Source organism: Enterococcus sp. 7E2_DIV0204 (assembly GCF_002140855.1).
GTDB lineage: Bacteria > Bacillota > Bacilli > Lactobacillales > Enterococcaceae > Enterococcus_L > Enterococcus_L lemimoniae.
Genome location: NZ_NGKY01000001.1, coordinates 1,949,054 through 2,006,420 on the forward strand (window position 1 = coordinate 1,949,054; position 57,367 = coordinate 2,006,420).

The 57,367-nt window shown below is 36.6% G+C and carries 63 protein-coding genes and 1 pseudogene (1 of these 64 only partly in view); 50 read left to right on the forward strand and 14 right to left on the reverse strand.

Annotated features, from left to right (window positions below; translation table 11 throughout):
- Positions 1-250 (reverse strand): helix-turn-helix domain-containing protein (locus A5819_RS09035; protein ID WP_217809029.1); only part of this gene is annotated, 250 nt, incomplete at its 3' end.
- 963 nt (positions 251-1,213) lie between these two features.
- On the opposite strand from A5819_RS09035, the gene A5819_RS19495 reads away from it, so the two are divergent.
- The 6 genes and pseudogenes from A5819_RS19495 (at position 1,214) to A5819_RS09055 (ending at position 4,682) form a co-directional block, all read left to right on the forward strand.
- Positions 1,214-1,390 (forward strand): hypothetical protein, encoded by a 177-nt coding sequence (locus A5819_RS19495; protein ID WP_217809030.1) that lies wholly within the window; start codon positions 1,214-1,216, stop codon positions 1,388-1,390.
- Positions 1,353-1,859 (forward strand): bacterial Ig-like domain-containing protein, encoded by a 507-nt coding sequence (locus A5819_RS09040; RefSeq protein ID WP_086278483.1) that lies wholly within the window; start codon positions 1,353-1,355, stop codon positions 1,857-1,859. The genes A5819_RS19495 and A5819_RS09040 overlap by 38 nt, the downstream gene beginning before the upstream one ends.
- Positions 1,860-1,873: 14 nt before the next feature.
- Positions 1,874-1,963, forward strand: a complete 90-nt coding sequence (locus A5819_RS20105; protein WP_369596914.1) for a hypothetical protein — start codon at positions 1,874-1,876, stop codon at positions 1,961-1,963.
- A 773-nt stretch (positions 1,964-2,736) separates the two neighbouring features.
- Positions 2,737-3,753, forward strand: a complete 1,017-nt coding sequence (locus A5819_RS09050) for an alpha/beta hydrolase (RefSeq protein ID WP_086278485.1) — start codon at positions 2,737-2,739, stop codon at positions 3,751-3,753.
- A gap of 183 nt (positions 3,754-3,936) precedes the next feature.
- A complete protein-coding gene (locus A5819_RS19250) occupies positions 3,937-4,104 on the forward strand; it encodes a hypothetical protein (protein ID WP_176271397.1) in 168 nt (55 codons plus the stop codon).
- 153 nt (positions 4,105-4,257) lie between these two features.
- Positions 4,258-4,682 (forward strand): annotated as a pseudogene (locus tag A5819_RS09055) (acetolactate decarboxylase).
- A gap of 109 nt (positions 4,683-4,791) precedes the next feature.
- Here the strand turns inward: A5819_RS09055 and A5819_RS09065 are convergent.
- Together A5819_RS09065 and A5819_RS09070 are read right to left on the reverse strand one after the other, a co-directional pair.
- Positions 4,792-5,604 carry a YgcG family protein gene (locus tag A5819_RS09065; protein WP_086353042.1) on the reverse strand — a complete coding sequence of 271 codons (813 nt, stop codon included), beginning with the start codon at positions 5,602-5,604 and terminating at the stop codon, positions 4,792-4,794.
- 6 nt (positions 5,605-5,610) lie between these two features.
- Positions 5,611-6,210: a LemA family protein gene (locus A5819_RS09070; RefSeq protein ID WP_086278488.1), complete on the reverse strand. Its 600-nt coding sequence runs from the start codon at positions 6,208-6,210 to the stop codon at positions 5,611-5,613.
- Between the two features lie 304 nt (positions 6,211-6,514).
- Here A5819_RS09070 and A5819_RS09075 point away from each other — a divergent pair, with 304 nt between their 5' ends.
- The 11 genes from A5819_RS09075 (at position 6,515) to A5819_RS09125 (ending at position 19,968) form a co-directional block, all read left to right on the forward strand.
- Positions 6,515-7,402 carry an SDR family oxidoreductase gene (locus A5819_RS09075; protein ID WP_086278489.1) on the forward strand — a complete coding sequence of 296 codons (888 nt, stop codon included), beginning with the start codon at positions 6,515-6,517 and terminating at the stop codon, positions 7,400-7,402.
- A 31-nt stretch (positions 7,403-7,433) separates the two neighbouring features.
- On the forward strand, positions 7,434-7,868 hold the full coding sequence (locus tag A5819_RS09080) for a DUF2188 domain-containing protein (RefSeq protein ID WP_086278490.1): 435 nt from the start codon (positions 7,434-7,436) through the stop codon (positions 7,866-7,868).
- A 259-nt stretch (positions 7,869-8,127) separates the two neighbouring features.
- A complete protein-coding gene (locus A5819_RS09085; RefSeq protein ID WP_086278491.1) occupies positions 8,128-8,985 on the forward strand; it encodes an AraC family transcriptional regulator in 858 nt (285 codons plus the stop codon).
- A 208-nt stretch (positions 8,986-9,193) separates the two neighbouring features.
- The gene (locus A5819_RS09090; protein ID WP_086278492.1) at positions 9,194-10,633 is read left to right on the forward strand and encodes a family 1 glycosylhydrolase; all 1,440 of its coding nucleotides are present in this window, start codon (positions 9,194-9,196) and stop codon (positions 10,631-10,633) included.
- Positions 10,634-10,683: 50 nt separating this feature from the next.
- On the forward strand, positions 10,684-12,105 hold the full coding sequence (locus tag A5819_RS09095) for a PTS transporter subunit EIIC (protein ID WP_086278493.1): 1,422 nt from the start codon (positions 10,684-10,686) through the stop codon (positions 12,103-12,105).
- A gap of 26 nt (positions 12,106-12,131) precedes the next feature.
- Positions 12,132-14,336, forward strand: a complete 2,205-nt coding sequence (locus tag A5819_RS09100; protein ID WP_086278494.1) for a glycoside hydrolase family 65 protein — start codon at positions 12,132-12,134, stop codon at positions 14,334-14,336.
- A 156-nt stretch (positions 14,337-14,492) separates the two neighbouring features.
- Positions 14,493-16,544, forward strand: a complete 2,052-nt coding sequence (locus A5819_RS09105) for a BglG family transcription antiterminator (protein ID WP_086278495.1) — start codon at positions 14,493-14,495, stop codon at positions 16,542-16,544.
- Positions 16,541-16,822 (forward strand): PTS sugar transporter subunit IIB, encoded by a 282-nt coding sequence (locus tag A5819_RS09110; protein ID WP_086278496.1) that lies wholly within the window; start codon positions 16,541-16,543, stop codon positions 16,820-16,822. Before A5819_RS09105 ends, A5819_RS09110 begins: the two co-directional genes overlap by 4 nt.
- A gap of 25 nt (positions 16,823-16,847) precedes the next feature.
- Positions 16,848-18,215 (forward strand): PTS ascorbate transporter subunit IIC, encoded by a 1,368-nt coding sequence (locus A5819_RS09115; protein ID WP_086278497.1) that lies wholly within the window; start codon positions 16,848-16,850, stop codon positions 18,213-18,215.
- A complete protein-coding gene (locus A5819_RS09120; protein WP_086278498.1) occupies positions 18,215-19,045 on the forward strand; it encodes a transketolase in 831 nt (276 codons plus the stop codon). The genes A5819_RS09115 and A5819_RS09120 overlap by 1 nt, the downstream gene beginning before the upstream one ends.
- Entirely contained in the window at positions 19,045-19,968 is a 924-nt protein-coding gene (locus tag A5819_RS09125) for a transketolase family protein (RefSeq protein ID WP_086278499.1), read from the forward strand. Before A5819_RS09120 ends, A5819_RS09125 begins: the two co-directional genes overlap by 1 nt.
- Positions 19,969-20,027: 59 nt before the next feature.
- Here A5819_RS09125 and A5819_RS09130 read toward each other — a convergent pair whose 3' ends face one another.
- Together A5819_RS09130 and A5819_RS09135 are read right to left on the reverse strand one after the other, a co-directional pair.
- Entirely contained in the window at positions 20,028-20,231 is a 204-nt protein-coding gene (locus tag A5819_RS09130) for a helix-turn-helix transcriptional regulator (RefSeq protein WP_086278500.1), read from the reverse strand.
- Between the two features lie 3 nt (positions 20,232-20,234).
- A complete protein-coding gene (locus A5819_RS09135) occupies positions 20,235-20,636 on the reverse strand; it encodes a hypothetical protein (protein ID WP_086278501.1) in 402 nt (133 codons plus the stop codon).
- A 115-nt stretch (positions 20,637-20,751) separates the two neighbouring features.
- Between A5819_RS09135 and A5819_RS09140 the strand changes: the two genes are divergently transcribed.
- A complete protein-coding gene (locus tag A5819_RS09140; RefSeq protein ID WP_086278502.1) occupies positions 20,752-21,285 on the forward strand; it encodes a DNA-3-methyladenine glycosylase I in 534 nt (177 codons plus the stop codon).
- Between the two features lie 190 nt (positions 21,286-21,475).
- Here A5819_RS09140 and A5819_RS09145 read toward each other — a convergent pair whose 3' ends face one another.
- Positions 21,476-21,727 (reverse strand): hypothetical protein, encoded by a 252-nt coding sequence (locus A5819_RS09145; RefSeq protein ID WP_086278503.1) that lies wholly within the window; start codon positions 21,725-21,727, stop codon positions 21,476-21,478.
- A 758-nt stretch (positions 21,728-22,485) separates the two neighbouring features.
- Here A5819_RS09145 and A5819_RS19255 point away from each other — a divergent pair.
- Together A5819_RS19255 and A5819_RS09160 are read left to right on the forward strand one after the other, a co-directional pair.
- Positions 22,486-22,851 carry a hypothetical protein gene (locus A5819_RS19255; RefSeq protein ID WP_176271399.1) on the forward strand — a complete coding sequence of 122 codons (366 nt, stop codon included), beginning with the start codon at positions 22,486-22,488 and terminating at the stop codon, positions 22,849-22,851.
- Positions 22,829-23,332: a hypothetical protein gene (locus tag A5819_RS09160; protein ID WP_086278505.1), complete on the forward strand. Its 504-nt coding sequence runs from the start codon at positions 22,829-22,831 to the stop codon at positions 23,330-23,332. Before A5819_RS19255 ends, A5819_RS09160 begins: the two co-directional genes overlap by 23 nt.
- 117 nt (positions 23,333-23,449) lie before the next feature.
- Here A5819_RS09160 and A5819_RS09165 read toward each other — a convergent pair whose 3' ends face one another.
- The 5 genes from A5819_RS09165 to A5819_RS09185 all read right to left on the reverse strand — a co-directional run bounded on the left by A5819_RS09165 (position 23,450) and on the right by A5819_RS09185 (position 29,746).
- Positions 23,450-24,880 (reverse strand): 6-phospho-beta-glucosidase, encoded by a 1,431-nt coding sequence (locus A5819_RS09165; RefSeq protein WP_086278506.1) that lies wholly within the window; start codon positions 24,878-24,880, stop codon positions 23,450-23,452.
- Positions 24,881-25,008: 128 nt separating this feature from the next.
- Positions 25,009-26,340, reverse strand: coding sequence for a PTS sugar transporter subunit IIC (locus A5819_RS09170; protein ID WP_086278507.1), 1,332 nt, complete (start codon positions 26,338-26,340; stop codon positions 25,009-25,011).
- A 492-nt stretch (positions 26,341-26,832) separates the two neighbouring features.
- A complete protein-coding gene (locus A5819_RS09175) occupies positions 26,833-27,252 on the reverse strand; it encodes an effector binding domain-containing protein (RefSeq protein WP_086278508.1) in 420 nt (139 codons plus the stop codon).
- A gap of 97 nt (positions 27,253-27,349) precedes the next feature.
- Complete coding sequence (locus A5819_RS09180; protein ID WP_086278509.1) at positions 27,350-28,123, reverse strand: MurR/RpiR family transcriptional regulator; 774 nt, start codon at positions 28,121-28,123, stop codon at positions 27,350-27,352.
- Between the two features lie 117 nt (positions 28,124-28,240).
- Positions 28,241-29,746, reverse strand: a complete 1,506-nt coding sequence (locus A5819_RS09185; RefSeq protein WP_086278510.1) for an amino acid permease — start codon at positions 29,744-29,746, stop codon at positions 28,241-28,243.
- A 101-nt stretch (positions 29,747-29,847) separates the two neighbouring features.
- Between A5819_RS09185 and A5819_RS09190 the strand changes: the two genes are divergently transcribed.
- The 5 genes from A5819_RS09190 to A5819_RS09210 all read left to right on the forward strand — a co-directional run bounded on the left by A5819_RS09190 (position 29,848) and on the right by A5819_RS09210 (position 33,357).
- Positions 29,848-30,276: a GAF domain-containing protein gene (locus A5819_RS09190; RefSeq protein WP_086278511.1), complete on the forward strand. Its 429-nt coding sequence runs from the start codon at positions 29,848-29,850 to the stop codon at positions 30,274-30,276.
- A 15-nt stretch (positions 30,277-30,291) separates the two neighbouring features.
- On the forward strand, positions 30,292-31,326 hold the full coding sequence (locus tag A5819_RS09195) for a sensor histidine kinase (protein ID WP_254907248.1): 1,035 nt from the start codon (positions 30,292-30,294) through the stop codon (positions 31,324-31,326).
- Positions 31,327-31,542: 216 nt separating this feature from the next.
- On the forward strand, positions 31,543-32,190 hold the full coding sequence (locus A5819_RS09200; protein ID WP_086278513.1) for a response regulator transcription factor: 648 nt from the start codon (positions 31,543-31,545) through the stop codon (positions 32,188-32,190).
- A gap of 10 nt (positions 32,191-32,200) precedes the next feature.
- Positions 32,201-32,938 (forward strand): sirohydrochlorin chelatase, encoded by a 738-nt coding sequence (locus A5819_RS09205; RefSeq protein ID WP_086278514.1) that lies wholly within the window; start codon positions 32,201-32,203, stop codon positions 32,936-32,938.
- On the forward strand, positions 32,926-33,357 hold the full coding sequence (locus tag A5819_RS09210) for a bifunctional precorrin-2 dehydrogenase/sirohydrochlorin ferrochelatase (protein WP_086278515.1): 432 nt from the start codon (positions 32,926-32,928) through the stop codon (positions 33,355-33,357). The genes A5819_RS09205 and A5819_RS09210 overlap by 13 nt, the downstream gene beginning before the upstream one ends.
- A gap of 244 nt (positions 33,358-33,601) precedes the next feature.
- Here the strand turns inward: A5819_RS09210 and A5819_RS09215 are convergent, their stop codons facing one another.
- Positions 33,602-33,988 (reverse strand): hypothetical protein, encoded by a 387-nt coding sequence (locus A5819_RS09215; RefSeq protein WP_086278516.1) that lies wholly within the window; start codon positions 33,986-33,988, stop codon positions 33,602-33,604.
- 49 nt (positions 33,989-34,037) lie between these two features.
- Positions 34,038-34,988 (reverse strand): amidase domain-containing protein, encoded by a 951-nt coding sequence (locus A5819_RS09220; RefSeq protein WP_086278517.1) that lies wholly within the window; start codon positions 34,986-34,988, stop codon positions 34,038-34,040.
- 399 nt (positions 34,989-35,387) lie between these two features.
- Between A5819_RS09220 and A5819_RS09225 the strand changes: the two genes are divergently transcribed.
- The 9 genes from A5819_RS09225 to A5819_RS09270 all read left to right on the forward strand — a co-directional run bounded on the left by A5819_RS09225 (position 35,388) and on the right by A5819_RS09270 (position 43,791).
- Positions 35,388-35,828 (forward strand): MerR family transcriptional regulator, encoded by a 441-nt coding sequence (locus tag A5819_RS09225; protein WP_086278518.1) that lies wholly within the window; start codon positions 35,388-35,390, stop codon positions 35,826-35,828.
- Positions 35,825-36,382, forward strand: coding sequence for an NAD(P)H-dependent oxidoreductase (locus A5819_RS09230; RefSeq protein ID WP_086278519.1), 558 nt, complete (start codon positions 35,825-35,827; stop codon positions 36,380-36,382). The genes A5819_RS09225 and A5819_RS09230 overlap by 4 nt, the downstream gene beginning before the upstream one ends.
- Positions 36,383-36,608: 226 nt before the next feature.
- The gene (gene nirB, locus A5819_RS09235; RefSeq protein WP_086278520.1) at positions 36,609-39,011 is read left to right on the forward strand and encodes a nitrite reductase large subunit NirB; all 2,403 of its coding nucleotides are present in this window, start codon (positions 36,609-36,611) and stop codon (positions 39,009-39,011) included.
- 2 nt (positions 39,012-39,013) lie between these two features.
- Complete coding sequence (nirD, locus tag A5819_RS09240; protein ID WP_086278521.1) at positions 39,014-39,319, forward strand: nitrite reductase small subunit NirD; 306 nt, start codon at positions 39,014-39,016, stop codon at positions 39,317-39,319.
- Positions 39,320-39,321: 2 nt separating this feature from the next.
- Positions 39,322-40,302, forward strand: a complete 981-nt coding sequence (gene cobA / locus A5819_RS09245) for a uroporphyrinogen-III C-methyltransferase (RefSeq protein ID WP_086278522.1) — start codon at positions 39,322-39,324, stop codon at positions 40,300-40,302.
- A gap of 267 nt (positions 40,303-40,569) precedes the next feature.
- A complete protein-coding gene (locus A5819_RS09250) occupies positions 40,570-41,355 on the forward strand; it encodes a formate/nitrite transporter family protein (protein WP_086278523.1) in 786 nt (261 codons plus the stop codon).
- 47 nt (positions 41,356-41,402) lie between these two features.
- Positions 41,403-42,311, forward strand: coding sequence for a hydroxymethylbilane synthase (hemC, locus tag A5819_RS09255; protein WP_086278524.1), 909 nt, complete (start codon positions 41,403-41,405; stop codon positions 42,309-42,311).
- Positions 42,308-42,988 (forward strand): uroporphyrinogen-III synthase, encoded by a 681-nt coding sequence (locus A5819_RS09260; RefSeq protein WP_086278525.1) that lies wholly within the window; start codon positions 42,308-42,310, stop codon positions 42,986-42,988. The genes hemC and A5819_RS09260 overlap by 4 nt, the downstream gene beginning before the upstream one ends.
- A gap of 257 nt (positions 42,989-43,245) precedes the next feature.
- Positions 43,246-43,791 (forward strand): dihydrofolate reductase family protein, encoded by a 546-nt coding sequence (locus A5819_RS09270; protein WP_086278527.1) that lies wholly within the window; start codon positions 43,246-43,248, stop codon positions 43,789-43,791.
- A gap of 64 nt (positions 43,792-43,855) precedes the next feature.
- Here the strand turns inward: A5819_RS09270 and A5819_RS09275 are convergent, their stop codons facing one another.
- Positions 43,856-44,620: a DeoR/GlpR family DNA-binding transcription regulator gene (locus A5819_RS09275; RefSeq protein ID WP_086278528.1), complete on the reverse strand. Its 765-nt coding sequence runs from the start codon at positions 44,618-44,620 to the stop codon at positions 43,856-43,858.
- Positions 44,621-44,930: 310 nt separating this feature from the next.
- Between A5819_RS09275 and rpiB the strand changes: the two genes are divergently transcribed.
- From rpiB to A5819_RS09355, 16 genes are all read left to right on the forward strand, one after another.
- Positions 44,931-45,380 carry a ribose 5-phosphate isomerase B gene (rpiB, locus tag A5819_RS09280; protein WP_086278529.1) on the forward strand — a complete coding sequence of 150 codons (450 nt, stop codon included), beginning with the start codon at positions 44,931-44,933 and terminating at the stop codon, positions 45,378-45,380.
- 26 nt (positions 45,381-45,406) lie between these two features.
- Positions 45,407-46,051 (forward strand): fructose-6-phosphate aldolase, encoded by a 645-nt coding sequence (gene fsa / locus A5819_RS09285; RefSeq protein ID WP_086278530.1) that lies wholly within the window; start codon positions 45,407-45,409, stop codon positions 46,049-46,051.
- A gap of 69 nt (positions 46,052-46,120) precedes the next feature.
- Positions 46,121-46,900, forward strand: coding sequence for a triose-phosphate isomerase family protein (locus A5819_RS09290; protein ID WP_086278531.1), 780 nt, complete (start codon positions 46,121-46,123; stop codon positions 46,898-46,900).
- Positions 46,901-46,902: 2 nt separating this feature from the next.
- A complete protein-coding gene (gene dhaM, locus A5819_RS09295) occupies positions 46,903-47,286 on the forward strand; it encodes a dihydroxyacetone kinase phosphoryl donor subunit DhaM (RefSeq protein ID WP_086278532.1) in 384 nt (127 codons plus the stop codon).
- A gap of 18 nt (positions 47,287-47,304) precedes the next feature.
- Positions 47,305-47,727 (forward strand): hypothetical protein, encoded by a 423-nt coding sequence (locus A5819_RS09300; protein WP_086278533.1) that lies wholly within the window; start codon positions 47,305-47,307, stop codon positions 47,725-47,727.
- Between the two features lie 15 nt (positions 47,728-47,742).
- Positions 47,743-48,084: a hypothetical protein gene (locus A5819_RS09305; protein ID WP_086278534.1), complete on the forward strand. Its 342-nt coding sequence runs from the start codon at positions 47,743-47,745 to the stop codon at positions 48,082-48,084.
- An 18-nt stretch (positions 48,085-48,102) separates the two neighbouring features.
- Entirely contained in the window at positions 48,103-49,092 is a 990-nt protein-coding gene (locus A5819_RS09310) for a dihydroxyacetone kinase subunit DhaK (RefSeq protein ID WP_086278535.1), read from the forward strand.
- Positions 49,093-49,109: 17 nt separating this feature from the next.
- On the forward strand, positions 49,110-49,874 hold the full coding sequence (locus A5819_RS09315; protein WP_086278536.1) for an SDR family oxidoreductase: 765 nt from the start codon (positions 49,110-49,112) through the stop codon (positions 49,872-49,874).
- 85 nt (positions 49,875-49,959) lie between these two features.
- Positions 49,960-50,613: a dihydroxyacetone kinase subunit DhaL gene (gene dhaL, locus A5819_RS09320; protein WP_086278537.1), complete on the forward strand. Its 654-nt coding sequence runs from the start codon at positions 49,960-49,962 to the stop codon at positions 50,611-50,613.
- 15 nt (positions 50,614-50,628) lie between these two features.
- Positions 50,629-51,441 (forward strand): transketolase, encoded by an 813-nt coding sequence (locus A5819_RS09325; RefSeq protein WP_086278538.1) that lies wholly within the window; start codon positions 50,629-50,631, stop codon positions 51,439-51,441.
- Between the two features lies 1 nt (position 51,442).
- On the forward strand, positions 51,443-52,366 hold the full coding sequence (locus A5819_RS09330) for a transketolase family protein (RefSeq protein WP_086278539.1): 924 nt from the start codon (positions 51,443-51,445) through the stop codon (positions 52,364-52,366).
- Positions 52,367-52,811: 445 nt separating this feature from the next.
- Complete coding sequence (locus A5819_RS09335; protein WP_086278540.1) at positions 52,812-53,276, forward strand: CopY/TcrY family copper transport repressor; 465 nt, start codon at positions 52,812-52,814, stop codon at positions 53,274-53,276.
- Between the two features lie 15 nt (positions 53,277-53,291).
- On the forward strand, positions 53,292-53,492 hold the full coding sequence (locus tag A5819_RS09340) for a heavy-metal-associated domain-containing protein (RefSeq protein WP_086278541.1): 201 nt from the start codon (positions 53,292-53,294) through the stop codon (positions 53,490-53,492).
- A 285-nt stretch (positions 53,493-53,777) separates the two neighbouring features.
- A complete protein-coding gene (locus tag A5819_RS09345; RefSeq protein WP_086278542.1) occupies positions 53,778-55,874 on the forward strand; it encodes a BglG family transcription antiterminator in 2,097 nt (698 codons plus the stop codon).
- Positions 55,875-55,898: 24 nt separating this feature from the next.
- Positions 55,899-56,204, forward strand: coding sequence for a PTS sugar transporter subunit IIB (locus tag A5819_RS09350; protein WP_086278543.1), 306 nt, complete (start codon positions 55,899-55,901; stop codon positions 56,202-56,204).
- A gap of 30 nt (positions 56,205-56,234) precedes the next feature.
- Positions 56,235-57,367: the 5' portion of a PTS sugar transporter subunit IIC gene (locus A5819_RS09355; protein WP_086278544.1), read on the forward strand. The gene runs 157 nt beyond the window's last position; the window shows 1,133 of its 1,290 coding nt (coding positions 1-1,133); the start codon lies at positions 56,235-56,237; the stop codon falls past the right edge of the window.

Below are 57,367 nucleotides of genomic sequence, written 5' to 3' on the forward strand. Positions count from 1 at the left end.
GATACAACTCAGATATATTAAACCAAAAAAAATCTTCAGTGAGCTCTATATAATTATTATGTATAAACATAAACTCATCAAAAGTTATATTTAGCCTAGATAAAATTTTTAGAAATATCGTGATAGAAGGATCGCTAATATCCCTTTCTATACGACTATAATAACTCATTGTCACTATATCGAAACAAACTTTTTTTTGCGTCAAGCCTTTTTTTTCTCTTATTTTTCTAATTGTTAATCCAAAACCCAAAATATCAACTCCTAAAAATAGTGTTTTTCAATGTGTATAGCTATCTTTGATATTTATAAAAGATAATAAAGTATTACATATTACTTTTATAAATAATAGTATAAATGAAAAATTTGTTTTTTTTCAAATTAAATTTAAAAAACGAAAAATATAAAGTGTAAAAAAGACTTATTGTACATGAAATGATAAAAATGGAAATTTATATGGTATAAAAATATTGTGAGCTTAAAAAATATTAGATTTATTTGAAATGAATCGTAAAACTACGATAAAGATAAACAAAATACTGTTAGGATATTAATGGTAATAAAAAACAGACAAAGTCAATAAATCTTTTTTTGTAGTGTATTGATAAATATTCCTAAAAAGGTATTTGTTTGATTTCGAAGTAACGTATTAATAATTACGGACTACAAATATGGTCATTAAAGAAATTACGAATATCGCTCTTAACTAAAAGTGTGTAAAAGAAACTTTAGTAGATTATTGTATTGCTTTACCAGAGAAATAGAGGGAGGAATTATTTATAGCAAACCCGTTTCAATAAACAGCTTTCATCAAATGTTTATAAAAATAAAGAAGAACTATACAACGCATTTAAGCAAGTAAAAAGTGCAAATTCCTTTTGAATGTTGATTGGCTTAAAAAATCAACATTGTGGTTATATGTGTAGTATGAAAATGAAATTTTTAATAATTGATTAGAAATTTCAGAATACCTACTTTTTAGAAAAAGGAGATATAAAGATGCATGAAATAGGTATCATAAATCTTAGCGAAAAAAAGTATTGAAATAGCAAAAGCAATAAAACAATACAACTATATAATTATGGAGATAATGAATGGAAATCAAATTAAGAATTTAGAGGAATTAATCATTTTTTATGATGAAACATCAAACTTTCAAGAGGTGTGTCAATAAGTAGTAGACATACAAGAAAAGACAAATTTAGTTACGTGGATTATGTATTCGAAACGTAATCATAATGAGAAACGAATACTATTACAATTAGGCGCTAATTATATTATGGACGATGATATGCAAACGTTGATATTAGTTATTCGTAATTACTTTAATCTAAAAAGTTATAGAAGTAAAATGATTGATATTGAAAAAAGTCGAGGCGGTTGGTTATGGTAAGACAACGGGAGTTGAACTGTCCAAACAACTAAATGATCAGTCAGTAAACATAGGCGATATTATCGAAGTTTATCATAAAGAGGCTTCAAAACGAGTAATAAGATATAACGATGACAATAAAATTTCTACGGATAAAGAAACATATTACTATCGAATTGAAAAAGATCAATGGGTTGAAGTGAGTGATCCAACGAATCAAACAAGCATTCATGTAAAAGATAGCATTGTTTATTCAAGGGATAAGTGGGAATCAGAGGATAACTTTGTCAGTGCAACTGACAAAGACGGAAACGTAGTCCCATTTAGTACAGTAACTGTCACGGGAACAGTAGATACCACAAAACCAGGTGTATATGAAGTAACTTATGCAAATGGTGAGCGAACAAAAGTAGCCGTGATCACAGTAAAAGAAAATCAAGAAAGCTTGAATATGAAAGATTCTATGCATCTTTACCGAATACAGATATGAAACAAGACAGAAGTATGACAATTGTAGGCGTGAGCCTGTTAATGGTGGTTGCTGGGATAGGAAAAAAGATAAAAAGAAATAGGCATAAGAATCATCAAGGATGAACGCTTAAAATGGCAATTGATGTGATTACTCCTATTGAGTATTGAAGATATACTAGATAAATTTTATCAAAGATAATTGCTCGAATAATTTAGAAGTTATTTTGTCCTTTTAATAAAGATATGATTATAATTTTTGGATAATAGCTTTCTAACGAATATCTATTTTATTAACAAAATTTTTCACGAGACGCATTTCTCTTGCGCTTGACAACTTTCTCGTTAGAGATATCCAATAGGGGATGTTTTTCAGAAATCTTTGAACCTAGCTATTCTATTATATTAAAAGGGAGGCATTCTGTTGAGCATTCATCTACTACTTTTATGGACTATAATTAAAAGATAGGTGAAGAGTTTCTTCGGATAATATAACTAAAGAAGAGGAAAATGAAATTTGAGAAATAGTTTGTACACTTTTTTGTGCGGGTGAATTATTAAAGTATCTACCCCGAGATCTGGAGAACTATTTAGCTATAAACGATTGATTAAAGAAAGTGTTGATATCCACAACGGACAAGGCAACCCCCATTTCATTTTCAGAACAACCGACTTTAGAGTGGCTGTTCTTTAACAGTGAATATTGCGATAGGAAAGGGATCAATGTTAGCTTTTACTATGAAGGCTATATTAAATATAATATTGAAAATGTATGACTAAATTTATGTATTACTCATGAAATAGCCATCTGAAAAGATTCTTTTGTAATTAATTCAATTATAAATTAAGCTACGAGTATTAGGTTATTCAAATGATTATTTAGAAAAAGAGGTAATTTGATGAGAAAATTTAAACAGTTTTTTTTATGGTCAATTAGCTTTTTAGTGATTTTTGGATGTATCATAGTGCTTGCTTTCCAACTTTCCCCGCGTCCAGGTGCCTTTTTGATTGGCCAGTTGTTCAATGGGAATATAAAAATAACGGATAAAGTATCGTATAAAAAAAGTGTTACTAATGTCACAGTGAAAAAAGATCTTGTTTACCAATCAAAATATAAAAAAAATACATTTGATTTATATTATCCAAAAGAAATGGAAAATTCAGTTCCAATTGTTTTTTGGGTTCACGGTGGTGGTTACGTTGGTGGTGACAAGGAAGGCGTAAAAGAGTATGCGACATACTTAGCGGATAAAGCCCAAGTAGCAGTAATTTCATTGAACTATGAGTGGGCCCCAAGCTTAAATTACCCAGGTCAAGTGAAACAAATAGAGCAAGCCTATCATTCGATTAAAATGAAAACGACGGAATACCCAATGTTAGATTTTAACAAAGTCATATTTGGAGGTGATTCAGCGGGAGCTCAAATTGCTGGTCAATTTTTATCCATTCAGACCAATTTAGATTATGCAAATAGCATGAGGATGAAACAAGTGATTCCCCAAAATAATATAAAAGGATTTATTTCTTATTGTGGTCCTGTAGATTTAAAAGAGATTAAGCAGCAATCATCTGATAAATGGTTTATGAAGTTTTTTGTCAATACTGTTGCATGGTCCTTACTAGGACAAAAGGATTGGAAAGATAGTTCGGAGTTGAATGAAGCTTCATTAGTAGATAAACTTACCAATAATTTTCCACCAACTTATATTTCTGATGGAAATGCGTATTCTTTTCAGGATCAAGGTATTGCTTTTGCGAGTAGACTAAAAGCCCTCTCAATTCCTGTAGAATCACTTTTTTATAAAGACGATGAAAAAAAAGTAACACATGAATATCAATTTGATTACTCAACCTTAGATGCAAAAAATTGCTTAGAAGAGACAATTAAATTTGTTAAAGAAGTTATCAATAGTTGAAGACAAGATCAACGTTAACCGAGACAAGAGTCTTTTAATAGCTTTGTACAATGATAATGAGCAGTTTTACCAATAAAAGAAACCCAAGTATGATAACTCTTTACTAGATTAGAAGTGTAAAAGAAACGAAAGGAGAAAGTAAAATCCTAGATACACATACATGTATACTGAGGAATGTAATGAATGAGCCAAAATGAGTCAGCAGAAAAGAGTGGGGTTTTAAAAGTTACTATTGTGAATAGGAAACTGAACGGACAAATTCCTTCTTTAGCATCGATGTATGATATATCAAGACTTCTAAGGACAAAAATTGAAGAACCATCTACCTTTGAGCTACTAGAAGAAGAATAAAGTAGTTTATCCTGTAACGGATTATGAGGAGAAATAACGGTAAAAAGTAATCCTTTCAATTAAGGAACAATGCAAATGCTAACTGAAGCTTTGTTAGATGGAACGATTACATTAAAGGAAGTTATGGATTAGAGTGACATTGTTATTGCTACTGTGAAAGGAGTTGATGGGGAGTTAATTATTTTGAAAGGTAAAGGATTTAAAATAAATCATAAAGGAGAGGGCATACAATCACAAAATTCTTTTGAAATCATATTTGCTGATGTCCACTTTGAAAAATATGAAAAGCTTGATCAAGTTTTCAATATCGATTTAAATCAATGTTTAGAGGAGATGGAAAAAAGAATATTAGGGGGAAATATTTTCTTCTCTAAAATGAAGGGGGTATTTGAAATGATGCATACTCGTTCTTTAAAAAATCTGAAAAACCTTACCCTATCACTGATCAAATTGCTAGTAATCAAATTGAGATTTTTGCTGAGAACGCTAAAGGAATGATTCTTAGTTATTACTCTCCATTTTTATATCAGGGGGTAACAGTTGCAGGATTCCACAATCATTGCTTTATAAATGCCTAGACTTGCATTTAAAAAGGTTGGTTCTTATTATGAAGGTACAAAAAGAAGCAAAACCTATACAGATTTTGCTTCTTTAATAATTCTAACTCTTTCGTGAGAACTTCTGATTTTAAATGCTAGCGCCTCCGCCACCAGAGGAACCTCCCCCGCCAGAGAAGCCCCCGCCACCACCGAAACTGCCGCCTCCGCTTGAAGAGCCTCCGCCAAAACCGCCTCCGCCCCAATACCATGGACCTCCGCCACGGCCACCGCGACCGCCACGACCTCCAAATAGTATAAAAGGAAGGACAATGAGAAGAACAAAGAAAAGACTGAAAATGCTCTCTCCATCAGAGCTATCATCTGCGGAAACTTGGTCTATTTCATCATCCGATAACGCATTTTGATCAGCAGGATAGTCATAATGTTTATCGATCAAGGTAGTGACGGCGTTAAACGTGTATTGCAACCCCTTATTGATCGAAGTGTTATCATTAGATTTCAAGTCATCTTTGGCTTGTTGCAAAATATTTCCAGCAACGCTGTCTGTGATTACATCCTCCAAGCCATAACCGACTTCGATTCGGACATTGCGATCGCCATCATTAACTGCATAAAGAATTAAAACACCGTTATCTTTTTTTTGATTGCCAATTTGCCATTTTTTAAATAAATCTGGTGCATAACTATCTATACTATCACCATCAGTTGAATCGATCACAGCTAAAATAACTTGTGGTGCTTCTGTTTTTTCTTTATAAAGCTTGCCCTTTTGATCAACTAAATTTTTAGTTGTTTCATCCAGAATTCCTGGTTGGTCCAGATAAAAATGATCAGGTGACGCAGGTAAGTTTTCAGCAAAAGTCGGTAGTTGAAAACCAAAGAAAAAGGTGACAAGGAGAAATGATACACCAAAGAATATACCTCGTCTAAAATGTTTCATCGATCATCACTTCCCACTAGAAGTGCTAGTAGAATTATCAAAATTCACGGAAGGTACAGTGTTAGCTGTTGGATCTGCTTTAAAGTAATCCTTCTTACCTAGACCCATCATATTTGCAAAGATATTTTTAGGGAAAGAAACTACTTGTTCATTGTATTCTTTCACGACTTCATTATAACGTTTGCGTTCAACCGAAATACGATTTTCAGTGCCTTCTAATTGGGTCATTAATGTTTGGACATTATCATTTGATTTCAGTTCAGGATAATTTTCATTGATGACATTGATCAACGTTCCGACAGATTGATCTAACTCTTGGCTAGCTTTGATTTTATCTGAGTCATTGTTAGCAGAACCATAAGCCTCACGAGCTTTAGCAATATCACCAAAAACTTTTTGTTCTTGCTGCATGCTACCCTTTACGCTGTTGACTAAGTTTGGCACGAGATCTGCTCTCCGCTGCATCACATTTTCTACTTGACTCCATTGAGATTCTACTGATTGTTCTTTTTTCGCTAATCCGTTGTATTGACTGACTCCGAAAACGCCTAGTAAAACAATCACGATTACAGCGATCAAGCCAAATCTTGTTTTGTTGTTTTTCATGTCTTTTCCTCCCAAAATTTAAAAACTAAGTGAGCTCGTGAAACGAGCCTTTTAAACTTGATGTAATGATATTGTAATGTTTGTGCAATGTTTTGACATCCAACTTAAGACCTATTTTTTTATAAACAGATGGTTTTATACTGTTAATTATAAGGATTTTTAAGCGATAAGCCAAAGAAATCGATTTTTATGAGGAGTTACTCAGCCTGTAAACAAATGATTTGTAAGCTGTTATCGTTTGTATTAAGGTAAAAGAGTAACTTAGTCATTTTTTATTGGCAGCAAATTCATAGGAGGAATCAAGATGACAGAAAAAATCGAAAATCCGTTAACAAGATTCTACGATGGGAAATTTGATAAACAATCACAAGAAGCACCTGCATTACAACAAAAAATGACACCTGTACCTGATTGTGGAGAAACATCCTATAAAGGAACAGGAAAATTAGCAGGGCGCAAAGCCTTGATTACAGGTGGAGATTCTGGAATCGGACGTGCTGCAGCTATTGCGTACGCAAGAGAAGGTGCCGACGTCGCAATCAATTACTTACCTTTTGAAGAAGCAGATGCAAAGGAAGTTAAAGCGTTGATTGAAGCAGCAGGACGCAAAGCTATTTTATTACCAGGTGATTTAAAAGATGAAACATTTACGCGAAAACTTGTTCACGATGCTGCTAAAGAGTTAGATGGTTTGGATATTTTAGTTCTAAATGCAGGTATGCAGCAAGCTGTAGAGAATATTAAAGATTTATCCACGCAACAAATCATGGATACGTATACGACAAATATTATTTCAATGTATTGGGCAGTACAAGAAGCGTTAGATTATCTGCCAAAAGGCGGTAGTATCATTACCACGACGTCCATCCAAAGTGCTGAGCCAAGCGCAAATTTATTAGATTATGCTGCAACAAAAGGTGCGATTACGTCTTTCAGTAAAGGATTGTCAGCACAATTAGCTTCCTCTGGCATTCGTGTCAATACCGTTGCGCCAGGCCCTATTTGGACTGCCTTGCAAATTTGTGGTGGACAACCATCAGAAAAAATTCCTGAATTTGGACAACAAGAATCGATTGGTCGAGCTGGACAACCAGTTGAATTGGCTTCTGTTTATGTGTTCTTAGCTTCTAATGATGCAAGCTATGTTACTGGACAAGTCTACTCCATCACAGGTGGTAGTTTCTTTGCTTAATTGATTTTAGTATTTAAGGAGATGGGTCACAATGCCTTGGGATTTAAAGGATTATCCAAGTTCATTTAAAAACTTTGAACCTTTGTTAAAAAAGAAGGCCATTGAAATTGCCAACGCGTTAGTCAGTGAAGGGTATCCAGATGACAGGGCGATCCCAATTGCGATTTCTCAATCTAAGAAGTGGCTAGATGAAGCAACCGACACTGAAAAAGCCGCTTTTAAGAAAGCGACTGACCCTAAAAAGACAGACAAACACAGTACTAGAAAAATCAATACAGATTTGCTGTATAATGATGTCTTAGTTTACTATCAAGAAAATCGTTGGTATGTTCAGACAAAACATGCTAAAAAAGCAGTTGATTCATTTGAGACGAAAGAACAAGCAATGGAAAGAGCCAAAGAAATCGCTAAGAACAAAGACTCAAATGTTATCGCCTATAAAAAGGACGATGTACCTGATAGCTAACGATGAACCGAAGTTGGGTCAGAAGTGTTTAACTCCGAGAAAAAAGAAGCCTTCAAATCTTAGTGCTTTAGCACTTAGAGTTTGATGTGATCGAAGCGAAGCGTAGTAGTTACTTCTGATTCCGCCATTTATTCGGTTTCCAGGTGTCTGGGATATGACTCAATGAGTTATGTCCCAGACACTTTTTTCTATTTCGCTAAAAAGAAAAACTATGTTAGAATAATCTGCAAAACTATGCTAAAAGAAAAGGGGAAAATCAATGGCTATTTTTTTAGAGATGCCCACACTGAACCCTGAGTTTCCTTTTCGAATTATTTTAAATGATGGGAATATTTTAACCACGCCTCATTGGCATCGAGAAATAGAGCTGATTTATGTGGCAAAAGGCAGCATCCATTTAGGTATCAATGATCAACCGTATAGCTTATCAGAAGGAGAAATCGTGTTGATCAATGGTGGTGATATTCATTACGTTTTAGCCTCTCCAGGAAGCGAACGAATCGTTTTTCAATTTGATCTAACTTTTTTTACTGGTTTAAATACAGATGGGCTTAATTTGACTCAATTTTTTGAAGCAGTTGAGCCGTTAAGTCCAAAGTGGTACCGTGAAAAAGAAGCTGTAGTCAGAGAAATTTTGCTAGAAATGTACCATGAAGAGCAGCAAAAGGAGGCAGGATTTCACTATCAACTAAAAGCCGATTTACTGAAGCTGTTTGTTTATCTTTTTCGAAATATTCCAAAGAAAAAAGGAATTCATACAAGTCATGAAAAAGTGCAGAGTAAAGATATTTTAGAAAAATTAGATCAAGTGTTTAGATATGTTGAACAAAATTACACCACGAAAATCACGTTAGAAGAAGTGGCCAATTCCATCGGTTACAGTCAATTTTATTTCACTAAATTTTTTAAACGAAATACGGGAAAAACCTTTATTACTTTTTTGAACGATTATCGAATTGATAAAGCGAAGTGGCTCTTGATCAATTCCACAGATACTGTTTCCGAAATTATCAGTCAAATTGGGATCGAAAGTGATAAAACCTTTTATCGCTTATTTAAACAATCGATGGGGATGTCTCCATTAAAGTATCGGGAAAAAATGGTTGTTAAGACGTAATGGAATACATTGCAAACGAAAGTAGACCTTCTGTAGAGGTCTTTTTTATTTTTTTATAAATGAGCAAAATATGAGAATGATAAGACAAATTTTTGGGATTGAAACCGCTTATAAATATTCTATAATCGAAATGTATTTAAAGATAAGCGCTTATAAAAATATATTATTTGATACAGAAACGCTATTTTTGAGAATAGAGAGGGATAACATGCAAGCACAAACAGGTTTTTTATGGGGCGGAGCCATTTCGGCTGCTCAAACAGAAGGGAATTATTTAGCTGATGGCAGAAAAATGTCGAATTTTGATTATCTTCCATTGAACGATAAGCGATTAAAACCCGTCTATTTAGATCAAAAGCATTCGATTTTAAATCCAGAGAAACAGGAAATCTATCCAAGTCGAACAGCGATTGATTTTTATCACACCTTTAAAGAAGATATCAAATTGTTGAGTGAATTAGGTATCAATAGTTTCCGTTTCTCCATTTCATGGTCGCGCATTTTCCCAACAGGAGAAGAAACTGAACCCAATCAGAAAGGCTTGGATTTTTATGACCAAATTCTATGCGAGCTTGAAAAATATCAAATTGAACCAATCGTAACCATTAGTCATTTTGATTTACCGTTTCATTTGGTGGAAAAATACAATGGCTGGCAAAGTCGCAAAGTGGTTGATTTATATGTCTATTATGCAAAAACGATCATGACGTATTTTAAAGAGCGAATCAAGTATTGGATTCCATTTAATGAGATGAATATGGTGTTACATATTCCCTTTATTGGTGGCGGTATTACGTTCAATTCAAAGGAAAATCCATTACAAATCCAATATCAAGCGGGGCACCATCAATTATTAGCGAATGCACTGACGATCAAAGCTGGAAAAGAAATCAATCCAAACGCTCAATTTGGTGCAATGCTAGCAGCCGGTAAAACATATGCGTATACGTGTGATCCAGAAGATGTGTTTGCTGCATTGAAAAGTGAGCGGGAGAATTTGCTATTTTCAGATGTTCAAGTTTTTGGGGAATATCCTAAATTTACCACGAACTTCTTTGAAGAAAATCATATTCAGCTAAACGTGATTGAACAAGATAAGTACGTTTTAAAAGAAAATACGGTTGATTTTGTTTCATTTAGTTATTATTCCAGTGCCTGTACGTCAGCGAATCAAGAGGGCTTAGAAAAAGTAGCAACGAATGGCTTTTTGACTGTCAAAAATCCTTATTTGCCGGAAAGCAATAGTGTGTGGCAAAATGATCCATTAGGGCTTAGAATCACGTTAAATCAATTATATGATCGTTATCGAAAACCTTTGTTTATTGTTGAAAATGGTTTAGGAACACAGGATGTATTAAATGGTCAAAAAATTGACGATGAGTATCGAATCGATTATCTAAAAGGGCATATTCAAAATTTATTGCTGGCTTTAAATGAAGATGGAGTGGATTTAATTGGTTATATGATGTGGGGAATTATTGATTTAACAAGTGTAAGTGAAGGACGTATCAGTAAACGCTATGGTGTAATTTACGTTGATTTGGATGATGAGGGCAAGGGAACCGGGAATCGCTTGAAAAAGGCTAGTTACGATTGGTATCAAGAAGTTGTGAAAACCAATGGTGCTGCAGCATTTAATGATCAGTAGAGTTTGTTGAAAAGATCAGCTACATGTGTAAACTGAGAGGGGAAAGAAACATGACATCAAAAGATAATTATAACGAATTAGCACAACAAATCATCGAAAATATCGGTGGAAAAGAAAACGTCATATCGGCCGTTCATTGTGCAACGCGACTGCGTTTTCATTTAAAAGATGACACTAAAGTAAAGGAGCAAATGTTAAAAGAGCTCAGTGGTGTAGTGGATATTAATCCAACACCAACCCAATTCCAAGTGATCATAGGCAGTCATGTGGATAAAGTGTTTAAAGAAGTCATTGCGCAAGGAATCGTTAATGGGGATGCTGAAAATAGTGAGACACCACGTGAAAAACAAGAGACAGGAATCTTCAATAAAATTGTTGATACGATCACAGCTTGTATGACACCGATGATCCCTGCGCTTACTGCTGCTGGGATGATCAAGGTTATTTTGTCATTAAGTACGACGTTCCATTGGTTATCAAATGAATCAAGCACCTATCGTGTGTTAGATTTTATTGGTGATAGTGCGTTTTACTTTATGCCGATCTTATTAGCCGTATTTGCTTCACGTAAATTTAAAGTAAATACGTCACTTGCAGTAATTGTGGTAGGGATTTTATTGCATCCTAATTTTACTACATGGGTTGCAAGCGGCGATCCGATTTCATTTTTAGGTATGCCGATTCAAGGGGTAGGCTATGCGGCTTCTGTTATTCCTGCCTTATTAACAATTTGGATCATGTCATATATTGAACGCGGTGTAGATAAAATTACACCTAATTCTCTGAAAATTATTTTAAATCCAACGTTGGTCTTACTTATCACAGCGCCTTTAGCATTGATTGTCATCGGTCCTTTAGGAAATTATGCGGGTATGGGACTTGCTTGGGTAATCAATTTATTAGAAGGAAAATTAGGCTTTATCATGGTAGCGCTACTTGCTGCAGCTATGCCATTTATCGTAATGACCGGTATGCACCATGCCTTGACACCGATTTTTGTGACTTCATTTGCGGCAACAGGAACAGAATCATTGATTTTAGTTGCTCAAGTTTGTGCCAATTTAGCTCAAGGTGGGGCCTCATTAGCGGTAGCGTTGAAATCAAAAGATAAAAGTGTTAAATCAATTGCAACGGCTGCGGGCATTTCAGCAATCATGGGAATTACAGAACCAGCCTTATACGGCGTGACAATGAAGTATAAAAAGCCATTGATCGCAGCGGTGATCGGCGCAGGTATTTCCGGTTGTTTTGCTGGGATCATGCATGTTACTCTTTACGTACCACAAAATAGTGTGATGGCAATTCTTGGTTTCTCTGGCGATAAAGGGGTAGCCAATGTGATTGCAGGTGTATTGATGATGGTGATGTCACTGGTTATTCCATTTATTCTGACATTGTTTTTACAAAAAGAGCCAAAGAACACTGTTTCTAGCAAAGAAGTTGAAACGAAAGGAACAGCTTCTGCTATTTAAAAAAAGCTGATCAAAGGAGAAAAAAGATGAATTCTGAGTATTTGCTGACGCTAAATGATCTTAATAACCAAAATCTTGATTATATTGAAACCTTGTTTGCATTAAGCAACGGCCATGTAGGCGTACGTGCATCCAGTATTTTAAAAGGAAAAACGAGGCAAGGAAATCCTGGAACGTTTATCAATGGTTTTTACGATACACATCCGATTGTTTACGGAGAATGGGCTTATGGTTATGCGAAAAATCATCAAACAATCGTAAAACTGCCTGATATAAGAAGTCTTATCATCGAGATCGATGGAGAAAAATCAACTGAAGCAGACTGGCGTACAACACAAACTGATTTTCAGCTGAATATGAAAACTGGGATGTTGGAAGAACGTTATGAGATCGAAACGTTGCACGGAAAGATATTTTCATTATCTCTTTGTTCATTTTTATCCTATTCTCAGGCGGAAGTCAGTGTTTTTCACTATACGATCGAAGCGTTGAATTTTTCTGGTGAGCTGCTGATTACTAAGCAGATCGCATTTCAAGAGGAAAACACTAATGAAGATGGAACAATTGATCCGCGTGTTGCTTCATCTAAAAGTAAACTTGGAATTGTGCCGTTAAATGACGAGTGGATCGAAGTGAAAACCGAATTTAGTGAACAATCTGTTTTGCTATCTCAAGTGATGCAAACTGCTGATGGTGTGGATGAGGTCGGCGGGTTAGCCGTATCAAAACGGGTCTTAGTTCAAGAAAATCAAGCAGTTACTTTAACAAATTACGTCGTGCTGTCAAAACCGCTCACAACAGAGAGTCGTAAGATTGAAAGGAAAAAAGACAAGTTGACCACAGTTAAACGTCACTTGGAATTTAATCAGTTAGCCAAAGAACACATACAGCATTTTTCTGAATTCTGGCAAGCAAGTGATATCGAAATTACTGGTGACCCGATTCTTCAAAAAGGGATTCGTTTTAACCTATTTCATCTATATCAAAATGCAGGGCGAGATGGTTTGACGAATTTTGCTGCGAAAGGATTGACTGGTGAAGGCTATGAAGGGCATTATTTTTGGGATACTGAAATGTATATCTTGCCGTTTTTTATCTATACACAACCCAAAATTGCCAAACAATTACTAACGTATCGGGTATCGATTTTACCAAAGGCACAGGAACGAGCAAGGGAAATGGCACAAAACAGTGGCGCTTTATTTGCTTGGCGGACAATCAATGGAGAAGAGGCTAGTGCGTATTATCCTGCTGGAACAGCTCAAGTCCATATCAACGCCGATATTGCCTATGCTTTTCAACTATATGAGCGAGTAACAGGAGATCATCAATTTATCGCAGAATCTGGTGCTGAAGTGATTTTTGAAACCGCACGTTTTTGGTTGAACTACGGCAGTTGGATCGGAAATGAGTTTTGTATCAATGGTGTGACAGGGCCCGATGAGTATACAGCTTTAGTTAACAATAACTATTATACAAATAAAATGGCTCAAAATAATTTAAGCTATGCTGTCACTTTAGCACAACGTCTGAATTTAGTTAAAGAAGCAGAATGGTCTACTTGGCAACAAGCCGCTGAAGGAATGAAACTGCCATACGATCATGAAAAGCAACTGATCAAACAAGATGACATGTTCTTTGAAAAAGCCAGATGGCCATTTGAAGAAACACCAAAAGAAAACTATCCGCTGTTACTACATTATCACCCGATGATTATTTATAAACATCAGGTGTGTAAACAGGCAGATGCTTTGTTAGCTGAAATGCTATTTCCGCAAGATTACTCAGTTGAGCAAATTCAAAGAGATTATCAGTTTTATGAAGAGGTTACAACCCATGATTCTTCGTTGTCACGTTCAATATTTAGCATTTTAGCTAGTCGTACGCAACAATCAGAGAAAGCCTATAGTTACTTTATGGATACAGCATTGATGGATCTAACAGATTTACAAGGGAATGCCAAAGATGGGATTCATGCAGCAAATATGGGTGGTAGTTGGTTGAGCATCATATACGGTTTTGCAGGCTTATCAAGTACAGGGCAAACAATCCAGCTTGAGAATCATTTACCAAAAGAAATTGAAAGTTTGGCCTTTAAGCTAAACATTCATGGAACACTCGTTAAGGTGAAAATGGATAAAAAAGAATTAAAGGTAACCCCTCTAGAATCAAACGAACAATTATCTATAAAACAATTGTCTGAAAATAAGGCAATGATTGCAATCAACTAACAAAATAGCTATGGAGTAGTAATCAATTGACTTCCATGGCTTTTTTGTTATTTTTTTAATTGAGTCCAATCATTTTGAAAAATCAAAATTAGATTAGACCCAACGTTTCTTTAATTTGTAGCGTTTACATTATATAGTGAATACAGGAGGAACAAGATGATTGATTATCGAATGAGTTATCTTATCGACATATCGCATAAAGTAGGGCACTCTATTCAAGAGCTGAGCGAGATTACAGGATTGCCTACAGAAACCGTGATTGATCAGTTAGGGAAAATTGATGAGCAGCTGCAGAAATTTTCTTATGAACCGATTTATTGGGAAGAAGGCAAACTCTATTTTCCAAAGCAAGTAGCCGATAAATGGTTGGAACTTCATTTTGGTAAGTTGGAAACAGAGATTTTCTATTCAGAATATGAACGACAAGCGCTACTTTATCTGTTGACGTTTACTGCAGATGAGGATTTATCTGTGTTTCATTATCAAGAATTTTTTCAAGTCAGTAAGAATACGATCTTAGCGGATATCAAAAAGTTGCGGGAACGCTTAACGAAGTATCAGATCAAATTAGACTATTCACGAAAAAAAGGATTTTATTTATCGGGACGTGAAGAAGATATTCGAATTCAAGCACATCAAATGACTGCAAAAGTCGTCACGTCAGTTTCAGGGAAATTGGGCTTAAAAAAAGGCTTGATCAAGTATTCAAGAACGTTTGAAGCAGATGTTCGTTCATATCTTTTTGAAACGATCAGAGCAAATGAGTTAGTGATTGTACCAAGCCGAATTGAAGAGACTATTTATTTTATGGCATATGTTTTAAGGCGTGCAAAATCGCATTCAATTAAGTTGGATCGACAAGCAAAAGAGATGATAAAAGAGCTGAATGCTTTTCATGGAAGTCAGCTGTTTTTAGCTAAATTCTCTGCTATCTTAGAGCCTGAAAGTGAACAATTTTATTTCACACTCATTTTTATGACGATTACACAAGGAGAAATCCGCGATACTGCGCTGGAATTTTTACTAGAATGTGCGAGCCAAATCATTCATGAGATAGAACGTTTAGCAGCAATCGAATTTAAAGCGTATCGAAAATTACTACTCGATCTTTTTTATCATTTGGTGCCAGCTTTTTTTAGAATCAAGTATCATTTTTCTTTAACGAATGTGCTGATAGAAGAAATCAAAGAACAATATGGCGAATTATTCGCTTTGACAAAAATAGCGTTGCACCCTTTAGAGATGCTGACAGGTCAAGCGATCCCAGATGAAGAAGTTGGGTATTTTACAATTTTGTTTGGCGGTGAAATTGGAAATCAGCGGGAATTAAATCGGGTGATCCGTTATAAAGCATTGGTTTTATGTCCAAGTGGAATTAGTTCTAGTCTAATCATGCAATCAGAGTTGAAGGAACTTTTTCCAACGATCGACTTTAGTTTAACAACAACCGTTGATCAATTAGAAAGTATTGCCGAATCTGAATACGATGTGATTTTTTCGAGTGTTCCGTTAAATACACCAAAGAAAACGTATTTGATCAATCCAATCATGACGCAGTTAGAAAAAAATAACTTGATCCGTCATGTGCAAGAAGAGTTATTGATACCAGGAATCGTTGTCCCTTCTATCGACGAAATTATTGAAATACTATTACCATATATCGAGTTAAAAAAAGATGTTACTAAAGAAAAAATTTATCGTATTTTAAATCGTAAAATGATCAAAAAACTAAAAGTGAAAGAAGATGGGAAGCCAATGCTATCGGAGTTGCTAACGACAGAAATGATTCAGTTGACAGATACAACATTAACGTGGGAAGAAGCGATTGCTTTTGCGGCGCAACCTCTAAAAGAACAGGGGAAGATTACAGAGAATTATATTGACGCAATGATTCAAAAGGTGAAAGATTACGGCGCCTTTATTCATATTGGGAAAGGAATCGCCTTGCCTCATGCAAGACCAGAAGATGGGGTGAAACAATTAGGGATGTCGCTTTTAAAAGTGGAAAAACCTGTGCTGCTTTTAGATGATTCTAAACACGAAATCACGATTTTTATCTGTTTAGCAGCTGTAGATAATGAAATGCATTTAAAAGCATTGGCGAGTTTGACGAAAATTTTATCCAATAAAGAGAATTTAGAAAAACTATTAGCTGCAAAGGATCAAGCAACAATTATTCAGTTATTAAAGGAAGGAGAATCATTATGAAAATGGCAGCAGTTTGTGGATCTGGATTAGGATCTAGTTTTATGGTGGAAATGAATATCAATAGCGTGTTGAATGAATTAGGAGTAACAGGAGTTGAGGTGGCGCATTATGATATGGGAAGTGCCACACCAGATTTGGCAGATGTCTTTTTTGTCGGCGGGGATTTAGCGGATAGTGCGCAGCATTTAGGGAACGTAGTTATTTTAAACAGTATTATCGATATGGACGAGTTGAGAGAAAAAGTAAAAGCAGTGTGTGTAAAAGAAGGGTTACTTTAAAGTCTAAAGAAGGTGGGAGAAAAAGATGAATAGCGTTTTAAATATATTGATTGATATTGCAAGTACCCCGGCAATTTTGGTGGCATTGATTGCTGTGCTTGGGTTAGGTTTACAAAAAAAATCGATTTCAGATGTTGTCCGTGGCGGAATCAAGACATTTGTAGGGTTTCTAGTCGTGACTGCTGGTGCTGGAGTGATCGAAGGGGCACTAGCGCCATTTGGCGAAATGTTCCAGCATGCGTTTAATATGCAAGGTGTAGTGCCAAACAATGAAGCAATCGTTGCCTTGGCTTTGACAAAATATGGCACTTATACAGCACTTATTATGTTAGCAGGAATGGCGTTTAATATTTTAATTGCCCGTATTACAAAATTTAAATATATCTATCTAACGGGTCACGCGACACTTTATATGGCGTGTATGATTGCCGTGATCATGAGTGTGACAAAAATGAGTGCAGTGCCGTTAGTTTTAGTTGGTGGTTTGGCGTTAGGCTTGGCTAATACGATTTTTCCAGCGATCGCTCAGCCATTTACCAAACAAATCACGAAAAATGATTCAGTGGCTTTAGGTCATACAGGAAACTTTGGGTATGCTCTGAGTGGGTTTATCGGGAAATATGTAGGGAATAAAGAAAAATCAACCGAAGATATCAATTTTCCAAAGGGCTTGTCGTTCCTACGTGATTCGACCGTTAGTATCACATTGACGATGGGCATTGTGTATACGATCGTGGCATTATTTGCTGGAAATGCGTTTATTGCTGAAAACCTTAGTAATGGGACCAATTACATTATTTATGCTTTACAACAAGCAGGGATGTTTGCAGCAGGTGTCTTTGTGATTTTAGCTGGTGTTCGTTTGATCTTAGCAGAAATTGTACCAGCTTTTAAAGGAATCTCAGAAAAATTAGTGCCGAATTCGATTCCGGCTTTAGATTGTCCAATTGTTTTTCCTTATGCGCCAAATGCTGTGTTGATCGGTTTCTTAACTAGTTTTGTTGGCGGAATCGTAAGCTTGTTTATTATGATCGCAACAGGTACGACCGTAATTATTCCAGGTGTGGTGCCGCATTTCTTCTGTGGCGCAACGGCCGGTGTTTTCGGAAATGCCACAGGCGGTGTACGTGGTGCTGTTGTGGGCTCGTTCATTCATGGGGTGATTATTAGTTTTATGCCGATTTTATTGATGCCCGTTATGGGGGATTTAGGCTTCCAAGGATCAACATTCTCCGATACAGATTATGGTGTGACAGGGATTTTTCTTGGGAAACTAGCAGATATGGGCGGTCAAATCGCGGTCGTTGCAGGTGTTGTGGCAGTGCTGGCTTTATTATTGGCATTAACTATATTTGGAAAGAAAAAAGCAACTGAAACGAAGGAGGTCGCATAATGGATACACAGAAGTTTGCGGATCAGATTCGTTATTATACGATGAAGGAATTAGACAATCTAGGCTTTGGTCATTTTGGCGGGAGCTTATCTATTGTAGAAACATTAGCGGTTTTATATGGAAAAGTCATGAATGTGTCGCCAGAAAAGAAAGATGATCCAGATCGTGATTATTTTGTTCTATCAAAAGGACATGCTGGACCTGCACTATATGCTACCTTATTTTTAAAAGGTTATTTTGATGAAGCGTTTCTTTTTAGCCTAAACCAAAATGGAACCAACCTTCCTTCACATCCTGATCGAATCAAAACACCTGGTGTAGACATGACTACAGGTTCACTCGGGCAAGGAATTTCCGCTGCAACAGGCATTGCGAAAGGTAATCAACTGCTAGGGAAAGAAAATTTTACCTTTACGATTGTTGGAGATGGAGAATTAAATGAGGGGCAATGCTGGGAAGCCTTTCAATTTGCAGCGCATCAAAAATTGGATCATTTGATCGTATTTATCGATGATAATAAAAAACAATTAGACGGCTATACAACGGATATTTGTGATCCATTTGATTTTGTCGAAAAAATGCAGGCGTTTGGTTTTAATAGTTGGCGGGTGGATGGTGGCAATGTTGATGCCATTGAAGCAGCAATCGATCAAGCGAAGGAGATAAAGGGAAAACCAGCAGCGATCGTTTTAGATACTGTAAAAGGACAAGGTGTTCCTTATTTGGAGGAGCTAGCAGATAATCACCATATACGTCCAGATGAAGCAGCCAAAACAGCAATCAAAAAAGCCATTGTAACATTGGCTGAAAAAATCGAGGTGAATCCATAATGAAGAACATAGAAATGCGGCAAGTCTATACAAAAACCATCTTAGCTTTAGCGGAAAAAGATCAGAAAGTTGTCGTTTTAGAAGCAGACCTTGCGAGTTCGATGGGAACGAGTAAATTAAAAGAGCAGTTGGGGAAAAGCTATATCAATGTGGGAATTATGGAAGCAGAAGAAATGGGGGTAGCTGCTGGTTTGGCGGTCACTGGCTTCACACCATTTATCCATACCTTTGCGCCATTTGCGACTAGACGCTCTTTCGATCAAGTGTTTCTTTCGTTAGGGTATGCCAAAAATCATGCTGTCATCGTTGGGACAGACCCAGGCGTTACAGCTGAAATGAATGGCGGAACGCATATGCCGTTTGAAGATGTTGCGTTGATGCGGGTGATTCCAGGAAATCATATTTATGAGGTGTCAGATCCGTATCAGTTTAAAGCGATTTTAGAGTATGCGCATACGGCAAAAGGGCTGTTCTACATTCGGACGATACGCAAACAAGCAACATCACTTTATAAAGGAGAAGAAGATTTTTCTAAAGGATACGTTAAACTGAAAGAAGGAACAGCTGGGACGATTTTTGCGAGTGGGATCATGGTAGAAGAAGCACTTCAGGCAGCGACTGATTTAGAGAGGCTGGGGATTTCAGTTCAAGTGATCGATTTGTTTAGAATCAAGCCGATGAATGAAGAAATCGTGATTGAAGCAGCTAAAATGGGTCCTATCGTAACCGCAGAAAATCATAATGTGATCGGTGGTTTAGGAAGTGCTGTAGCGGAAATCGTTACGGAAAATCATCCAGTAAAAATGAAACGAATCGGTGTAAAAGAGCAATTTGGTCAAGTGGGTAAATTAGAGTATTTGAAAGAAGTTTATGGTTTGAAAGCTGCTGATATTTCGAAGGCAATGGTCGGTTTATTAGAGTGAGTTTTTTGAATATGGATGATGAAATTAAGAAGTAACACTAATATAGTAGAGTTAAGATATTAGTATTTTAATTTGAAAAGCGTTTCAACGGTTACGCCAAATACACGTGCTATTTCCAGAGCTAACTCTAAGGATGGATTGTATCTATTGTTTTCTAAATGAAGGATAGTTTCCCGTCGAACACCAACTTTTTCTGCAAGTTCTTTTTGAGTCAGACCTTTTTCTTCTCTGTATTGTTTTAAAGTCGTTTCTATTTTGCCCATGAGTTATTTACCTGATAGTTCTAAGGATCTAAAAGTCGAACCATGAAGGATTAGAATTACAGCGAGTATAAATGAAATTATAGCGGGTGAGAGATTGAGACCCATTGGGATAAAATAAACCACTATTCCTCCTACGAGTAAAAATATCAAAATAAAGAAAAATGTTGTATTACTAGATTTATAAAAAATATTTAAGGCATGTTCATCAAGTTTTTCTTTATTAGTAAGGATGGTTACGACCATTATTATTAACAAGACTAGAATCATTAAACCTATTGCTAGGTTTTTTATAATTCCTGGGGTTGTTGGTGGCGTAATGAATAGAATTCCTAAGCTATAGAAAATCATTCCGCTCAAGAGTTCTATGGTATAGATTTTTCCAGTTAGATTCATTTTAGTTTTCATAAGTAGTACATCCTTTCTGGTGATAGGCAATAGAATCTTTTTGGATTATCATTAAACGATCTCATTTTATTTTTTTATGTTATGATAGAAAAAAAGTTAAATGTGGGAGAAAGAGATGAAAAAGAACCAACCATCGAAATTTGATTGGTATCATAACCAATGGGGGAAACCCACACATGATGATCGTTTACTTTTTATCTTGTTAACAGTCGGCACTTTTCAAGCTGGATTAAGTTGGAAAGCAGCAGCAGGGAAGATGGATGTATTTTTAAGGAACTTCCACAATATGGACATTCAAAAGGTGGCTGGTATGATGCCAGACGATGTGGAGAAAATCATGCAAGATCCCGAAATGATCCGCAATCCGAGAAAAATCAATGCGACGATTCAAAATGCGCAAGCGATTTTAGCTGTGCAAGAAGAATATGGCAGTTTTGCTGAGTATATGTGGGATTTTGTTGGTGGTGTGCCTCGTTTGAATGTATATGAAGAAGCATATGAGGTTTCAAATGTCACACCGTTATCTAAAAATGTAGCCAAAGATATGAAGAAACATGGTTTTACCTTTGTCGGACCCGTTGTGACGTATATGTTTATGAAAGCCAGTGGCATGATTCAAGATGAAGTGTTGAATCGGGAATTAAAATAATTATCCCATTTAAGAAATATTGATCCCCAAGCGAGAATCAATCAGCAGTGTCACAGATAAATGAAGAGTCGTTGAATCGATTAAGAAAAGTAGTACAACAGTTTTTCTAAGAACTTGAAATTTGTAGTCTTAAAAATAAAAACAACCTGTGTAGGCTATACCGCATACACAGGTTGTTTTTTTAGATACTTTACTTATTTTGCTTAACTATTTTACGCAAAGATACTTCACTCTCAGTTAATAATGCACCAAATTTTTGATAAACCACTTCAAACATTTCAGCGCAAGCCTGCATCTCTTCAGAAGTCCTTATTTTCTTCCCATCAAGAAAATGACGCATAAAATGCAATGCTTCATGCCATGATTTTAGCTCGCGCAAAGAAGCTTTTATAGCCAAAATCTCCTGATAAGCGATTGTGTTAGATTCCTGTGATTTTCCCATGTCTACATTCTCCTAGTCTAAAGTTGATTAAAAACCCAACTAGATAGACGAATAAAAAACAATCAGACCCGCGCCTCATCGTTTTCAATAGACAAAAACCACCGCAAACCTCTTGACTCAATCTAAAAGAATTTCTCACATAAGGTAGAAATTCAGGCAAAAATTGGGTACAATAAAACATGCTGGTACTTCGGTATTGGCTATCGGCAACTTGTATTGGTAGGTATTGCTGTCTTTACAGGGCCTCATGATTTTGGTTCCCGCCAGATACTTGAGGTGCCAATGGTTATTTATATGTGATGGCGCTTTGCGAACGTATCCTAGTTCGTAAAGCTTTTTTCGTTGCTATCCTATACCAATGAGTATGAAGAACTTAACATGAATGGTCAATACGAACAAGGGAGAAAACCAATTGATTTTTGATACGTATGTTAAATCGTGATGTTGCGAATATCCATAGTCCTAGCGTTGTGTCTGAAAGAGCTGATTATATGATGAAAAAGCTAGAAATAAACGAGTTGGATACGAAGACAATTTTCGTTGAAATAGTTAGATGGTGCCTAATTATCTGTGTCACAATTACATTTGAAGCAAAAAAGGATGAAACTATTCTAAATGAAATTAATCTTTACATATTATGAAATATATCATATGATGAGTTTTATGAAATGGAAAAATTCTGAAAATTCAAATTTGTTAAAGCTCAATTTGTAAAGAAGTGTATCTTAAAAAATAGATAGGTGGTGAATTATCTGGAAATGAAGTTAAACAATGTGTTCTATGCTCTTATAAGTATTTTCATCATTGGTTTTCTTTATCAGTATAGCAAGAAAAGTGAATTACCATCATTGAATAAGTTTGACTATCAAGCATTCTCAAAAAAGTATTCAAACTCAGAGCGGTTGAAAAATACAGCTGTAAATTACATGAAGCTACGTGGAGATTTATGGTCAACAACATCTACAGGAGCCTACAAGGTAGCTCATTTAGTTGGTGGACTAAGTGGTGGCAAGTTCCAACCGCCAATAGCAGATAGGGCGCATGGAGCTGGTAATTTCGCACATTATCATACTTGGAATAGGTCTGGAGGGCATTCATTTTATGGTATGGCTTCAAACAAATAGGAACAAATATTATTATTCAGAGGATATACACAGTCAGCAATATCAAGATATTACTAACTTAGCTTTAAAACAAGGGTGTACATTTTTTGAATTTTGTATTCGTCATGATATTGATTTTAAAGGAGATAACACCTATTCATATGATAAAAAAGCATATGAATTAATTAGTGATTTAGATTCATTTTTAGTTACTAAAATTGAAACAAATAGTTGGGCAACTTCAATGGTAATTGATCATGAAAAAGTAGTGGAAGTATATCGCTTTGTATTTAGTTCAGATTCACTATCCATTCTTTTAAACTATTCAAAATCAATTGGAGATTGGCAAGGTCCGAATTTGCCAGAAGATATTGCCTTTTTTCAGGGGGAAAAAATATGGCTAGGTACAGTTGGGCATGAAAAAATGTCGTGGTGGTTTTTGACAGATGAAGAATGCCAAGAAGTCAGAAATATGGGGATTGATTTATTTGGAGGAGAATAGGGAACGTTTCACTATTCTTTCTGATACTCAATAGTTTGCTTGCATAGTAAAAAAGAAAGGGGAAACTAAATTGTGTTTATGAAATTAAGCTTTCCCTTTCTTTTATATCCAAACCTCTTACAACTCTTCACCATTACTCTTAATCACTTGCTGATACCAATCAAACGACTTCTTCTTAGAACGCTGCAACGTCCCTTGTCCTTCATTATCCTTATCCACATAGATAAAACCATACCGTTTCTTCATCTCACCAGTCCCCGCGGAAACCAAATCAATAAAGCCCCAAGGCGTATAGCCAATCAACGGAATCCCATCAAACTCAACCGCTTCTTTCATCATCTCAATATGAGCTTTCAAATAATCGATGCGATATTGGTCATTGATTGTACCATCTGCTTCAACTTCATCAATGGCACCAAAGCCATTTTCCACAATAAACAACGGCAATTCATAACGCTCATTAAACCAGTTCATGGCATAACGCAAGCCTAACGGATCGATTTGCCAACCCCAGTCAGAGGCTTTTACATAAGGATTCTTGACTAAATCTTTCGACTCATCATAATCAAAAGCAGGACCTTTTTCATGATCTTTGATCGCAAAAGACATATAGTAGCTAAAGCCGATATAATCCACACAACCATGGGTTAAATCAGTCAAATCTTGTTCCGTAATATCCAATTCAAAGCCTTTACGCGCTAAATAATTTTCCATAAAACTAGGATAATGACCTCTCACATGAACATCCGTAAACCAGTATCGTTTTTGCATCGCACTGACCGACATCATCATATCTTTTGGATCACAAGAATAGGGATAAATTGGACACATGGCAATCATACAACCAATTTGAAAATCAGGATTGATTTCATGTCCGATCTTCACCGCTTGCGCACTAGCAACTAACTCATAGTGAGCCGCTTGATACATGATTTTTTCACGATCTTCCCCTTCTTGGTACTTAATACCAGAGTTGGTAAAGGGAGCAAAGTCTTCAGCATAATTCGCTTGGTTATTGATTTCATTGAAGGTCATCCAATACGTTACTTTATCTTTATAGCGTTCAAAACAAACACGGGCAAACTTCGCAAAGAAATCGATCATTTTACGATTACGCCAACCACCATATTCGGTGACTAAATGATAAGGCATTTCAAAATGAGATAAAGTAATGACAGGTTCGATTCCATATTTTAAACATTCATCGAACAAATCATCATAAAACTGCAATCCTGCTTCATTTGGTTCTGCTTCGTCACCATTGGGGAAAATCCGCGTCCAAGCAATCGATGTTCGGAAACAATTTAGCCCAAGGTCTGCGAATAATTTTACATCTTCTTTATAATGATGGTAAAAATCGATGGCTTCATGGTTGGGGTAATTTTCCCCTTGCAACACACCGTCTGTGATTCTTCTAGGAACACCGTGAGCGCCTACCGTCATCACATCAGCAACACTAACACCTTTACCACCTTGGTCCCAACCACCTTCTAATTGATGAGCAGCAACTGCGCCGCCCCAAAGGAAATTTTCTCTTAAAATTGACATGTGATCTACTCCTTACAACCTTACTATTTTTTTGACGAAATACTTAATTATCCCTGTACAGCTAGGAGGAATCATTTGAACGGAATCAGCTGTACAGGGATGTTTAAGTCAGTTTAGAACGGATTTTTTTAAGCTTCTGCTTCAATTTCTTCTAATACTTCTTCTGTAATGGGTTGATTTGTTTCTTGTGCATAATTGATTGCATCCATTTTTCTAGCAAATGGTAAGTAGATGAAGAAACCTAACGTTAAGACAAATGCTTGTAATAGCGCTGCTTGCCAACCGCCGACTAATAATCCGGAAATAATCGGAGGTGTTGTCCAAGGGACTTGAACCGCTGTAAATAATGGCACTAAACCAGTATAGAGCGCAAAGTACGTGATAACAGATGAAACAACGGGTGTTAAGATAAACGGAATCGCCATAATTGGGTTCATAACGATCGGTGTCGCAAACGTAATGGGTTCATTGATATTGAATACTGCAGGACCAATCGATAAACGACCTAATTGTTTGAACTGCGCAGATTTAGCAAAGAACACCATATAAACAACTAAGCCAAGTGTCATACCAGCACCAGTCACCGTTAAAAATTGATCTAAAAATTGTTGTGTTACGATATGACCACCATTGGCAACAGTTAATTCTTTACCAGCTTTTAAAATATCTGTATTTTCTAAAGAGTTCGCTTGTAATATCGGTCCCATGATTCCGCCAACAATCGTTGAACCGTGAACACCAAAGAACCAGAATAGGGGAACTAAGAAACCAAGGACTAAGGCGCCGCCTAATGAGTCTGTTACACCTTGAAGTGGAGATTGTAAAACATCGTAAATGAAATCGAAGAACGTTGTCTTAAAGACTTTATCAAAGAAAATATAAACAAACATTGCGCCAGTAATCAAAGCTGCAGCTGGAATTAAAGCTGTAAATGAGTTTGCAACATTTTCAGGAACTGCTTCAGGTAATTTGATACGAATATCGTGACGTAAGAACCAGCTGTAAACCCAACCGACGATCAATCCAACGATGATTGCTGTGATCATCCCTTTGCCAGCAGTCCAGTCTTTATTGATAACATTGCCGATTGTTACACCACTGTCTGAATCAGTAACACCTGGTGCCATAAATAAAATAAAGACAACGAGTGAAATCATTCCGGCAGGTAATCCTTCAAAGCCTTCTGTTTTGACATAAGAATAAGCGATCCCGATTACAGCAAAGATAGACATGATTGCAAAAGAGGCACCGTATGCTTGATTAAAGTAAACAACTAGACCACTATCCGTGATCCATTTTGCTACAGATTCGATCGGTAGGTTTGCTAATAATAGAAAAATCGAACCGACGATCGTAAAGGGCATCGTGTATAACATCCCATTTCTTAATGCTGTAATCGCTTTAGTATTAACGAATTTTAACACGGGTGGTAGAACTTTTTCATTGATCCATTCATTCATTCTAAACTTCTCCTTTGGTTAACTAAAGTAACGGAAAATAAGTGCTGTAGTAGTATTTCAATGAGGTTGGGACAGAAGCGTTTAACTCCGAGAGATAAGAAGGAATTCATGAAAATTGCCAAGAATCACAGTGAGTTTGCGAACTGATGATGATTGGTACCTACCTGGTGCTCTTCAAATTTTTATGACCAGGTAGGTACTGTGCAACATCAACTCGTTCCTTGTTGTGTTTTACAGCAATTTCAGCTTATTTCCGAAGGAGTTGCTTCTGAGCCCACCGTTTATCCGGATTCCAAGTGACTAGGATATGACTCACAGATTTATGTCCTAATCACTTTTTTAACCTAATGAATACGTTTACATATTTACTATAAGATAATTTATACGAATTTAAAATAGCTGGAAGCTGTTGAGAAACATGTACCACGTAAAAAAACATCCAGAAAAAAATGTAGAAGTAAATCAATGTTGATTTACTTCTACATCTTAGTTTTAATGTTGACTCGCAGGTAGTTTCAAAATGATTTCCCTTTGTTCAAAATCGATCAGCTGGAGATTGTTGGTGCCATTGATCTTGTATTCAGCTGATTGAGCTAGTTCACCATAACAGGCTCCAATAAAATGATCAAGATCAGCTAGGGTTTTCCAATGCCCTGTGAAGACGGCATAAGCACCACCTGATAATTCAACTGTTCGGTTCCCTTCGCTATGTTCAATAAAATATTTATAGGTACCATTACTTTCATCTGGATCATTGATAATGAGTGCTCGGATATTGTTGGGTTCGTCAGCGAAGATTTCTTGTTTTTGAGTATTTACTTCAACGAAATCCTCGGCAGTTTTGGGGATGGCAAATTTATATTGTTTTCCAGTAATAATTTCATTATTTAACTGTTCAATGGTAAATGTCATTGATCATCACTCCTTTTTAACTAAGTCGCCGTGCCTAAAAAATAGGATAGACCATTTGAAGAAACCATAGCAATTTTCCCAAAGTTTCAGCGCGTATTTATTCAACGTCTTGTTGTTGGTTGTTATTGGCTGCAAATTCTTTACTTGCTTGATGGGCTAATAGTTCGATCATTGCGATAACTGGGATTTGTGTGGTGATATTGATATAAGAATCAGCGTAAACAGACCGTTCATCTGGCATATAATAAGAAATGTTATAGTCCGCTAACCGAGCAATCGTAGAATGTTCATCATTAGTGATACTTATAATTTTGGCACCAGATCGCTTAAAATCAGTTACTTGTTTGATTACTTCTGTGGTTTCTCCTGAAACAGACAGAATGATTGCTAACGTATTTTCAAACCCTCTTTGAGGAATTGGTGTGAATGGATCACCGATACTATAAGCATTGATCCCCATGTTTGCGAAATAGCGGCTACCGTAAGTTCCTAAAATCCCACTAGTGCCAATACCTGAGAAAACAATATGGCGTGCAGATGCAATCATTGTGATCGCAGGTTTTAGTGTTTCATAATAAGTTTGTTGATTAAGACGCTTTAAAAAAGAATCGACATGGATCGTAGCATCGTAATATTGCTCGAAAGATTGCTGCTGTTGCTCATCTTCCTTTTTCAAGGCATATTTTAATTCGGAAAAACCATCAAACCCCATTTTGGAACAAAAACGTAAAATCGTTGAAGTTGAAACATGGCAATCGGCGGAAAGTTGACGAATCGTTAATTTAGGAACACTGTTCATATGTTCTAAGATATATTGGTAAACGATCATTTCTAGCTCATTCAATGATTGAACCTTTTCTAAATCAAACAAAAAAATCCCTCCTGTACAAAAGATAACTGTTTCTCCTTTTCGAGAAGAATCAGAAAGTTGCTCACTTTACATTGTACAGGAAAGGCTGTTATTTCGCTTGTTATTACTATAGTTTATTTAGATATCTGCCAATTCTTTTTTATTTTTTCGATGAAATCGCTGATAAAGTAAATAACCGATCAACGTAAACAACAAGGGGCCAATCACTAAAGTGACACTTTGCAGCCAATTTCCTTGTGAGATGGGGTGATACAGTTGAAAGCCAATCGCTAAACCAATACTGGCGATGACGCTGAGACTGATCCATGAAGCTATCCTTTTCGATTGAATCAAACCGGATGAAGACTCTTGTTCTAATTGCTTTTGCTTAAATGCTGGGTAAGCTAGGGCAACGAGTAAGTAAGGGATCGCTCGAGAAATGTTGGTCATCAATGTCAATTGATTATATAAAAAAACAACATAATGACTACCAAAACTGATGCCTAAAATAAATAAACTAATCAAAATACCTTGAATAAGCAAAGCATAAATGGGCATCTCATGTTTATTTTTTTGTTTTAAAAGTGGATGCCAATAATGTTTTGGCGTTCCTTCAACCAATGTGCGAATCGGAAGATAAAAAATAGTTGAGAGTAAACTGATATAAGAAAGCAGTAGTGTTAGTGCAGTAAAGCGAATGAAAAGTTGGGCTAGCCACTGCGCATGGTCTGGACTTAGTGCGAAAGAACGACCAACTGAATAGCCTAAGCTTTCCATTAACTCATACATCAAATTCCCTAAGTGAATGCTGCCATTTTCCTTTAAACGAGCTAAATCGGTACCACCACTCCATAAAAGGATACCTAAAAAATAACAAACGACGACTAAAATACTACTGATGATCAATAGTTTTGGAAATTTCTTTTTTTGTTTGCCGGTTTTATCTACTAGGCTTGCGATCGTATCTAATCCGCCAAACGCTGTAATAGCAAAAATCAAAAAGGCTAACTGCTCAAGCAACGTTTGACCTGAGGCAGCATTTCCTTGCCCCCCTTTAAAACTGGCGATAAGATTTGGCAAAATTGCTGTATGATCATTGATCCACAACCAGAGATTACTCCCCAAGCTGACAATGATTAGAAGTGTCATTAGAATGCCGCTTAGGTATAATACAGCAGCAATCCCTTGAAATCCTCTGCTGACAAAAAATAAAGTAATAGAAACGGCTAAAATTGATAACAAACCAATCAAGATCGGTGTTGAAAAATAAGAAGAAGTGCTTTTTTTCGTTAAATCTTGACCGAAAACTAAAATAGATGAAGGGATCCACAGTTTCATAAACAAACTGATCATCCAAATAAAATAACTGCAATACCATAAGAAAGCTGCAATAAAAGCCACCTTTTCTGAAAGGTGACCGGAAAGCCACTGATACAATCCGCCAATATGATTTTTATATACACCTGTAAATTCTGCTATAATAATAGCGTAGGGAATAAAATAGAAAAGAGCGGCACCGATAAAATACGGAAAAGCCTTGATTCCCATCAAGAAAAAAGCGGTGGTCATGCTAGAAAAAGAAAAAACAGTCATCGTAATAATCATGACTAAACGTTTGGGACTAAAAGTAGTAGTTGTTTTCATAAAAAAATCCTTCTAAAATAAGATGATGTTGGCTTAAGAATAAGAGAAGAGTCAGCAGAAAACAAGCTTTTTATTAAAAATTAGGGAATAGGAGTAGTCAAATGACGGATCAGATGCAACAAGCAATCGATCAAATCAAAGCAGACTTAAAGGTGGATTTTGTCGCATTAGCTCTTTCTACTATAAACGAACGCACTAAAATTCGTGTGATTCGTTGGAATTACGTAGCGGGAAATACCAACCAAAATTACAAAAAAATTCGTTTGCAAGTTGGCAAAGGTATCGGCGGAATCGTTTGGCGAACAGGTCGACCGTATCAAGCAACAGCTTTACAAAAACAACCAGAAAAATTAGTGGAACTGCCCATCACACGAATGGAAAAACTAGAAACGATTGCTGCTTTTCCAGTGTTGAAATCAGGTGAAGTAAAAGGTGTATTATTACTTGGTTTTAGAGAGAAAACCAGTGTTACTGAAGATTTTTTGAGTGCTGCTAAAGACAAAACAAATGAACTAGCTGTTTATTTATAGGTGAAGAAGATGGAAATGAATGGAATGGAAAGATTATTTGAAGAAGCAAAAGATAGCCTATTTTTAATCAAGGAAAATAACTGTATCAAACGAAATAAAGCAGCCGCTGAATTAGAAGCTGCTTACCCATTTCCTTTAGAAAAAATTTTGGAAATTGCTAGAGGTGAAGGCTGTATGCTTCATTCTACCATGGAAAAATGCTTAGATTGTGAGGTCAGATCGGATTGGGACCAAGCCGCATTTCCATTTGTTCTAGAAAATAAAGCAGGAGAGCAAGAACAATTCAGTGGTAGTTATACGATGATCGATCACAAAATGGCGTTATTGAGTATTCGTCGAGTAGCTGTTCAAAATCGTTTGCAACAGGTCATTCAAAATAAACGGTTGATCGAGTACGTCAACCAAGCACATGAAAACGAACGTCGAGCAATTTCCCAAGAATTGCATGATGGAATAGCCCAAAGTATTTATAGTTTGATGTTGGAAACGCGACAGTTAAAATGGTGTGAACAATTGGCGGAGTTACCATCAAAACTACAAAAAATCGATGAAGATTTTGTTGCATTGTTGGGAGAAGTGAAACAACTCGCTGTTGATTTGCGGCCAGCAGCGTTGGATGATCTAGGCTTGATTCCAGCAATCGAGGCCTTATTACATCGCTTAACAGAAGCAACAGGTGTAGAGATTCATTTTATTGCGATGATTGAAAATAAACGATTTGTAGAAAGCATAGAAGTCATTACGTATCGTGTATTACAAGAAAGTGTCATGAATAGTGTGAAACATGCTGATGTGAATGAATTGTGGGTAACGTTAAGTGAACAAGAAAATCACTTAGTACTAACTGTTCGGGATCATGGTAAAGGATTTGATCTTCAAAAAGTAAATGGACATAGCCATGGATTGGGGCTTTTACATATGCAAGAACGAGCTGAATCAATCGGTGGTCATTTAGGGATTCAATCAGAAGAAATGGAAGGAACTACGGTGACGTTGCATTTGCCAATGTCTTATCTAGCTAAGCGGGCTAGCTCTTCGGAAAAAAGATAAAATCCGCCTGTGGCAAAAAGCGTCACAAACATATTTTCCTATTTTTCTGTCAGAGCTGGATGAGCTCGCTACGCTTTAATTGTTATCTAGCTACGCGGGCTAGCCTTTCTGGAAAAAGCTGAAAATGGAGTGAGACAAAAAGCGTTTCAATGTCAATTTCCTGATTTTCTACAGGATTAACCGATTTGTTCCGCTTTTAAATTAGGAGGTGGTAAGATGAATATTATAATAGCAGATGATCATGCAGTGGTTAGAAGTGGCCTGCGTTTATTACTGGAAAGTCAAAAAAATATCACAGTTGTTGGAGATGCAGCAGATGGTACAGAGGCTTTTTTACTTCTTGAAAAATATCCTGTTGATGTTGTGCTGATGGATATGCGAATGCCGCCTGGAGAAAATGGGCTTCAGACAACTCGTCGTATTAAAGAGCATTTTCCAGGTGTAAAGACAATCATTTTAAGTATGCATGATGAAGAAGAATATGTCCGCACAGCTTTAGAATATGGAGCTAAAGGTTATATCCTGAAAAGTTCCCAAGATACTGTTTTGTTAGAAGCGATTCAACAAGTCATCAATGGGCAGATTGCAATCGATCCTTTGTTTGGCGAGTACGATAGTGAAACTTGGCTTAACAACAAGGATACAGTAGAAAATGATGCAAAATATGAACGTCTCTCTAAAAGAGAACGGGAAGTTTTACCCTTAGTGGCCCTAGGATACAGCAATAAAGAAATTGCCGAGCGCCTATTCATTTCTGTTAAAACCGTCGAAGTGCATAAGTCTCATGTGATGAAAAAATTAGAGTTTGAAACGTTTAGCGAATTATTGCAGTATAGTATGAAACATCAACTAATCGATTTATGAGGTGAGAAAGATGATCGGAGTTCTTTATGTATTTCATGGCAGTCAAAAAGCCGAAAAAAATCAGGCAGCGATGGCGTTTATTAAGCAATTAGAAACAAAAATTGATCCAGCACTTTACCAAGCAACAGCTTTTCTAGAAAACCATTCGGACACGATTCCTATTGTTGCCGAAAAAATGATCAAAAATGGTGTCACTAAATTAATCATTGTACCAGTCTTATTATTTGCAGCGAAACATGCTTTAGTGGATATCCCGAATGAACTTGAAGCAGTCAAAGAGCAATATCCAGATGTTCAATTCAAGCAAACAGAAACCTTCGGCAGTAAAAGTGGTAGCCGTCAAGTATTGTTGGAACGATTCCAAGAAATAGAGGCGGCGTATCCAGATGAACAACTAGTAGGAATTTTAGTCGCGCATGGTACAAAACAAACGGATGAACCACAACAAGTATTAACGGAGATTGCAGCCGAAATCCAACAACAAGTCGGTTTTTCCATTATCCCAACAAGTTTGAAAGGGCAGGAAGACTACTTAGAAGATATCAAAAAACAAGTATCAACGGATCAAAAAATAGTGATTGTTCCTTTCTTTTTATTCGATGGACATTTGATTACGATCATGAAAAATAAACTTAACGAAGCGTTCCCCAAAACGGATTTTATCCTCTCAAGAACACTGGAATTTGATTCACGAATTTTAGTAGATTTAGAAGGAATTGTGAAAGGGGCTATTACATGTATCCAGTAATGCTTGATTTAACAGGCAAGAGAATCGTGATCATCGGCGGTGGCCGAATCGCATTACGAAAAACCATTGCGATTTTAAACGCTAAAGGACAAGTAACACTTGTTGCACCAATTTTTTTAGAGGAATTCAATGAATTAGAAAATATAAAGCTGATTAAAGCAACCTACATGGCTGAGTATATCAAAGAAGCCCATCTAATTTTTGCTTGCACAAATTCCAAAGCCATCAATCAGAAAATCGTAAACGATGCATCAGAAGCTCAATGGGTCAATGACTGTAGTAAGAAAGAAAACAGTGATTTTTATAATATGAGTACGATCGAATCTCAGGATTATTTGATTGCGTTGTCTTCTTATGGGAAAGATCCAGCAGCTCTAAAAAAGAAGAAAGATCAATTCAAACTGTTATTAGAAGAATAAAAAATAAACGATAGGTTATCAAGTTCTGTCCCTTTTGATACAGTTCGTCATTTTGAGCTGAGCAATCACTCAAGCATTATTAATTATTCACTTTCCCATTCCTAGTACCCCTCGTACTGCAGTTGAACAAAACAGCTTGATTTGCCGAATGATCCTTTTATTCGGATAATAAGAGCCTGAAACATAACTTTTTGTGTTATGTCCCAGGCTCATTTCAATTACAACTAGATAATGACATCGACAGTTAATTCAAAAAATTTCCTTGAATAATTCTCCAACTATTTTTATCTTTTTCTAAAATCCAATAATAATCTTTATAGATTGATAATGGAGAGAGTGCACCTGAAACTAATTTAGTTCTAATATCAGAACTTAGAACAATTAGCTCTTTTTTATAGTCATCAGAATAGTCTTTAAGAACTCTGTCGGAGATCTCTTGATCAAAAATTAAAGTTATAGGTCTACCAACAGTCAAAAACTCTTTATAATTATTTTCCACTACAGCTACAGCATCTTCTATTTCTTCTTTTGAATATTCACTTGATTCTCCTATATTCTTATCTATTGAATAAAAACAAGACGTTAAATATAAAAGTGGAAGTAATAGCAGTATACATTTTGCACGATTCATAGACATTTTCCTTAATTTCAATATTTGGTTGAATCATTTAATAAATAATTTAAATGGCTCTAATAATATAAACATAATTATCGTTTAAGCTCAAAGATATACTATTCCAATTCCAATTAGTTCTGTTTGTACTATGTTGACTAATATAAATGTTTCCGTTCAGTTTATCCGTTACTACAGCATTATGCCAAGATCTACCAGTTTTTTTATTTGCATAATTCAAAATATCTCCAAGCTGGGCATTTTTATTCACATCATTTCTATTTGAATATCTTCGTACACTACGCCCTTTTACTTGCCAGTATTGTCTAAACGCATCTGCATTTATCCACGCAGCAGAATCTTTTAATCCTTGGCTAGTTCTTTTACTTGACCAGTCAATGTAACCTGGATATCCTGTTATTCCATCTTTCGCTCCGCCAGCTCTAAGTGCTTGTGAAGCAAAATTTGTACAATCTCCACCTCTGCCATCATAATTATTGTATGCTGGATTTGGTCGCGTTCCAAAAGTTCTTGCATAATTAGAGACATGGTTATTTGACCAGACTCCACGAGGTGAAATTCTTGGTCCACTATTTTCTTGCTCAGAAGCTGTTTGTGCAGACTCTAAATTTTCTTCATCAACAATTTCTTTAACATCAGCTAATGTCATATCATACGACTCTTCAATCGTTGAGATTTTCCCATCTTCTTCAGGAAGTGTTTCTAAATATATATATTCAGCTGCATAAGCTAATATATTATCATATTCGTCTAATTTAGTTAGCTCTTGATCACTTGAACTAGTTAATTGATCATATAGATAGTCAGAAAGCTCTTTGGAATGAAGTGAGTAGTCTAATCCTTGCTCTTTTAAATAGGCCATTAAAACATCTTCAATTTCACCAAGTGTCATATCCATACCAGAATTAACTTCACTAACAACCTCATCCGCATAAACTACGCTTGCTCCAAACCCGATTGAACAACAAATTACTAACCCTAAAATAAATTTTTTCATACAATAACTTTCCTTCTGTGTATTATCAGTACAATTTGTACTATAAATAATAATAAAGGGTTTGAAATAAGAATGAAATCTATTTTTTTTCAAAAGTTTTATTTAATTTTCTTAAACGTAACTTGAAATTACGCTAAGTTAATATCTTGATGGTGATTTTTATAATATGAGTACGATCGAATCTCAGGATTATTTGATAGCGTTATCTTCTTATGGGAAAGATCCAAAAGCCACAAAAAAATTAAGACAATAGTTGATCAGTGTTCTTGAAAAAAGATGAGCAGCTTTGATATGTACCAGTCTACTTCGCTTATTTTAGCGAAGTGGCTTTTTTGTTGACATTGTTCTTAGGTGCAATGTTAAGATGCCTTGAGAACGTAAAAAAAGGAGTGAGTTTTAATGTATAAGATAAAAGATGTTGAAAGAGAAATGAATATCTCTCTTTCGACTATTAGATACTATGAACGCCAAGGAATTGCAATAGGAACTCGTCAAGAAAATGGGTATCGTGTGTTTGATGAAGAAGATAAAATCTTACTAGAATACCTAGTTGTAATGAAGCATGTAGGCTTTTCAATCGCAGAAATCAAAGAATTATTGGCTTTCTTGAAATTCCCGGAAAGTGATGATTGCAGTCAACGATCCAATCAGTTATTAACAGAAAAAGAAATTGAAATCAAACAAAAAATCAAACATGAACAGATGGTTTTAAGCTTGATCAAAGAGTTAAAACCCAAAATTGTTGCAAAAGAATATGGGCAGTATGAAACAGAAATCAACAGCAAAATTAGTACTATTTATCAAGAAATCAAACAATCTACGTTAGGAGAATCACGATGAAAACAACGATCATTTATGCTCATCCATGGAAGGGCAGTTACAATCAAGCAATTTTGGATAAGGTAATTAAGCGTTTAAAAAACGAGCAAAAAAAATATCAATTAATTGATTTAAATAAAGAGCAGTTCAATCCAGTTTTTTCCGAAAAAGATTTGGCTTTATTTTCTAAAGGTCAAACAACGGATCCACTTGTCCTTCAATATCAAAAGATGTTAGGGGAGACAGAAGAATTATTTATTATAGCACCTACTTGGTGGTACGAATTTCCAGCGATCGTTAAAGGTTTTTTTGATAAAGTGATGTTAAAAAATATTGCTTATGATGATTCAGGACTGAGCTTAAAAGGCTTGTTCACTAATATAAAAAAGACGACGATCATCAACACGGGAACAGCACCAAAGTGGTACTTAAAATTCGTAAAAGGAAACTATGTTAAGTCGGTTTTTATTAACGGAACATTGAAAGATATTGGTATAAAAAAAGCAAAATGGAAATACATTGATGTTAAAACTGCCTCAAAAAATCAAAGAGAACAATTTCTGAACAATGTTTAAATACAGGTTTTAATAAACGGAAAGATCAACTGTCATAACTAAGAAGAGCATTACTTAGTTTAAGACAGTTGACTTTTTACTGAGAAATAACCTAAATAATCGAATCCAAACTCTATCGTTATTAGGCAATTCCCTAATAGTCATCCCCTTTCATTCTTGCTATTCTAAAAAAGACAAAGCATCAAATTGATTGCTCAAAATATCACAAAAGGAGAATCGACATAAAATGAAAGAAAAGCTTGTCTTAATTGGAAATGGAATGGCTGGTGTCCGAACGATCGAAGAAATCTTAGACCGTGACCCTAATCGCTATCAAATCACGATTATCGGAGAAGAAAAATACCCAAACTATAATCGGATCATGTTAAGTAACGTCTTACAAAAGAAAGTGACTGTTTCAGAGATTATTACCAATCCACTGGAATGGTATGAAGAAAACCATATAGAACTGATCAATCACGATCCTGCAGTTAAAATGGATCCAAATAATAAAACAATCAGTACAAGTTCAGGCAAAGAAATTTCTTATGATAAATGCATACTAGCCACAGGTTCAAGAGCGTTTATCTTACCTGTTGAAGGTGCGCAATTAACCGGTGTTGTTGGCTTTAGAACAATTGATGATACTGAAAATATGCTTGAGGCTGCTCAAAAATATCAACGAGCAGTTGTGATTGGCGGCGGGTTACTTGGTTTAGAGGCGGCTAAAGGATTACTAGATCAAGGAATGGATGTTACGGTTGTCCACTTGGAAAAATGGCTGATGGAAACGCAATTAGACGAAAAAGCAGGGAGAATGCTCCAGGCTGATTTAGAAAAACAAGGATTAAAATTTCTAATGGAAAAAGCGACACAAAAAATTCTTGGCGAGACTCGGGTTACAGGTTTAGCTTTTAGTGATGGAACGACGATTGAAACAGACATAGTCGTAATGTCGATTGGGATTCGTTCAGAAACGACCTTAGCAAGAACCACCACTATCGAAGTGAACCGTGGCATTGTTGTGGATGACTTTATGAAAACGAATGTCCCAGATGTTTTTGCTGTTGGAGAATGTGCGGAGCATAATGGCAATGTTTATGGTTTAGTTGCGCCCTTATTTGAACAAGGAAAAGTGTTGGCAGATGTATTAACCGACAAAGAAACGAAACCTTATCAAGGCAGTACGACATTTACTTCGTTAAAAGTATCTGGCTGTGATCTATATTCTGCAGGGAATATCAGAGAAACAGAAGGAATCAACAGTATCGAAGCATTTGACGGCATCAATTATACGTATAAAAAGATATTTGTTAGAGAGAATCAAGTTGTTGGTGTGGTTCTTTATGGAGATACCAGTGAAGGTAATCGCTATTATAATATTTTGAGGAAAAATGAAAGTATTGAAGAATATACGCCTGTTTCTCTTTTGCATATGGTGGGTGAAGAAGCCAGTACAGATGTCAGTGAATGGCCGGATGATGAAGTAATTTGCGGTTGTAACGGAATCGATAAAGGAACGATCATGACGGCAATCAATGAAAAAGACTTGACCTCAGTGGCAGATGTGACCAAACATACCAAAGCTGGCGGATCTTGTGGAAAATGTAAATCAGTGATTGGCGATGTTTTGGCTTATGCTTTAGGTGGTGAGGTCGTTTCTGCACCAACTGGAATTTGCGCATGTACTGATTTAACAAGAGATCAAATTGTCACCCAAATCTATGCGAAAAAGTTAACTTCTTCTACTGAAGTTTATCGTGAACTGAATTTTAGCAATCCAGAAGGGTGTCCAAAATGCCGACCTGCGATCAATTTCTATTTAAATGTAGCATGGCCTAAAGAACACGAAGATGAGAAAGAATCCCGTTATGTCAATGAACGTCTATACGCTAATATTCAAAATGACGGTACATTTTCTGTAATACCAAGAATGCGCGGTGGGAAAACGAATCCTCAACAATTGCTATTGATTGCCAAAGTTGCAGAAAAATATGATGTGCCAATGGTTAAAGTCACAGGTAGCCAAAGGATTGGGTTATACGGGGTGAAAAAAGAAGACTTACCAAAAATTTGGGCAGAGTTAGAGATGAAATCAGCGGGAGCTTATGCAAAAGCGGTTCGTTCAGTGAAAACCTGTGTTGGCGCAAATTTCTGCCGATTTGGGACTCAAGATTCAATGGGACTAGGAATCAAATTAGAGCAACGATATGAGTTTATCGATACCCCTCATAAATTTAAAATGGGTGTATCCGCTTGCCCAAGAAGCTGTGTAGAAAGCGGAGTAAAAGACTTTGGAATTATTGGTGTGGACAATGGTTTCCAAATTTATGTTGGTGGTAATGGTGGAACGGAAGTCAAGGAAGCAGTTTTACTAACAACAGTTGAAACAGAACAAGAAGTCATCGATATTTGTGGAGCAATGCTGCAATATTATCGTGAAACGGGTATTTATGCTGAACGAACGGCTCCGTGGATAGAACGTATGGGCTTTGAGCTTGTGAAAGATGTTTTATTAGATCCAGAAAAACGCCAAGAATTATTGGCTGCATTAGATACAGCAGTCACTGGACGTCGTGGAAATCCTTGGGATGAAGTCGTGGAAGATGCCCAAACACGCCAAGAATTATATACAGTGGGGAGAGTATAAATATGGAGAAAATTTTGGTCGGTCAATTAGCCGATTTAGCCCCTAGAATGGGGAAAGAAGTTATTGTTGGAGAGCAAAAAATTGCTGTTTTTCGCTTAAGTGATGATCGTATCAAAGCAATTGAAAATGTTTGCCCACATAAACAAGGACCATTAGCTGAAGGAACGGTTTCAGGAGAGTATGTTTTTTGTCCATTGCATGACTATAAAATCAATTTGAATGACGGACAAGTACAAGAACCAGATGAAGGCTGTGTTCGTTCTTATGAAACGATTGTTGAAGCAGATCTCGTTTATATTATGGTGTAGCGATGGGGAAAGTCTATTTTGTCGGGGCTGGTTCAGGAGATCCAGAACTACTAACATTAAAAGGGAAACGCGTGTTGGAATCAGCTGATGTGATTATCTACGATCGGCTGGTTCACCCAGTTTTGCTCTATTTGGCAAAAGATTCAGCACGCTTTATTTATAGTGGGAAGTACCCCAAAAATCATGTGTTAAAGCAAAAAAATATTAATCAATTATTGTTAGAAGAGGGACGGAAGAATCAGCTTATCGTTCGATTGAAAGGCGGTGATCCTGGTATTTTTGGTCGAGTTGGTGAAGAAATCACCACACTTAAAAGTGAAGGCATCAGCTATGAAATCGTCCCTGGAGTAACTGCTGCATCAGCTGCTAGCAGTTACAGTGGCATTCCGCTTACGCATCGTGACCATAGCAGTAAAGTAACGTTAGCAACCGCTCATCGCCAAGCAGGTGAGATGCTGGATTTTAAAGGGTTAACGGAAAACGGTACAATGTGCTTATATATGGGTGTAGAGCAGGTAGCAAGTACACAGCAAAAACTTTTAGAACAAGGGTGTTCAAAGGAATTACCAGTGGCAATCATCGAATGGGGCAGCTTAGGTCGTCAGCGTACGATTACGGCAACCGTTGAAACGATGATCAACGCAATTAAAACGCATCAAATTCAAAACCCGGCGTTGATTATTATAGGAGAGGTTGTTTCTTGCCGAAATGGTGCCGATTGGTTTGAACAATTGCCATTATTTGGACACAGAATAGTGTTGATCGATACAAAAACAATCGATTTTGAAACGATTATTACTTATACACAGCAAGGAGCCGATGTTTATGCCATTCAAGTTGGTGAACAGCGGGATCAGCGCTTTGATGAGGTGCATCAGCGGTATTTAAGTGATCATTATTTTGATGAAGTAGTGTATTTAGATCAAAAATTAGCAATAATGTATGAAAAAGAGTGGGATGTTTTAATTAAGGGAATTGTCTAGCTAGGCTTTTGTTTTGAAACATGCCAAGAAACACAACGAAGAAATGAGTTGATGTTGAATGCTCCTGCGATTACTCGTCGCATGAAAAGACTTGGTACAAGGTGCAGCGAAGCGGAACGTTGTTACCATGTGTTATCTAGCTACACGGGCTAGCTTCTCGGGAAAAAGATAAAAATAGTTTGTGGTAAAAAGCACCACAATCGATTTTTCCTATTTTCCAGTCGGAGCTGAACGAACCCGTTCCGCTTCTAAATTAGGAGGTAAAATATGAGTTCACTTCAACCACCAGAAATAGTTGATGTTACAATTGAAAAAGGGGTTCAAAAAGCGCGAGCTAGTTTTTTGACTTTGGCGGTATTAGGGTTTTTAGCAGGGGTTTTTATTGCTGTTGCAGGGATTGCAATGATTCGGGCGATGGGAACGATGCCGAAAGAATGGGGGTCACTTGTTAATGTGATCGGTGCTGCAGTTTTTCCTTTTGGCTTGATTTGTTTGTTATTAGCTGGAGGAGAATTAGTTACAGGGAATATGATGGTCGTTTCGATGGCATTGTTCGCTAGAAAAATCAGTGGCAAAGAATGGCTGAGAAATATTGTGATCGTGACGATTTTTAATTTGCTTGGTTCATTATTTGTCGCGTACTTCTTTGGTTATTTAAGTGGAGCCTTACAAGGTGATTTTGCTGAGCGTGCGATCCAAGTTTCACTGGGAAGAACGAAAGATACCTTTTTACAAGGCTTTCTTTCAGGTATTGCGTGTAACTTTTTAGTCAGTACAGCTGTTTATTTGAATTTTGCAGCAAAAGATTTTATTGGAAAAATTGTAGGGATTTTCCTGCCGATCATGGGTTTTGTGATTTGTGGGTTCCAGCACGTTGTAGCCAATATGTTTTTGATTCCAATGGGGATTCTTTTAGGTGGGAATACTTGGTCAGCGTTTGGGCAAAATATGGTTAGTGTTTACTTAGGCAATATTATTGGTGGCGGCTTTTTTGTAGCTGGTCTCTATTTCTTAGCCTATAAAGTCGGTACTGGGCAGTTGTCAAAAAAATGAAATCTAGTATGATTAGAAGATAAGAAAAGAAAAAGGAAGTAAGTAGAATGAAAACCGTCCGTGTCGGTACCAGAAATAGTCCCTTAGCAATGAAACAAACAATGATCGTGTTAGCGTTACTAAAAGAAGTTCATGGTGATTTTCCAGTTGAGATCGTTCCGATGACGACCAAAGGAGATCAGATGCTTTCTGTTAGTCTTGCTAAAATCGGTGGAAAAGGATTATTTATCAATGAAGTAGAACAAGCTTTGTTGAAAGGTTCGATTGACTTTGCGGTCCATAGCTTAAAAGATATGCCGGCAAAAGTTGCAGATGGATTGACGCTAGCTGCGATTCCAGAGCGAAGTGATCCAGCTGATTGTTTGATTTTTCGAGAAGTAAATACTTTGGAAGTATTACCGTTTGGTGCTAGAATTGGAACGAGTAGTTTACGGCGGGAATTCCAAATGAAAAATTTGCGTGAAGGTATTCAAGTTGAATCGATTCGAGGCAACGTTGGAACTCGTTTGAAGCGGATGGAAGAGCAAAGCTTAGACGGGATCGTGTTGGCTGTTGCTGGTTTAAAACGTTTAGATTGGTTTGCAGTACCCACCCATCCTTACCTTATTTTAACCTGTGAGCAATGTATTCCAGCGGTAGGACAAGGTGCTTTAGCTGTAGAGTGTCGTAGCCAAGATCAAGCGATGAACGATTTTTTAAAACCAATCGATCATTTATTAACAAGAAAATTAGTTATGGAAGAGCGTGACTTTTTAGCGATGTTAAATGGAAATTGTGATATTCCTATTGGTGCTTTCGCTAGTCAAGAGCAAAATGGTTACCGCTTTTCAGGGTTTTTAGGAGATAAGGAGTTACAACAATCCTTCACTAAAAGTGTGACTGTTCAAGAAATAGAGGGTGTTGGAACGCAAGTAGCCAGAACGTTGTTAACTGAAATGAATCAGGAATCAATATGAATAAAATTCTTTTAACACGTTTGATAGAAGATAACGAAGAGGATCGTTTGTATTTTCAGCAAAAAGGATTTGAGACGGTTGAAATTCCATTGATTGAATTGAAAAAAAGAGTTTTAGATCAATCATTTGATATAATGGTGAAACAGAGTGAGTGGATTTTTTTAACAAGTCAACATGCAGCGGAGTTCTTTTTTCAGCAAATAAGTCAAAAAGAGATTGAGATGAAAAAATTTGCTGTGATCGGTGAGAAGACTGCTCAGGTGCTTTTCGCGAATCAGGTAGAGACAACATTCCAAGCGCCATGTGCAACTAAAAAGAACTTATTTGAGAGATGGGCAGCCAGTTATTTAGAACCAACTACGATTTTTTATCCCAAAAGTAATTTAGCTGATAACATTGGTGAAGCAGAATTAGTCGCTAAAGGGCATCGGTTATTTACGCCAATCCTTTACGATAATGACTTTCCAAAAGAAAATCAACAGTTACTACGAAAGCAATTACAAACGGAAAGAATAGCTGCAGTTTATTTAGCAAGTCCATCCTTATGGCAACGGTTTTTATCCGTTTATAAAGAAGTTAAGATAAGAGAAATGCCGATGCTATACTGTTTAGGTGAAACAACAAGACAAGCTATTCTAAAAGATGGTTACAAAGCAAAACTAAGAAAAGAAGTATAGTTGAAAGAAGGAATACTCTTCAGTTCAACTATACTTCTTTTTTTAGACAAACTGGTTGACGAAATTGATAAAACGGGTACAATAAATAATTCAAGGAAGATACATACTTTAGTATTATCGGTGTTGACCAAGCTGCACAAATTAATCCTTAGGAAAATAGATAAATTGTCAGTGAAACAAAGAACGTTTCAATGTCAATTTCATAATTTTCTACAGGATTAACTGATTTGTTCCGCTTTTAAATTAGGAGGTTTTTAATGAGTAGAGAAGTTATTTTGTACATTGCAGCAAGTGTCGATGGGTATATCGCTGAACCAGATGGCAGTATTGATTTTTTAGGCGGCGGGATTGAATTAGTGGAAGAGGATACTAGTTATCAAGAATTGATGGAAAAGATCGATACAGTAGTGATGGGACGGACAACGTATGATCAAGTAGTCAATGAATTGGCGGTTGATCAATATCCATATGAAGAGCAATCATCTTACATTATCACAAGTCAACCAGATCAAAATACTGAAAAGCTATTCTTTACAAGTCAAGGACCTGTTGAGTTAATTCAAGAATTGAAAGAGCAAGAGGGTGAAGCGATTTGGGTCGTTGGCGGAGCAAGTATTATTGCACCTTTAGTCGAAGCAAATTTGATTGATACTTATATTCTTACGACAATTCCGACGATTTTAGGGAAAGGGATTTGTTTATTTAATGAATTCAATGGACCGGTGAATTTGAAGGTAGACCAAGTTTATGTGAAGAATGATATGGTGTATACAACGTATACAAGAAGAGAGTCTATCGTTTAACATTTTAATTTATAAGAAAAAATAACTATTTCGTGTCTTTCACTGACACGAAATAGTTATTTTTTTACAAAATTTCAACATCATTTTCGTAATGTTTTTTTACTTCCTGCAACAATTGGTCATCAGTGATCAGGACTTCTAACTGATTCAATTTTGCAAATGTCGCAATAGATTTTTTCTCAAATTTAGTGCTGTCGATCAAAGCAATCGTATGTGGTGCAATTTCCACCATGCGTTTCTTTAATTCAACTTCATAAAGATTGAAATCCGATAGACCTTCGGATGAAGAAATAGCATAAGCTGAGGTGAATAAAGTATCGATATTTAGTTTCTTCAAAATTTCAATACCCAAAATCCCTTCAACAGCATTGGATGAACCTTTAACAACGCCACCAATTAAAATTACCGTCAAATTATAGTTTTCCTTCAATAAAGATGCTGTACGAATACCATTGGTCAAAATCGTTAATTTTAAATCAGATTGATCGATTAATTTAGCCAGTTCATAGCAAGTTGAGCTGGCATCTAAGACAATACACTCGCCTGATTTTATATAAGCTAATGCCTTTTTAGCAATTTGTGCCTTTTTATCTATATTCTTTTGTTTACGAATATCATAATTTTTGTCGATTTTAAGTGTTTCATCTTCTTTACTGCGAATTGCTCCGCCATGTGTACGAATCAAAAGATTATTTTTACTTAAATAATTTAGATCAGAGCGAATCGTGGCTCGTGAGACATTTAAAACTTCTGTTAACCCGTTAACAGATACAGACTCTTGTTCCTGTAATAGGGACAAAATCTTCTCTCTTCGTTGGTCTGTATACAATTTTACCTTCCTCCTTAACTCCTTTTGTTAGCTAAAGTATACAGGATTGGCTATGAAATGACAAATATACTGCCATTTACTTTCGTTTTTTTGTTTTTTTAAGAAAATATGAAACTATTTGCTGATAAGATACATAAGGTGGATTTGCTGAAAAAGGTTTTTTTTGCAAGTATATTCACGTGTCGAAACCGTATCTTCATACTTTCGATATTTCTCTTTTAAACCAAAAACGAAAACAAACGAAAATAAACGTTGACAAAACGAAAGTTAAAAGTTAATATGAGTGTATACAAAGAAAGAGGTGGAGAAAATGAAAATCGGGATCGGTTCAGACCACAATGCATTTGAAATGAAAACTCAATTAAAAGAACATATAGAAACTTTAGGAATAGAAGTCATCGATTTTGGCTGTTTTTCACCAGAAGAAGTAGATTATCCTTCTATTGCTTTTGAGGTAGCAAATGGTATTAATGATGGAAAAATTGAACGAGGTATCTTAGTTTGTGGAACAGGTATTGGCATGGCGATGGCCGCTAACAAAGTTCCAGGGGTTAGGGCAGCACAATGTCATGATACCTATTCTGCAGAACGTGCCCAGTTAAGTAACAATGCGCAAATCATTACAATGGGCTCAAAAGTTATTGGAATAGAAGTAGCAAAGAAAGTTGTTTCGGAATATCTTTCTGTCAAGTTTGAAGGCGGGAATTCTGCACGTAAAATTGATCAAATTATGCAAAAAGAATCAGAAGTTGCCAAATAAAAATGCAAAGAAAAGGAGCCGGATAAATGAAATTTTTTCTTGATACAGCCAATACTGAAGAAATCAAAAGAATCAATGAGCTTGGTTTAGTAGATGGTGTGACAACTAATCCAACAATCATCGCTAAAGAAGGAAGAGACTTTAAAGAAGTCATTGTTGAGATTTGTGAACTGGTAGAAGGTCCTGTAAGCGCTGAGGTCATCGCACTAGATACGCAAGGCATGATCCAAGAAGCTAGAGATATAGCTAAATGGGCCGACAATGTTGTTGTAAAAATCCCTATGACAGAAGCAGGATTGAAAGCGGTTCATATTTTAAGTGAAGAAAATATACAAACAAATGTGACGTTGGTTTTTACCGTTGCACAAGGATTGATGGCAGCAAAAGCAGGGGCAACATTTATCAGTCCGTTTGTGGGTAGACTAGATGATATCGGCACAGATAGCTTAGCTTTAATCAAAAATTTAAGAAATGTCCTGGATCAGTATGGTTATGCTACTGAAATTATAGCAGCCAGCATTCGAAATTTGAAGCATGTCGAAGATGTGGCAGAATTAGGAGCAGATATAGCAACGATTCCTGGAAGTATTTTTCCAAAACTGTGGTCTCATCCTTTAACGGATGCTGGAATCAAAGCATTTATGAATGACTGGGAAAATTTTACAAAGTAAATGAAGACCTGACCTCTTGGAATAATTGCTACTCCAAGAGGTCTGAGTAAAGGGTAGGAGGAGCTAGTGATGACAAAAAGAAAACCTATCGTAGGAATTAGCTTAAAAATGTATCAAAATCAGATCAAGGAAGCTCAACGATTTGCTAAAAGGATTTCTGAGTTAACAGGGCAAGTCGAAGAAGTGGAGCAATTTATGTGTCCAGGGATGGGTGTTCTTTATCCAGTTTCAGTAATGATTAAGCATTCTAAGATTGGTTTAGGTGCTCAAAATATGGCCCCTGTTGCTTATGGTGCATATACAGGAGAATTCTCGATTGATTCGTTACTGGATATGGAGGGAACGTATGTAGAATTAGGACATATAGAACGACGGGCGATTTTTGGTGAAAGTGATGACTTGATCAACCAAAAAGTATTATTGGCTTTAGAAAAAGGGGTGGCCCCTGTTCTTTGTATTGGAGAATTGGATCATAGTGACGATTACCAAGAAATAAAAAATTTATTAATGAAGCAATTATTCTTAGCGCTTAACCAAGTTCCTAAAGACCAAGCTGAAAAAGTTATTTTAGCATATGAGCCAGCTTGGGCAGTTGGGAAAACACTAGCAGCTAGTGCAGTTCACGTCCATGCCGTTCATGCTGCTATTAGAGAATGTTTAACAACGCTTTATTCACATAAAATAGCTCAAAAAATGCGTATTATTTATGGTGGTTCAGTTTCACAAGAAAATGTTCAGTTGATTGTTTCGAATGAAAATGTTGATGGAGTTTTTGTCGGGCGATTTGGTCATGATCCTGAACGTTATGCGAACATCGTTAAGACAGTCAAAATGATCAAGGAGGTTTAGGGATGTTTGGAATAATATTGGTCTCTCATAGTCAAAAAATTACAGATGGAACAAAAGAAATGATTGAAGAAATGACAGGTGAATTAGAGGGCGTTAGGGTTATTTCAGCAGGTGGTACAGGCGATGGACGCTTAGGAACGAATTCAGTCATGATTATGGACTATATAGAGGCTTGTCAGGATTGCGACCATATTTTGATTTTCTGCGATATTGGAAGCGCTATTTTGAGTTCGGAAACAGCCATCGATTTGATTGAAGATGATGGATTAAAAGGGAAGGTAGAAATCATGGATTGTCCATTAGTAGAAGGTGCTTTTGCTGCTGCTGTTCAAGCGTCCGTTTCACAAAACAAACAATTAGTTGTTGCAGAGTTAAGTCATTTATAAAAGAAAAGGAGCAAAACAATGAAGTTCATACGAGGATTGGTTGGCTACACAATTGCTGGAATGTTAGTGATGGCAGTCTGGGGACAGTTAGGTGCTTTTGGAATTTTTGGTGGTTACTTAGCAGCTTTTATCATTATTGGTCCGATGTGGTTTATGAATCATTTTGTTAACTTAGTAGGAAATAAAGATGATGCTGCATTTGTTGATATGGGGCTAGCGATCGGCGTATGTGGAATTATGCGGGATACATTTATGAATGGAACTGAGAGCCTAGTATCTTCATTACCAACAATTGGTTTAGTTGTAGTCGGTGCGATTCTTGGCGGAATTGTCGCTGCAGCGTTTGAAAAAAATATGGCAAAAGATGACGAGTATGAAGAAACTGCACCAGAGCCTGGCATGACGGGAAAAGAATTGGATCGTTTAGCAGAAACGGAATAAAGGGGAGAATAAAAAATGACGATTAGTTTAGGGATTGCAACAATTTTAGGTGGTTTTTTATTTCCATTTGTGGTTCGGATGATCTGGGGAAAAATGGTTGATCAATGGGGGGCGATTGGCGGTTGGATGGCAGCGGCATTTGTTGTTGGAACTATTTGGTGTATCAATCATGGAATTTCCACACCGATGATCACACAATCTGGAACAGCGTGGGTCGACATGGGATTATCTGCTGGCGTAGGTGTTTGGGTTGCTTCTGCATTAACAGGAGGCAGTGTGAAAAAATCATATAGAAATATTTTAGCAGCAGTTTCAGGTGGTATTCTTGGTGGATTCTTATTGTCATTATTTTTATAAAACAGAGGAGAGATTTAAATGAGAAGATTAGTAAATGATGGATATGAAGTAGTTGAAGAGATGCTAGCAGGTTATTGCGCTGCCCACGAAGAGTATGTCAAATTTGCTGACAATAAAAGAGTTCTTGTTAGCAAAAAAATGAGTGAAGAACCCAAAGTGCGCGTGATCGTCGGCGGTGGATCAGGACATGAACCTTTATTTATCGGGTATGTAGGAGAAAATTTTGCTGATGCTTCTGTTGTCGGTAATATCAACACTTCACCTGCACCAGATGCTTGTTATGATGCTGTAAAAGCTGTAGATAGTGGCAAAGGCTGCCTGTTCATGTACGGAAATTATGCTGGAGATGTGATGAACTTTGATATGGGAGCAGAACTTGCCGCAGAAGATGGTATTAGAGTTGAAACAGTCTTGATTACAGATGATGTATACTCAGCTAAAAATATTCCAGATCGTCGTGGTGTAGCTGGAGACGTTCCAGTATTTAAAGTTGCAGGAGCAGCGGCTGCTAAAGGATATGACTTAGATAGAGTGAAAGAATTAGCAGAAAAAGCGAATAGTAATACTTATTCTATGGGTGTTGCACTATCCTCATCCACATTGCCAGTGACAGGAAAAGCTATTTTCCAAATGGATGAAGGCGATATGGAAGTTGGTATGGGCATCCACGGTGAACCAGGAATCGAACGAAGTAAATTAGAACCAGCAGATAAAGTTGTGGATCAACTTTTGCACTATATTTTAGAAGATGCAAAAGCAAAGACCGGAGAAGAGTATCATGTGATGGTCAATGGTCTAGGTGGGTTACCTGTAATGGATCTATATGTTTGTTATCGCCGTGTTGCTGAAGTGCTAAAAGAAAAAGGAATCATAATCCATAGACCACTAGTTGGAAATTATGCAACGTCAATGGATATGGTTGGTATGTCGATCACAATTGTTAGGTTAGACGGTGAATTAAAGGAGTTGCTTGATATGTCATGTGATACGCCATATATGAAATTATAAAAAAGGAGAGTATGAGAATGGACTATAAAGGATATGATATAAATTTTGGCTTAGCTGATAAAGTGGTGATTGTCACTGGGGGATTGAGTGGAATCGGTGAGGCGATTGCAGAACTTTTTGTGAAAAAAGGGGCTAAAATTGTCATTTTTGATATAAAAGAAGAAACAGAGCAACTTGTTTCAGAAAAATTCGAAGAAAAGGGTTTAGGTATCAAAGTAGATGTTACCAATAAAAATAGTGTGATTACGGCTGTCGCAGCAGCAAAAAAATATTTTGGGAAAATCGATATTTTAGTTAATTCTGCTGGCGTTGCTTTATTGGATGATGCTGAAAACTTGTCAGAAGAGTACTGGGATAAAACATTTGCAATCAATGTGAAAGGTAGCTTTTTAGTGGCACAAGCAGTGGGGAATGAATTGATCGATGCTAATGGTGGGAAAATTATCAATATGGCATCACAAGCTGCTATGGTAGCTTTAGATAATCATGTTGCATATTGCGCGAGTAAAGGTGCAATTGTTTCGATGACAAAAGTATTAGCCTATGAATGGGCACAATATAATATTAATGTAAACTGTATTTCTCCAACCGTTATTTTGACTGAGCTAGGTAAAAAAGCTTGGGTAGGTCAAGTGGGCGAAGAGATGAAAAAACAAATTCCAGCTGGTCGCTTCGGCTATCCAGAAGAGGTGGCTGCTTGTGCACTCTTCTTGGCGACTGATGCATCAAACTTGATCACTGGAGAAAATCTTGTGATTGATGGTGGATATACGATCAAATAACAATATAGGTATTAAGTAATAATTTGTTTTTTCAATTATTACTTAATACCTAAAAGAATTTTATTTTAGATGGGAGTAATGAACGATGACAACAGCAGTAATCGCAAATAAAGACTTTTTTAGAAATTCACTTATGAAAATGGCAGAGCTATCAGAAGAACAAAGAGATTATTGGACTTCTTTGGATTCTAATATTGGAGATGGGGATCACGGTATCAATTTGAGCATTGGTTTCCGTGGGATTTCTAAAGAGATTGACGAGCTAGATAAAACAACCAAAGATATCAACTCATTACTTAAAAAATCTGGAATGATTCTACTCTCTAAAGTAGGTGGAGCGTCAGGACCATTATACGGTAGCTTTTTTATAAAAATGGGAAAAGACGTTGAAGGAAAAACAGAAGTCACCTTTTCAGAATTTGTCGATATGCTGCAATCCGGTATTGATGCTATTCAAGCCCGAGGAAAAGCAGTGTTGCAGGATAAAACAATGTTGGATGCATTATTGCCAGGGATTGACTATCTACAAGCACACAAAACAGACGATGATTATCTGACCGTGATGGAAAAAGCAATCCAAATTATGCAAAAAGGTGCAGAATCCACAATCCCTTTAATTGCTAAAAAAGGTCGTGCAATGCGTCTTGGTGAACGCGCAATCGGGCACAAAGATCCTGGGGCAGAATCATCGTGGATGTTGCTCAATGTCTTTTATGAAGAAATGAAAAATACTAAATAAAGCAGGTTGTGTAGTATGAAAAAACTAGAGAAAAAAGCGCAAGAATTGAGAATCATGATTATTCAATCGTTGGCAGCCGCAGGCTCAGGACATCCAGGTGGCTCACTATCAGCAATCGATATTTTAACAACCTTATATTATCAAGAAATGACAATCAATACGCAAAACTATCAACAGAGAAACAGAGATCATTTTGTTTTATCAAAAGGACATGGGGCGCCGGCACTCTATGTAGTATTAGCAGATAAAGGCTTTTTTCCAAAGAATGATTTAATGCAATTACGTAAATTTGGCAGTCACTTGCAAGGGCATCCAGATAGGAATAAAACATATGGTGTTGACGTATCAAGTGGTTCATTAGGGCAAGGGTTATCGATTGCAAACGGGTTGGCATTAGCAAAAAAAATCGATAATAGTGATTGCTATACTTTTGTTCTTCTAGGCGATGGTGAACTTCAAGAAGGGCAAGTCTGGGAAGCTGTGATGAGTGCGGCTCATTATCAGTTGAATCGGATCATTGTACTTATTGATCACAATGGCTTGCAAATCGATGGGACAAATGATGCAATCATGGGTGTTAATGATATCGGTGCAAAATTCACCAGTTTCAATTGGCATGTTCTTCATGCAAATGGACACGATATCCCGTCGATTGCCAAAGCGGTCCAAATGGCAAAAAAACAAACGAGCGCACCAACTGTTATTGTTTGCGAAACGATTAAAGGCAAAGGTGTCAGTTTTATGGAAAATCAAGTATCCTGGCATGGAAAAGCTCCTTCAAAAGAAGAAGCAGAAAAAGCCTTAGCTGAATTAAAGGGGGCAGAATAATATGGAAAAAGCAACAAGGCAGGCATACGGTGAAACCTTGGTAAAACTAAAAGGACATCCAGATTTAGTTGTTTTAGATGCTGATCTATCCGCTGCAACCAAAACAGATATTTTTGCGAAGCAAGCACCAAATAAATTTTACAATATGGGAATCTCAGAAGCTGATATGATTGGTACTGCAGCGGGGCTAGCACTAGGTGGAAAACGTCCTTTTGCAAGTAGTTTTGCACTATTCGCCGCAGGTAGAGCGTATGAACAGATTCGTAACAGCGTGGCATATCCACATTTAAATGTAACGATTGCGGCGACCCACGCAGGAATAACAGTAGGAGAAGATGGTGGTTCACATCAAGCGATTGAAGATATTGCATTGATGCGAGTGATTCCTGGAATGACTATTTTGAATCCTGTTGATGATTTAGAAACAGAAGCTGCTATTGAAGCGATAATGGAACACACGGGTCCTGTTTATTTACGCTTAGGTCGTTTAGCAGTGACAAGAGTTCATTTAGAAAAGCCAACTTTCAACATTGGTTGTGGTGAGACCCTGACCACAGGGGGAGATGGCACTATAATAGCTACTGGATTAATGGTGCAAGAAGCGTTAATGGCTGCAGAAGCGTTAAAGAAGGCAGGAATTTCTATTCGTGTCTTGAATTTCTCCACGATTAAACCGTTAGATGAAAAGCTTGTATTGTCGGCAGCTAAAGAAACCCCATGGTTAATTACTGCAGAAGAACATAGCATAATCGGTGGTCTTGGTTCAGCTGTTTCTGAATATCTTTCTGAAAATTATCCTACAAAAATCGTAAAAATCGGTATTCAAGATCGTTTTGGTCAATCAGGAGATCCTGCCTTATTAAAAGAAGAATACGGATTGACTGCTGAAAATTTGATTAAAACAGTGAAAATATTATCTTTATAGCAAAGAGCGAGGTTGGGACAAAAGTGTTTAACTCCGAGAACCAAGTCCTTCAATTCTTAGTATTGTTGACGCTTAGAGATTGATGAAATCGAAACGTAGTGTAATAGGGACTGTGCAACAATTTTTAGCTGCGACGAGTCTTTCACGAGAAAGCATCAGTTCGTACCGCGCTGTTTTTTTACAGCAATAAGAAGGAGTTGCTTCTGCAACTACGGTTCTCGTTTCACTCCGATCCTCGAAGTAGGGATGACCGTTTGCTCCCGCTGTTTATTCAGATACGAAGAGCCTGAGACATAACTTTTTGAGTTATGTCTCAGGCTCTTCATTTAAATAAAATCTTCCCTTTGACAAACCATAAAAAAAGAGCTATTATTAATACAAGGTTCGACTACGCATGTAGTTGTATCTGGTAGTCCGACCAGAAATCAATAAAAGGAGACTTTTTATGTCAGAAAAGAAAAAAGCCTTAAACATTACTGACGCTGAATGGGAAGTTATGCGTGTTGCTTGGGCTACAGAGGAAACGACAAGCAAAGAAGTGACTGAGATCTTAAATGAAAAGACTGAATGGAAAAGCACTACAGTTAAAACATTATTAAGTCGTTTAGTCGATAAAGGTCTACTTGGAACGAAGCGCAATGGCAATAAATTCAACTATTTTCCATTAGTAGAAGAGCGCAAAAGTATCGAGGCACTTTCAGAAGAAATGCTGGCCAAAGTTTGTAGCAAAAAAGTCGGAAAAGTTCTTGAGACGATCATTACTGATAGTTTATTAAGTTTTCAAGATCTCGATGAGCTAGAAGCCTTATTAAAAGAGAAACGCAAATCAGCTGTGGATGTCGTACCTTGTAACTGTACACCTGGACAATGTCAGTGTCATTTAGTTAAACCAAGCATATCAAAAAATTAGAAGGAGTGTTTATAAATGGAAAAAACAGTAACGATCAACGGAATGAAATGCGATGGTTGTGTAAATATCGTTAAAGAAAACTTTGAAAAAATTGCAGGTGTTCAATCTGCTAGTGTTGATTTAGAGAAAAAATCTGCATCTGTAACAAGTGTCAGAGAAATCTCAAATGATGAGTTACAAAACTCATTGTCAGAAACTAAATTTACTGTAGCTTAAAAAGTAGATTGCGACTAAAAATTATCTATTACAACTCAAAGAGGCCGAGAAAAAAGCGTTTATTTCCGAATGAGCTGCTTTTTTCTCGCTGTTTATTCGGATTTAGAGAGCTAACAAAACTGATCTTTAGTTTTGTCAGCTCTTTTTTTTGTATACTAAAACTGTAACTATTTCTTTTTCACTAAATGTCTGCGCTTACATTCTTGCCAATAAATAGTGCAACAATCTCTACTAATCAATTTTTCCGCATCACTATATAATAAAACCAAGCAAGGAGAGAAGCAGATGAAAGATCGAACAATCCAACTATTCAACCGTTTTATTTGGTCGGACTATCCTTTGACTTTAGGCGAGCTAAGCGAAGATTTTCAACTCAGTAACAGAACGATCAGAAATGAGATTAAAGAAATCAATGTTTTTCTTAATGAACGAAAATTACCTGAAATTAAAACGATCCGCAACAGAGGAATGCTTTTAAAGCTAGAGCAAAAGGAAAGGAAATTATTGGAGGGGTATCTGGATGAAAAAGATGAATTCGATTACTTGAATCGAGAAGAACGAATTTTTGACCTAATTTTAGCATTTTCTTTATCGGAGCAGCCTGTGTTTTTATATCAAAAAGAATCAGAGTACCAAATCTCAAAAAGTACAATGGATGAAGATATGCGCAGGGTCAGAACGATTCTTTTAGAATATGGACTCGAGGTTCTGAGTATACCTAAGCAAGGGATTATTTTGAAAGGCTCCGAACGAACCATTCGAACCATGATTTACGATGTGATTAACCAAACTATTGATAGTTTGCGTTTTCTTGAGGGAAATGAAGTGGGCTTGAGTACTTCAGAAAAATATCTATTTCGCTATATTCCTAAGCATATATTGAAGAAAATCGATCAGGTCTATCATCAGACAATTTCTGCACGAGAGGACCTTTACCGAAATCAACTGGTCATGTTTACAGCTATTTGGCTAAGCCGTTATTTAAGGCAGGAATTGATTATGAACTCTTCTTGGGAAGAGGTTGAGCCAGCTCAAAATAAGCTTCAGACGTTTATCAATCAATTGTGCCGAATACTTGCTGTCAGACCGCCTAGCTCAGAAATAAACTATATTATTTTCATGCTGGAAACCTTTAACACTGGTAGTATCAGCAACTCTGTAGAATGGGTACAAGCACAATTATTATCGATTCAGCTCATCCAATTCGTCGAGCAAACGACAAAAATTCCTTTTTCCAAGAAAGAAGAATCGCTTCATGAAGGATTGTATCGGCATATGGCTGGCTTGATTAGCCGGGTAAAAAGCGAAATACACATTTTAAATCCTTTAAAGGAAACGGTTAAACGATATTATGGAAATATTTATTTTGCGATTGAAAAATTTGCACCAACGATTGAAGTCATTACCAAAAATGAGCTAAGTGAAGATGAAATGGCCTTTTTGACGATTCATTTTTCTACCTCTGTCAGTGCAATCAATCAAGAATTGACCTATACCTATAAAGCTGTTGTGATTTGCAATCACGGTACAGCAACAGGTCGGTTATTGGCAGAACATTTAAAAGAATTGTTCAATATCGATGTACTGGCTGTCTTAAGTACAGGAGAAATGGAGCTAATCAAGAAATTGGATGTGGATTTGATTTTTTCAACGCTTAGTTTAACGTATCCAGAAAAACCAATTTTAGTTGTAGATCCGATCATCAAAGTAGAAAGTCGGAAAAACATCCAAGAATTCTTGGAGAGAAATAAACAATTTAAGCGTCTAATAAATAATGCCAATGATTCTACCGAATTGTTCTATACAGTTCTTGACTTGATCAAAGAAAGTGGTGGAATGATTTCTAGTAATATCTACCAACAATTAGAAAATACTTTTGATAAGAATCATTTAAAGATAAATAAAAGGGAGTTGCAGCCAATGCTGAAAGATGTCTTAAAGAAGAGCGATATCTTGTTATTAGAAAAATGTCCAGATTGGGAGAGCGCAATTCAACGAGTCGCACTTCCTTTATTAAGCGAAAACTGTATCAAAGAATCTTATGTGGAAGCAATGATTGCCTCTGTTAAAGAATTTGGTCCATATATCGTTATGGGAAAACATCTAGCGCTAGCCCATGCAAGACCCGAAGATGGGGTCAATAGATTAGGAATCAGTGTTGCAACATTGGCAGAACCTGTTGTGTTTGGTAATGAAGAAAATGATCCAGTGAAAATCATTTTTTGTTTAGCGGCAGTCGATTCATTTTCCCACTTAAATATCATGAAAAGCTTGATTGAATTGATTAATGATGAGACAAAAATCGAGCGTTTAACTAGCTGTAATAATGTAACTGATTTTGAAGCAATCCTATATGAAGAAGCGTTAAAAGAAACAAAATAATACGAAGAAATGGAGCGGATTATCATGAAAAAATTAACAATTTTATTTGTTTGTGGAGCAGGGTTAGGCAGTAGTTTTGCGGCGCAAATGGCAGCAGAAGATGTATTAAAAAAGAAAGGAGTAGAAGCTAAACTTGAACATACAGATATCTCATCTGCCGTTTCAATGAATCCAGATATCATTATTACAGCTCAAAACTTTCAGACACAATTTGAAAAATTTAGTATTGATGAAGAAAAAACAGCGATCATTTATCTGAAAAATATTGTTTCAAAAGCCGAAATAGATGAAAAAATCACACCAGTTTTACAAGCAAAAGGCGCTATTTAGCGACAAGAATATAAATGGAGGTTTTTTATCATGGGGGTAGTTAATTTTATCATCGAAAACATTTTGACACAGGCATCGATCACGATTAGCTTAATTGCTATGCTGGGATTGATCTTGCAAAAAAAATCGATTGGGCAAGTTTTGTCGGGATCACTAAAAACCTTATTAGGGTTTCAAGTGTTAAGTGCGGGTTCCAGTATTATTGTAGGCAGTTTGACTTATTTTGGTGAGATTTTTACTAAAGGATTTCATATGCAAGGAATCATTCCTTCCATTGAAGCGATTAATGGACAAGCAATGAATGAACTTGGACTCGGTCGGGATATCGCGTTAACATTTTTAGCAATTTTTATTTTTAATATAGTGATTGCACGGTTTACGAAATGGAAATACATTTTCTTAACAGGGCAAGCTATTTTGTGGATGGCAACGATGACAACAGTATTTGGTTACTTTGCTGGACTTCGCGGGATTGTGTTGATTGTGGTTGGTGGATTTATTGGTGGTGTTTTTGCGGTGGCAATGCCTGCGATTGCACAGCCGTTTATTAGAAAGATAACAGGGTCGAATGATATTGCACTAGGTCATTTTTGTACGATAGGGTATCTATTTGAAGCTGGTGTTGCCTGGATTTTTGGTGAACGTGGTGAAAATAAGAAGTCTGTGGAAGATCTTAAGTTGCCGAAATCCTTTGAGTTTCTTCAAGATACGTATTTATCCGTGATGGTTGTAATGGTTCCTTTATATATCGTGACAGTATTGTTTGCAGGTGAAACGTTTGCAGCAACTTTATCTGGCAATCAAAATTATATTATGTTTGCCTTTTTGCAAGCAATTCAGTTTGTCGTTGGTGTTTACGTCCTGTTAGCAGGTGTTCGTTTACTACTGGGAGAAATCGTACCAGCTTTTAGAGGGATTGCGATGAAACTAGTGCCAAATGCAATTCCTGCTCTAGATTGTCCTGTTTTTTTTCCTTACAGCCCAAATGCAGTAATTCTAGGATTTATTACAACAACGATCGGAGCGGTTTTGGCGATGTTCATTCTACCAACGTTTGGCTTAGCGATGATTTTACCAGGAATGTTGACCAATTTTTTTGCAGGTGGTACAGCCGGGATTTTTGGTAATGCAGTTGGTGGCAGACGTGGTGCAATCATTGGTGG

Excerpts from the sequence above, each read along its gene's own strand:
- A5819_RS19495 (WP_217809030.1), top strand. The coding sequence starts at position 1,214 with ATGTATTCGAAACGTAATCATAATGAGAAACGAATACTATTACAATTA.
- A5819_RS20105 (WP_369596914.1), top strand. The coding sequence starts at position 1,874 with ATGACAATTGTAGGCGTGAGCCTGTTAATGGTGGTTGCTGGGATAGGA.
- A5819_RS09050 (WP_086278485.1), top strand. The coding sequence starts at position 2,737 with ATGAGAAAATTTAAACAGTTTTTTTTATGGTCAATTAGCTTTTTAGTG.
- A5819_RS19250 (WP_176271397.1), top strand. The coding sequence starts at position 3,937 with ATGAGCCAAAATGAGTCAGCAGAAAAGAGTGGGGTTTTAAAAGTTACT.
- A5819_RS09065 (WP_086353042.1), bottom strand. The coding sequence starts at position 5,604 with ATGAAACATTTTAGACGAGGTATATTCTTTGGTGTATCATTTCTCCTT.
- A5819_RS09070 (WP_086278488.1), bottom strand. The coding sequence starts at position 6,210 with ATGAAAAACAACAAAACAAGATTTGGCTTGATCGCTGTAATCGTGATT.
- A5819_RS09075 (WP_086278489.1), top strand. The coding sequence starts at position 6,515 with ATGACAGAAAAAATCGAAAATCCGTTAACAAGATTCTACGATGGGAAA.
- A5819_RS09080 (WP_086278490.1), top strand. The coding sequence starts at position 7,434 with ATGCCTTGGGATTTAAAGGATTATCCAAGTTCATTTAAAAACTTTGAA.
- A5819_RS09085 (WP_086278491.1), top strand. The coding sequence starts at position 8,128 with ATGGCTATTTTTTTAGAGATGCCCACACTGAACCCTGAGTTTCCTTTT.
- A5819_RS09090 (WP_086278492.1), top strand. The coding sequence starts at position 9,194 with ATGCAAGCACAAACAGGTTTTTTATGGGGCGGAGCCATTTCGGCTGCT.
- A5819_RS09095 (WP_086278493.1), top strand. The coding sequence starts at position 10,684 with ATGACATCAAAAGATAATTATAACGAATTAGCACAACAAATCATCGAA.
- A5819_RS09100 (WP_086278494.1), top strand. The coding sequence starts at position 12,132 with ATGAATTCTGAGTATTTGCTGACGCTAAATGATCTTAATAACCAAAAT.
- A5819_RS09105 (WP_086278495.1), top strand. The coding sequence starts at position 14,493 with ATGATTGATTATCGAATGAGTTATCTTATCGACATATCGCATAAAGTA.
- A5819_RS09110 (WP_086278496.1), top strand. The coding sequence starts at position 16,541 with ATGAAAATGGCAGCAGTTTGTGGATCTGGATTAGGATCTAGTTTTATG.
- A5819_RS09115 (WP_086278497.1), top strand. The coding sequence starts at position 16,848 with ATGAATAGCGTTTTAAATATATTGATTGATATTGCAAGTACCCCGGCA.
- A5819_RS09120 (WP_086278498.1), top strand. The coding sequence starts at position 18,215 with ATGGATACACAGAAGTTTGCGGATCAGATTCGTTATTATACGATGAAG.
- A5819_RS09125 (WP_086278499.1), top strand. The coding sequence starts at position 19,045 with ATGAAGAACATAGAAATGCGGCAAGTCTATACAAAAACCATCTTAGCT.
- A5819_RS09130 (WP_086278500.1), bottom strand. The coding sequence starts at position 20,231 with ATGGGCAAAATAGAAACGACTTTAAAACAATACAGAGAAGAAAAAGGT.
- A5819_RS09135 (WP_086278501.1), bottom strand. The coding sequence starts at position 20,636 with ATGAAAACTAAAATGAATCTAACTGGAAAAATCTATACCATAGAACTC.
- A5819_RS09140 (WP_086278502.1), top strand. The coding sequence starts at position 20,752 with ATGAAAAAGAACCAACCATCGAAATTTGATTGGTATCATAACCAATGG.
- A5819_RS09145 (WP_086278503.1), bottom strand. The coding sequence starts at position 21,727 with ATGGGAAAATCACAGGAATCTAACACAATCGCTTATCAGGAGATTTTG.
- A5819_RS19255 (WP_176271399.1), top strand. The coding sequence starts at position 22,486 with ATGAAGTTAAACAATGTGTTCTATGCTCTTATAAGTATTTTCATCATT.
- A5819_RS09160 (WP_086278505.1), top strand. The coding sequence starts at position 22,829 with ATGGTATGGCTTCAAACAAATAGGAACAAATATTATTATTCAGAGGAT.
- A5819_RS09165 (WP_086278506.1), bottom strand. The coding sequence starts at position 24,880 with ATGTCAATTTTAAGAGAAAATTTCCTTTGGGGCGGCGCAGTTGCTGCT.
- A5819_RS09170 (WP_086278507.1), bottom strand. The coding sequence starts at position 26,340 with ATGAATGAATGGATCAATGAAAAAGTTCTACCACCCGTGTTAAAATTC.
- A5819_RS09175 (WP_086278508.1), bottom strand. The coding sequence starts at position 27,252 with ATGACATTTACCATTGAACAGTTAAATAATGAAATTATTACTGGAAAA.
- A5819_RS09185 (WP_086278510.1), bottom strand. The coding sequence starts at position 29,746 with ATGAAAACAACTACTACTTTTAGTCCCAAACGTTTAGTCATGATTATT.
- A5819_RS09190 (WP_086278511.1), top strand. The coding sequence starts at position 29,848 with ATGACGGATCAGATGCAACAAGCAATCGATCAAATCAAAGCAGACTTA.
- A5819_RS09195 (WP_254907248.1), top strand. The coding sequence starts at position 30,292 with ATGAATGGAATGGAAAGATTATTTGAAGAAGCAAAAGATAGCCTATTT.
- A5819_RS09200 (WP_086278513.1), top strand. The coding sequence starts at position 31,543 with ATGAATATTATAATAGCAGATGATCATGCAGTGGTTAGAAGTGGCCTG.
- A5819_RS09205 (WP_086278514.1), top strand. The coding sequence starts at position 32,201 with ATGATCGGAGTTCTTTATGTATTTCATGGCAGTCAAAAAGCCGAAAAA.
- A5819_RS09210 (WP_086278515.1), top strand. The coding sequence starts at position 32,926 with ATGTATCCAGTAATGCTTGATTTAACAGGCAAGAGAATCGTGATCATC.
- A5819_RS09215 (WP_086278516.1), bottom strand. The coding sequence starts at position 33,988 with ATGAATCGTGCAAAATGTATACTGCTATTACTTCCACTTTTATATTTA.
- A5819_RS09220 (WP_086278517.1), bottom strand. The coding sequence starts at position 34,988 with ATGAAAAAATTTATTTTAGGGTTAGTAATTTGTTGTTCAATCGGGTTT.
- A5819_RS09225 (WP_086278518.1), top strand. The coding sequence starts at position 35,388 with ATGTATAAGATAAAAGATGTTGAAAGAGAAATGAATATCTCTCTTTCG.
- A5819_RS09230 (WP_086278519.1), top strand. The coding sequence starts at position 35,825 with ATGAAAACAACGATCATTTATGCTCATCCATGGAAGGGCAGTTACAAT.
- nirB (WP_086278520.1), top strand. The coding sequence starts at position 36,609 with ATGAAAGAAAAGCTTGTCTTAATTGGAAATGGAATGGCTGGTGTCCGA.
- nirD (WP_086278521.1), top strand. The coding sequence starts at position 39,014 with ATGGAGAAAATTTTGGTCGGTCAATTAGCCGATTTAGCCCCTAGAATG.
- cobA (WP_086278522.1), top strand. The coding sequence starts at position 39,322 with ATGGGGAAAGTCTATTTTGTCGGGGCTGGTTCAGGAGATCCAGAACTA.
- A5819_RS09250 (WP_086278523.1), top strand. The coding sequence starts at position 40,570 with ATGAGTTCACTTCAACCACCAGAAATAGTTGATGTTACAATTGAAAAA.
- hemC (WP_086278524.1), top strand. The coding sequence starts at position 41,403 with ATGAAAACCGTCCGTGTCGGTACCAGAAATAGTCCCTTAGCAATGAAA.
- A5819_RS09260 (WP_086278525.1), top strand. The coding sequence starts at position 42,308 with ATGAATAAAATTCTTTTAACACGTTTGATAGAAGATAACGAAGAGGAT.
- A5819_RS09270 (WP_086278527.1), top strand. The coding sequence starts at position 43,246 with ATGAGTAGAGAAGTTATTTTGTACATTGCAGCAAGTGTCGATGGGTAT.
- rpiB (WP_086278529.1), top strand. The coding sequence starts at position 44,931 with ATGAAAATCGGGATCGGTTCAGACCACAATGCATTTGAAATGAAAACT.
- fsa (WP_086278530.1), top strand. The coding sequence starts at position 45,407 with ATGAAATTTTTTCTTGATACAGCCAATACTGAAGAAATCAAAAGAATC.
- A5819_RS09290 (WP_086278531.1), top strand. The coding sequence starts at position 46,121 with ATGACAAAAAGAAAACCTATCGTAGGAATTAGCTTAAAAATGTATCAA.
- dhaM (WP_086278532.1), top strand. The coding sequence starts at position 46,903 with ATGTTTGGAATAATATTGGTCTCTCATAGTCAAAAAATTACAGATGGA.
- A5819_RS09300 (WP_086278533.1), top strand. The coding sequence starts at position 47,305 with ATGAAGTTCATACGAGGATTGGTTGGCTACACAATTGCTGGAATGTTA.
- A5819_RS09305 (WP_086278534.1), top strand. The coding sequence starts at position 47,743 with ATGACGATTAGTTTAGGGATTGCAACAATTTTAGGTGGTTTTTTATTT.
- A5819_RS09310 (WP_086278535.1), top strand. The coding sequence starts at position 48,103 with ATGAGAAGATTAGTAAATGATGGATATGAAGTAGTTGAAGAGATGCTA.
- A5819_RS09315 (WP_086278536.1), top strand. The coding sequence starts at position 49,110 with ATGGACTATAAAGGATATGATATAAATTTTGGCTTAGCTGATAAAGTG.
- dhaL (WP_086278537.1), top strand. The coding sequence starts at position 49,960 with ATGACAACAGCAGTAATCGCAAATAAAGACTTTTTTAGAAATTCACTT.
- A5819_RS09325 (WP_086278538.1), top strand. The coding sequence starts at position 50,629 with ATGAAAAAACTAGAGAAAAAAGCGCAAGAATTGAGAATCATGATTATT.
- A5819_RS09330 (WP_086278539.1), top strand. The coding sequence starts at position 51,443 with ATGGAAAAAGCAACAAGGCAGGCATACGGTGAAACCTTGGTAAAACTA.
- A5819_RS09335 (WP_086278540.1), top strand. The coding sequence starts at position 52,812 with ATGTCAGAAAAGAAAAAAGCCTTAAACATTACTGACGCTGAATGGGAA.
- A5819_RS09340 (WP_086278541.1), top strand. The coding sequence starts at position 53,292 with ATGGAAAAAACAGTAACGATCAACGGAATGAAATGCGATGGTTGTGTA.
- A5819_RS09345 (WP_086278542.1), top strand. The coding sequence starts at position 53,778 with ATGAAAGATCGAACAATCCAACTATTCAACCGTTTTATTTGGTCGGAC.
- A5819_RS09350 (WP_086278543.1), top strand. The coding sequence starts at position 55,899 with ATGAAAAAATTAACAATTTTATTTGTTTGTGGAGCAGGGTTAGGCAGT.